This window comes from Pseudomonas sp. NPDC089547 (genome assembly GCF_050280665.1).
Taxonomy (GTDB): domain Bacteria; phylum Pseudomonadota; class Gammaproteobacteria; order Pseudomonadales; family Pseudomonadaceae; genus Aquipseudomonas.
In genome coordinates this window covers 1-45,383 of sequence record NZ_JBNNVS010000045.1, presented here as the reverse complement: position 1 = coordinate 45,383, position 45,383 = coordinate 1, and the positions used below count along the sequence as shown (strand labels likewise).

The 45,383-nt window shown below is 56.3% G+C and carries 37 protein-coding genes and 1 pseudogene; 21 read left to right on the top strand and 17 right to left on the bottom strand.

Features of this window, described 5'->3' with window-relative positions; genetic code table 11:
• The 3 genes from ACQKPZ_RS23210 to ACQKPZ_RS23200 all read right to left on the bottom strand — a co-directional run.
• The coding region (locus ACQKPZ_RS23210; RefSeq protein WP_427542678.1) for a hypothetical protein at positions 1–113 on the bottom strand (113 nt) is incomplete at its 3' end.
• Between the two features lie 32 nt (positions 114–145).
• Positions 146–1,546 carry a GABA permease gene (gabP, locus tag ACQKPZ_RS23205; RefSeq protein WP_427542675.1) on the bottom strand — a complete coding sequence of 467 codons (1,401 nt, stop codon included), beginning with the start codon at positions 1,544–1,546 and terminating at the stop codon, positions 146–148.
• 93 nt (positions 1,547–1,639) lie between these two features.
• The gene (locus ACQKPZ_RS23200; RefSeq protein ID WP_427542672.1) at positions 1,640–2,170 is read right to left on the bottom strand and encodes a heme-degrading domain-containing protein; all 531 of its coding nucleotides are present in this window, start codon (positions 2,168–2,170) and stop codon (positions 1,640–1,642) included.
• Positions 2,171–2,488: 318 nt separating this feature from the next.
• Between ACQKPZ_RS23200 and ACQKPZ_RS23195 the strand changes: the two genes are divergently transcribed.
• The 3 genes from ACQKPZ_RS23195 to ACQKPZ_RS23185 all read left to right on the top strand — a co-directional run bounded on the left by ACQKPZ_RS23195 (position 2,489) and on the right by ACQKPZ_RS23185 (position 5,738).
• On the top strand, positions 2,489–3,322 hold the full coding sequence (locus ACQKPZ_RS23195) for a transporter substrate-binding domain-containing protein (RefSeq protein WP_427542669.1): 834 nt from the start codon (positions 2,489–2,491) through the stop codon (positions 3,320–3,322).
• Positions 3,323–3,396: 74 nt separating this feature from the next.
• Entirely contained in the window at positions 3,397–4,167 is a 771-nt protein-coding gene (locus tag ACQKPZ_RS23190; RefSeq protein ID WP_391131508.1) for an SDR family NAD(P)-dependent oxidoreductase, read from the top strand.
• Between the two features lie 782 nt (positions 4,168–4,949).
• Positions 4,950–5,738, top strand: coding sequence for a pyrroline-5-carboxylate reductase (locus ACQKPZ_RS23185; protein ID WP_427542666.1), 789 nt, complete (start codon positions 4,950–4,952; stop codon positions 5,736–5,738).
• A 288-nt stretch (positions 5,739–6,026) separates the two neighbouring features.
• Here the strand turns inward: ACQKPZ_RS23185 and ACQKPZ_RS23180 are convergent.
• The 3 genes and pseudogenes from ACQKPZ_RS23180 to ACQKPZ_RS23170 all read right to left on the bottom strand — a co-directional run.
• Positions 6,027–6,242: pseudogene (locus tag ACQKPZ_RS23180) on the bottom strand (DNA/RNA helicase domain-containing protein); the annotation flags it as partial.
• A 5-nt stretch (positions 6,243–6,247) separates the two neighbouring features.
• Positions 6,248–7,972, bottom strand: a complete 1,725-nt coding sequence (locus ACQKPZ_RS23175) for a DEAD/DEAH box helicase (RefSeq protein ID WP_427542663.1) — start codon at positions 7,970–7,972, stop codon at positions 6,248–6,250.
• Positions 7,953–12,740 (bottom strand): DUF3883 domain-containing protein, encoded by a 4,788-nt coding sequence (locus ACQKPZ_RS23170; RefSeq protein WP_427542660.1) that lies wholly within the window; start codon positions 12,738–12,740, stop codon positions 7,953–7,955. Before ACQKPZ_RS23170 ends, ACQKPZ_RS23175 begins: the two co-directional genes overlap by 20 nt.
• Before the next feature lie 218 nt (positions 12,741–12,958).
• Here ACQKPZ_RS23170 and ACQKPZ_RS23165 point away from each other — a divergent pair, with 218 nt between their 5' ends.
• The 11 genes from ACQKPZ_RS23165 to ACQKPZ_RS23115 all read left to right on the top strand — a co-directional run bounded on the left by ACQKPZ_RS23165 (position 12,959) and on the right by ACQKPZ_RS23115 (position 29,275).
• Positions 12,959–13,873 carry a WYL domain-containing protein gene (locus tag ACQKPZ_RS23165; protein WP_427542657.1) on the top strand — a complete coding sequence of 305 codons (915 nt, stop codon included), beginning with the start codon at positions 12,959–12,961 and terminating at the stop codon, positions 13,871–13,873.
• A complete protein-coding gene (locus ACQKPZ_RS23160) occupies positions 13,870–14,268 on the top strand; it encodes a hypothetical protein (protein ID WP_427542654.1) in 399 nt (132 codons plus the stop codon). Before ACQKPZ_RS23165 ends, ACQKPZ_RS23160 begins: the two co-directional genes overlap by 4 nt.
• A gap of 24 nt (positions 14,269–14,292) precedes the next feature.
• Positions 14,293–16,398 carry an HsdM family class I SAM-dependent methyltransferase gene (locus ACQKPZ_RS23155; RefSeq protein WP_427542651.1) on the top strand — a complete coding sequence of 702 codons (2,106 nt, stop codon included), beginning with the start codon at positions 14,293–14,295 and terminating at the stop codon, positions 16,396–16,398.
• Positions 16,399–16,475: 77 nt separating this feature from the next.
• Positions 16,476–17,939, top strand: coding sequence for a hypothetical protein (locus tag ACQKPZ_RS23150; protein ID WP_427542648.1), 1,464 nt, complete (start codon positions 16,476–16,478; stop codon positions 17,937–17,939).
• Complete coding sequence (locus ACQKPZ_RS23145) at positions 17,939–19,300, top strand: hypothetical protein (RefSeq protein ID WP_427542645.1); 1,362 nt, start codon at positions 17,939–17,941, stop codon at positions 19,298–19,300. The genes ACQKPZ_RS23150 and ACQKPZ_RS23145 overlap by 1 nt, the downstream gene beginning before the upstream one ends.
• Positions 19,297–23,583, top strand: a complete 4,287-nt coding sequence (locus tag ACQKPZ_RS23140; RefSeq protein ID WP_427542643.1) for a hypothetical protein — start codon at positions 19,297–19,299, stop codon at positions 23,581–23,583. Before ACQKPZ_RS23145 ends, ACQKPZ_RS23140 begins: the two co-directional genes overlap by 4 nt.
• Entirely contained in the window at positions 23,580–24,407 is an 828-nt protein-coding gene (locus ACQKPZ_RS23135) for a hypothetical protein (RefSeq protein WP_427542640.1), read from the top strand. The genes ACQKPZ_RS23140 and ACQKPZ_RS23135 overlap by 4 nt, the downstream gene beginning before the upstream one ends.
• A gap of 3 nt (positions 24,408–24,410) precedes the next feature.
• Positions 24,411–25,553 carry a hypothetical protein gene (locus tag ACQKPZ_RS23130; protein ID WP_427542637.1) on the top strand — a complete coding sequence of 381 codons (1,143 nt, stop codon included), beginning with the start codon at positions 24,411–24,413 and terminating at the stop codon, positions 25,551–25,553.
• Positions 25,550–27,235 carry an ATP-binding protein gene (locus ACQKPZ_RS23125; RefSeq protein WP_427542634.1) on the top strand — a complete coding sequence of 562 codons (1,686 nt, stop codon included), beginning with the start codon at positions 25,550–25,552 and terminating at the stop codon, positions 27,233–27,235. The genes ACQKPZ_RS23130 and ACQKPZ_RS23125 overlap by 4 nt, the downstream gene beginning before the upstream one ends.
• Positions 27,228–27,806 carry a hypothetical protein gene (locus ACQKPZ_RS23120; RefSeq protein WP_427542631.1) on the top strand — a complete coding sequence of 193 codons (579 nt, stop codon included), beginning with the start codon at positions 27,228–27,230 and terminating at the stop codon, positions 27,804–27,806. Before ACQKPZ_RS23125 ends, ACQKPZ_RS23120 begins: the two co-directional genes overlap by 8 nt.
• A 59-nt stretch (positions 27,807–27,865) precedes the next feature.
• Positions 27,866–29,275: a protein kinase domain-containing protein gene (locus ACQKPZ_RS23115; protein WP_427542628.1), complete on the top strand. Its 1,410-nt coding sequence runs from the start codon at positions 27,866–27,868 to the stop codon at positions 29,273–29,275.
• A gap of 226 nt (positions 29,276–29,501) precedes the next feature.
• Here the strand turns inward: ACQKPZ_RS23115 and ACQKPZ_RS23110 are convergent, their stop codons facing one another.
• The 5 genes from ACQKPZ_RS23110 to ACQKPZ_RS23090 all read right to left on the bottom strand — a co-directional run bounded on the left by ACQKPZ_RS23110 (position 29,502) and on the right by ACQKPZ_RS23090 (position 34,710).
• On the bottom strand, positions 29,502–30,113 hold the full coding sequence (locus tag ACQKPZ_RS23110; protein ID WP_427542625.1) for a hypothetical protein: 612 nt from the start codon (positions 30,111–30,113) through the stop codon (positions 29,502–29,504).
• 108 nt (positions 30,114–30,221) lie between these two features.
• On the bottom strand, positions 30,222–31,157 hold the full coding sequence (locus ACQKPZ_RS23105) for a restriction endonuclease (protein WP_427542622.1): 936 nt from the start codon (positions 31,155–31,157) through the stop codon (positions 30,222–30,224).
• Between the two features lie 103 nt (positions 31,158–31,260).
• Positions 31,261–31,527 carry a hypothetical protein gene (locus ACQKPZ_RS23100; protein ID WP_427542619.1) on the bottom strand — a complete coding sequence of 89 codons (267 nt, stop codon included), beginning with the start codon at positions 31,525–31,527 and terminating at the stop codon, positions 31,261–31,263.
• Positions 31,524–32,504, bottom strand: coding sequence for an integrase domain-containing protein (locus ACQKPZ_RS23095; protein ID WP_427542616.1), 981 nt, complete (start codon positions 32,502–32,504; stop codon positions 31,524–31,526). Before ACQKPZ_RS23095 ends, ACQKPZ_RS23100 begins: the two co-directional genes overlap by 4 nt.
• A gap of 952 nt (positions 32,505–33,456) precedes the next feature.
• Positions 33,457–34,710 (bottom strand): integrase domain-containing protein, encoded by a 1,254-nt coding sequence (locus tag ACQKPZ_RS23090; protein ID WP_427542613.1) that lies wholly within the window; start codon positions 34,708–34,710, stop codon positions 33,457–33,459.
• A gap of 423 nt (positions 34,711–35,133) precedes the next feature.
• Here ACQKPZ_RS23090 and ACQKPZ_RS23085 point away from each other — a divergent pair, with 423 nt between their 5' ends.
• Complete coding sequence (locus tag ACQKPZ_RS23085) at positions 35,134–35,940, top strand: HNH endonuclease (RefSeq protein WP_427542610.1); 807 nt, start codon at positions 35,134–35,136, stop codon at positions 35,938–35,940.
• 179 nt (positions 35,941–36,119) lie between these two features.
• Here ACQKPZ_RS23085 and ACQKPZ_RS23080 read toward each other — a convergent pair whose 3' ends face one another.
• Both ACQKPZ_RS23080 and ACQKPZ_RS23075 read right to left on the bottom strand, forming a co-directional pair.
• The gene (locus ACQKPZ_RS23080; RefSeq protein WP_003250694.1) at positions 36,120–36,383 is read right to left on the bottom strand and encodes a DUF3077 domain-containing protein; all 264 of its coding nucleotides are present in this window, start codon (positions 36,381–36,383) and stop codon (positions 36,120–36,122) included.
• Between the two features lie 162 nt (positions 36,384–36,545).
• Complete coding sequence (locus tag ACQKPZ_RS23075) at positions 36,546–36,788, bottom strand: hypothetical protein (protein WP_427542607.1); 243 nt, start codon at positions 36,786–36,788, stop codon at positions 36,546–36,548.
• Between the two features lie 471 nt (positions 36,789–37,259).
• Between ACQKPZ_RS23075 and ACQKPZ_RS23070 the strand changes: the two genes are divergently transcribed.
• Entirely contained in the window at positions 37,260–37,976 is a 717-nt protein-coding gene (locus tag ACQKPZ_RS23070; RefSeq protein ID WP_427542604.1) for a hypothetical protein, read from the top strand.
• A 37-nt stretch (positions 37,977–38,013) separates the two neighbouring features.
• Here ACQKPZ_RS23070 and ACQKPZ_RS23065 read toward each other — a convergent pair whose 3' ends face one another.
• Together ACQKPZ_RS23065 and ACQKPZ_RS23060 are read right to left on the bottom strand one after the other, a co-directional pair.
• The gene (locus tag ACQKPZ_RS23065) at positions 38,014–38,775 is read right to left on the bottom strand and encodes a hypothetical protein (protein ID WP_427542601.1); all 762 of its coding nucleotides are present in this window, start codon (positions 38,773–38,775) and stop codon (positions 38,014–38,016) included.
• The gene (locus ACQKPZ_RS23060; protein WP_427542598.1) at positions 38,775–39,557 is read right to left on the bottom strand and encodes a hypothetical protein; all 783 of its coding nucleotides are present in this window, start codon (positions 39,555–39,557) and stop codon (positions 38,775–38,777) included. Before ACQKPZ_RS23060 ends, ACQKPZ_RS23065 begins: the two co-directional genes overlap by 1 nt.
• 346 nt (positions 39,558–39,903) lie before the next feature.
• Here ACQKPZ_RS23060 and ACQKPZ_RS23055 point away from each other — a divergent pair, with 346 nt between their 5' ends.
• Positions 39,904–40,401, top strand: a complete 498-nt coding sequence (locus ACQKPZ_RS23055) for a hypothetical protein (protein ID WP_403199087.1) — start codon at positions 39,904–39,906, stop codon at positions 40,399–40,401.
• Between the two features lie 83 nt (positions 40,402–40,484).
• On the opposite strand, the gene ACQKPZ_RS23050 is transcribed toward ACQKPZ_RS23055, so the two are convergent.
• The gene (locus tag ACQKPZ_RS23050) at positions 40,485–41,312 is read right to left on the bottom strand and encodes a helix-turn-helix transcriptional regulator (RefSeq protein WP_427542595.1); all 828 of its coding nucleotides are present in this window, start codon (positions 41,310–41,312) and stop codon (positions 40,485–40,487) included.
• Positions 41,313–41,794: 482 nt separating this feature from the next.
• Here ACQKPZ_RS23050 and ACQKPZ_RS23045 point away from each other — a divergent pair, with 482 nt between their 5' ends.
• Complete coding sequence (locus ACQKPZ_RS23045) at positions 41,795–41,992, top strand: DUF1737 domain-containing protein (protein ID WP_403199093.1); 198 nt, start codon at positions 41,795–41,797, stop codon at positions 41,990–41,992.
• Positions 41,993–42,216: 224 nt separating this feature from the next.
• On the top strand, positions 42,217–42,489 hold the full coding sequence (locus ACQKPZ_RS23040; RefSeq protein ID WP_427542592.1) for a PepSY domain-containing protein: 273 nt from the start codon (positions 42,217–42,219) through the stop codon (positions 42,487–42,489).
• A gap of 67 nt (positions 42,490–42,556) precedes the next feature.
• Here ACQKPZ_RS23040 and ACQKPZ_RS23035 read toward each other — a convergent pair whose 3' ends face one another.
• Entirely contained in the window at positions 42,557–42,700 is a 144-nt protein-coding gene (locus ACQKPZ_RS23035; protein ID WP_427542589.1) for a hypothetical protein, read from the bottom strand.
• Positions 42,701–42,817: 117 nt separating this feature from the next.
• Between ACQKPZ_RS23035 and ACQKPZ_RS23030 the strand changes: the two genes are divergently transcribed.
• Complete coding sequence (locus tag ACQKPZ_RS23030) at positions 42,818–44,884, top strand: PAS domain-containing protein (protein ID WP_427542586.1); 2,067 nt, start codon at positions 42,818–42,820, stop codon at positions 44,882–44,884.
• 97 nt (positions 44,885–44,981) lie between these two features.
• Entirely contained in the window at positions 44,982–45,197 is a 216-nt protein-coding gene (locus ACQKPZ_RS23025; protein WP_403199103.1) for a hypothetical protein, read from the top strand.
• Positions 45,198–45,383: the final 186 nt, after the last annotated feature.

The following is a 45,383-nucleotide window of genomic DNA, read 5'->3' as shown; positions in this document are numbered from 1 at the left end:
ACCCCGGCACCTGCGAGGTTACTGATCATCTCGCCCAGGGATGCGTTCTTGCCCCCCACATGCTCCACATCATGGACGCCGAGCTTATCGAGGGACACTACATACTCAACCACGTTTGAATCTCCAGTAGACATTGCAGACATGCTCATCGCTCAGGCAGCGCGGCACGTTGTTCGTGATGCTGGGCGCCCGTGGCATGCGTCCTTCTCTGGTGGAGCAGGCCAAGGCAGATGATCATCACGGCCAGCAGCCCGGTGGCGGTGATCTCCGAGCGATAGGCCGGGATGAAGAACATGCCGATCAGTGCCCCGCTGATGAACAGGATCACTGCCCAGGTCAGCCACGGGAACACCCACATGCGAAACGCCGGCGTGCTGCCTGCGGCCATCAGCTTCTTGCGCAGGCACAGCTGCGAGATGGCAATGACCAGGTAGACCAGCAGGGCGACAGCACCGGAGGTGGAAAGCAGGAACTTGAACACGTTTTCGGGCGCGAAGTAGTTGATGAAGGTTGCCGCTATGCCGATCACCGTGGAGCCGGCTACCGCCGCGAGCGGCACATTCGCCTTGGTGGTGTACTTGTACAACCGTGGTGCATCACCGCGTTTGGCCAGCGAGTAGAGCATGCGAGAGGCGGTATAGACCTGCGAGTTCATGCAGCTGGCGACCGCCAGCAGTACGACGATGTCGATCAGCAGGTTGGCGTTGGGAATGTTCATGATCTCCAGCGCACGCTGGAACGAGCCGACTTCCGGCAGGCGTGGGTCGTCCCAAGGTACGACGCACAGGATCATCAGGATCGACAGCAGGTAGAACACGCAAATGCGCCATACCACCGAGTTGGTGGCGCGGGTGATCTGGCGAGCGGGATTCTTCGACTCAGCTGCTGCGATGGTCACCACTTCGGCGCCGATGAAGCTGAACATGGTCGTGAGCATGGCGCCGATGACCGCTGATAATCCGTTAGGCGCGAAGCCGCCGTGCTGGGCCATCAGCTGCCCGATGCCGCTGACCTCACGATTGGGCAGCAAGCCCATCAGTGCAGCTGCGCATAGCGCAATGAACGAGATGATGGCGATAATCTTGATCAGGCCAAACCAGAACTCGAACTCACCGTAGCGGGCCACACTGAACAGGTTGGAGCAGGTCAGCAGCACGATCACGGCCATGGCAGTGATCCAGGTGTCGATGGCCGGCACCCACGCATGCACGATGTTCGCTGCAGCAATGGCTTCCAATGGAATGGCCAGTACCCAGAACCACCAATACAGCCAGCCGATGCTGAAGCCGGCCCAAGGGCCGATGGCCCGGTCGGCGTAGGTAGAGAACGAACCGGTATCCGGTGACGCAACCGCCATTTCGCCCAGCATGCGCATGACCAGCACCACAAGCGCGCCAGTAAAGATGTAGGCCAGGATAACGGCCGGGCCGGCCTTGGCAATGGCATGCCCAGAGAAGACGAACAGGCCTGCACCGATTACGCCGGCAATCGAAAGCATGGTGACATGGCGCTGCTTCAAGCCGGGAGCGAGTGATGTATTTGACATGGATAGACTCATTAGTTGTTCTTGGAGCGTTCTAATCCGTACAACAGGCAAGGCCCCACCGCACTGCGTGCTGCCGTGCGGTGGGGCAGGGCGCTAGCGCAGGCTTGCCTTCTGGAACGGGCACTGCGGTGACAGTGCCAACGTGTCTGGGGCATGGCCGAGCAGCTCGCAGAGCGCGTCGACGATGATTTGGTGGTCTTGCCGATCAGGCAGGCCGGAAACCGTTACCGAGCCGATCACGCCTGTGCCGCGGACGATGATCGGGAAGCCGCCACCGACGCTTGCGTAGTCGGCCGGTGCAAGGAAATAGCGCTGGCTGATGTCCAGGCCTTCCAGGGCCAGCTGGTAGCGGATGCGATAGGAACTGCGCAGGAAGCGCTGAACGGTGTTGTTCTTGCGCGCCACCCACGCGAGGTTGTCTGGGGTAATGCCCGGCCTTGCGGCGAAAAACAGGGGGCAGTCGAAACGCCTTATATCAATCACTAGCGGCCACGAATTGGCCGCTGCCTGCTGATACAGAAGACTGCCCAGTTGCCAAGCCGTTTCCTCGTTGAAACGTGGAAACTGGAGGGTTTCTTCCTGGCGAATCAAAAGCGCCAGTTCATCGTTCAGGCTCATGGTCATCCTCCATTCAGCGGTCTGCCGCTCGCGCGGACCCTACAGAGCACAAAAGCTTGGGGTGAAAGCATTGTTGAGTTAAATCCATTTATTCTCACGCTATGTTTTAAAAATGCTCACCCATTATCAGGCAGCGTATTGAATGCTCTAGCGTTTGGTATTTCTGTTCAAAAGTGTGCTCCTGAGGGCTAAGTCGCTACAGAGCAAAGCTGTTGACAGCCTCTATCATAGTTTTTATTGTGAGTGCAGTCATGCACACAAAAAAGCATGCAGAAAGTGCCGTACCTTCCTGCCAAAAAACAATGAATATCAGTGAGGTGTGAAATGGTTCTTCCGGTCCCTTCGTATCTGAAAGGTCTGTTCGTTGGCGCAAGCCTGTGTGGTGCACTGCTGGCCCACTCCGCTGCCCAGGCTGCAGACACGTCCGTTTGGCAAGGTATTCAAAAGGCAGGCGAGTTGCGCTGCGGTGCGGCGGTAGCCGCGCCCTATGTGATGCGCGACGCCAAGACGGGTGAGTACAGCGGCTACTTTGTCGACCTGTGCCGCGATTTCGGGGAGAAGGTGCTGAAGGTCAAGGTCTCGTTCGTGGACACCAACTGGGACAACCTGGTGGCCGGTTTGCAAAGCAGCAAGTGGGACCTGGCCATGGCGCTGAACCAGACCCCAGAGCGTGCCCTGGCGGTAGCCTTCACCGTGCCAGCCACCGATTACCAGGTGTCGCTGCTGGTGAACAAGGACAACCCCAAGGTCGCTGATGTGAAAGAGGACATTGCGGCCCTGGACAAACCCGAAGTGACCTTCGCCGTGATGTCGGGCACCGCCCAGGACAAAGCCATTTCTTCGGTGATCCATAACGGCAAGATCATGCGCTTGCCAGGCATGGATGAAGCCCGCCTTGCCGTCATGTCCAAGCGCGCCGACGTGCTGGTTGATGCCAGCGACACCAACCACTTGTTCGCGCTGGCCAACCCCACCTGGGCGCGTGAGATTCTGCCCAAGCCGGCTTTGGCCAAGCAGGGCGTATCGTTCGGTGTGCGGCGCGACATTTCGCCTGCTGACCTGGAAGTGCTGAACATCTACCTGCGCCAACGACGCGACACTGGTGATATCCAGCAACTGGTCGACAAGGCTTCAAATCAGGCCAATGCGGCCAACTAGCATTCCCCGGCATGCTGCCCGGGCTTTTGAAGCGGGCAGCATTTCCCGTTCTTGAACCAAGAAGGTGATAACTGATGTATGACCCGACACGCCCCCTGGCAGGACAAACCGTACTGGTGACTGGTGCTTCTGGTGGTATTGGTGCCGCGATCGTCGAACAGTTGGCAGCTGAGGGCGCGCGCCCGATCATTCATTACAGCCGGGACGAGCAGGGCGCCCGCGCATTGCTTGAGCGCATCGGCGGTAATGGCTGGATTGTGCAGGGCGACCTGAGTGATGAGGCCGGGCCGGAACAGCTTTGGCACGCAGCGCTGGAGTTGAGCGGTGGCCGTATCCACGGCCTGGTGAACAACGCCGGCATCCGCACTGAAATTGCGCTGGACGCCAGCTCGGCAGAGTGGCGTGCGGCGTGGCGCCGTGAGTTCCAGGTTAACTTCTTTGCTGCCGCTGATCTTAGCCGTGAAGCTGTGCAGCACTACAGCGCAAATGGTGGTGGACGGATCATCAACATGGCCAGCCGTGCCGCCCAGCGCGGCTACGCCGCGGATGCCCTGCCTTACGGCACCAGCAAGGCTGCGTTGATCAATCTGACCAAGTCCATTGCCCGGAGCATGGGTGGTTGCGGGGTGGTGGCAGTGGCTATCGCGCCGGGGTGGGTGCGTACTGACATGGCGGAGCAGTTTGTTGCTCAGCATGGGGAGGCTGCGGCGGTGAGTGATATTCCCGTTGGGCGCATGGCGAGCCCGGCAGAGGTGGCAGAGTTGGTTGCCTTCACGTTGCGGCCGTCACAGGCTTCGCTGAACGGGGCCACGCTGGATGTGAATGGCGGTAGTTATATTCGTTGAGGCTTCAGCTTAGGCAGCGTTCGCGTTGAAACGTGGCCTTGCATCCAGTCCTTCAGGCTGCGTTGTCGGGCAGAGAGCAGAGCTTGTAGGCGTGTCGCGGACCTTGTGGGGGATCAGGTGCTCGCCACAGCATCTTCAGCGCCTGTGAAACCGAGCGCCGCCCACGCGGCGCATCGCGAGCAGCCGCTCGCCCTCATAGAACTTCGCACAACTCATCGATATAGCGGGGGGGACCCTGTGGGAGCCGCGCTTGCCGGCGATGGGGCGCGAAGCGGCCCCGGCAATTTATGCATCAACCTCGAAATCGCGGGGCCGCTTCGCCACCCATCGCCGGCAAGCGCGGCCCCCGGAAAACCGCCGCAGGTAAACCCGCCACAGGCTATGCGGCGCGCTTGCCAGCAACAGTTCTCTGCCCGACAGCGCAGCCCAAAGGGCAGGGTGATCCCCCGCATTTGTTTCGGCCCAATAATCCCTGCGGGATTTGCGCGCGAACACATTGGCGCATGGCTCGATATCGCGTCGTACAAACAAGGCGGTCGCGCGCACCTGGCACAAGCGTTACTGGCCCGAAACAAACGTAGGAGCGAGCTTGCTCGCGATGCGCCGCGCGGGCGGCGCTCGGTCTCACAGGCGCTGCAAATCCCGTGGCCACCACCTGTCCGCCCTCACGCGATCCCTGTGGGAGCGGGCAAGCCCGCGAATGCGTCGGCACAACCACCATCGCATTCGCAAGTAAATCCCCCCACAGGGTCCTCCCAAATCAATGAGTTAGGTGTGGTCCTATGAGAGTTAAACGAATGATTTACGGCTTCATCGGCACAGGCACCATCACCGAAGCCATGATCCACGGCCTGATGGCATCGCCACTTTCAGCCTGCTCGTCGGTGATCGTTTCGCCCAGGAGTGAACGGGTTGCCTCTCGTCTTTCTGCTCGGTACCAACAGGTAACAGTAGGGCAGAGCAATCAGCAGGTAGCCGATTCGTGCGACATCCTGGTGTTGGCTACCCGTTGGCAGGTCGCGGAGGAGGTGCTGCGAAACCTGGTAATCCCTGCAAACACCAAGATCATCAGCGTGATCGCCGCCACGGACCATGAAGCCCTTGCGCGCTGGGCCAATGTCCCGGCTGAGCGCATCATCAGGGCTATCCCACTACCGTTCGTTGCCCAGCGTGAAGGCGTGACAGCTATCTACCCGGGTGACCCGATTGTGAGCGAGCTATTTGATGCGTTGGGGACGGCTGTGTGCTGCGACAGCAAGGCTGAGTTCGACCAGTTGGCGGTGGCTAGCGCATTGATGGGGACCTATTTCGGCATTCTTGATCAGGTAGCCGGTTGGCTGGAGGGCAAGGGCATGTCCAGTGCCAAAGCGCAGGGGTATCTGAAGCCACTGTTTGCGAGCTTGGGGCGTTTTGGACTCGAGTCAGAAGGGGTGGATTTCGCGAGTTTGCGGAGTGATTTCTCGACGAAGGGAGGGTTGAATGAGCAGGTGCTTCGGGACTTTGAGAGCGGAGGTGGTAGTCGGGCACTGCTGAGGGCTTTGGACAACGTTTTGGTCAAAATCCAAGGCTGAGCATGGTCTAAATGGCTGTCCGTCTTCGGTTCTTGCCCAGCGCTTACTGCCGATTAGCTAGCCTATGATTGCACGGGTTGGCTGCTCTGTAGGCCGGTTTTGGGGCCGGGGTAATCTGAAACAAGTTGGTATCTATCTGTTTTTGCTGGTTAATAATTGATTGGTCAAACTGCTTGGAATACCAGCTGGAACGCTGTCTGGTCTGGATTCCGATGGACGGTGCTTTTTGAGCTCCGCTCCTGAGACGAATCAGGGGTGAATCTATCAAGCAAATGGTCAAGCTGATTTTTACCCCTGCGCGTACGATCTCTCCACTCGCAGGCTCAGGGCTCCTGCAAACGATACCGTAAATAATTTTTGTGTTGGCTTAAGCCGACTCTCGAAGTAATGCGCAGTCTCTTTGTCGGTGCAGTACAGGTAGCAACCCTTCATCCCGCGTGTTATCAGGGTTTGGTATGTATTTTTGATTATAAGGTCTGTTTCATTTAACGCGCGGGTAGGTTGCTATATTAACTATTTATCACTGCTTTGAGCGCTACGCACGTTGTATTCCGCCCTACGATTAGCAGCAACGATTTGGCACGACTTATCCCCACATACAGCAGCTCTTGTCGCTGTGACAAATCGATGGTGTCCAAACCCCACAAGATGACGATCGGCGACTCGAGTCCCTTGAACCGTTGAATGGTGTCGATCAGGACCGTGGTCTTGCCTCTGACGCCCTCTTCAAGCCAAGTTGCCGGCTTTGGCAACGGAAGTCTTCGCAAGGCCGCGTAGTACTCGGCCTTGTGCAAGGCGTCAGCCACCAACACCGTGATATCACTTGGCGAGATGCCCTGCCTCGCTATCAAGTCGACGATGCGGGCATTGATCTTCCCAGCTTGAGCGTCTCGGTTTGGCGACTCATCAAACTGAACATCGTCACCCTGGATATCAGGTGGACTCACCGGAGTACCCTTGTAGTGCTTGTAGGCAGCTTCGTGAATAGGTGCCGTGTTGCGGCAATTCGTGGTCAGTGAGAATGCTTCCTCGCGTATTGGAAAAGTCCCTGCGCGGGCATACAAATTCTGGTTGTCGTCGTAGAACACATACAGCGGACTAGTGTCGTAGTCAGTTAGAAGCAGCTCAAGCGGCACCCAGAATTCCTCACGGAAATCCTGACCCTCATCGCAGACGATGGCATCGTACCGATCCGGAAGGATTTCGAGGGAGTATCCGAGCGCATTAGGTAGTTGTACCTCGTAGAGATCCTTGCCCGGATAGGTGACCTTGGCCTCAGCAACAAGGTCTCGTCCAGATGCACGGTTGGCTGTCTCGACTTGACGGTGGCACAGCTGATGGAAACTCCTCACATCGAGGTTTTGGGTGCCCGAGCAAAGGCTTGAAAGATGATCTGCAAGCTGCCGGTTATAACAAGTGAGCAGCGTTCTGAACCCCTCGGACGCAAGGCGACGTGCCTTTTCAAGCGCCAAGACGGTCTTGCCCGTACCCGCGCCACCGCTAACGGAAACTCTTCGGTGGGAACGCAAGAAGTCGAGCACGCGAATCTGGTCCTTCGTGAGAGTCAGTCGTCGCGCTTCTTGATCGGCTAATTGAGAAGACATCAGCGGAGCGACCTCGAATGATCGAGCGAACACTTCGCGGAAGACGTCAACACCGCGCCTGCCCATGGGGGTGAATCCCGATGCGTTGTTGCCCCAATAGGCAAACACGGTATCGACCCAAGCTTTGGCGTCATGAAGATCTTTGGCGCATCCGATCAGCGCGGTTGGCATATCGGGGCGACTGAGCGCATTCGCATCGCCAACATCTGGAAAGAACACCGCATGGCCTCTGAGGACGTTGGCGAGCGACAGATCCCGCCATCGCTGATGTTCACTCAGCTTGGACCGGATCGAATATTTGGCTTTCAGCGCTTGACTGACTGGGTTGTTGATTGCGTGTTTATGACGGTGCCTGTCAACGGAAAACCAGTCCCCGCTGCTGGAATCGAACCCAACACCGCCGCCCTTAACTTCAACGCAAACGTACCCGAGATCCGGGTGGCAAATGACGAAGTCGGTTTCGCCATCTTTCGCTTGCTCTTCCTCTCGGCGCAAGACCCACCCTACCTGGAAGAAGACAACAAAGTCTCGAGGAAGCCCGTCCCTGAGCGCGCGATAGACCTTCGCCTCCGCCTGGGATGGCAATTCCGACAATTGGGCGTCGGTCAGCTCAGGAATGATCGTTGTCATCGGTATCTTCAACCACCGTCATCGTCTGCAGATTTAAAGTGACCGTGCGTCGACCGCTGGTCTCAAACTCAATGGACATCACACGAGTTGAACCTCGCAAATCCATTGATTCAATTCGCCCAATGCCAAAGTGCTGGTGTGTGACCCTTGCTCCCGCGATAAATGCAAGTGCTGGGTCATCGCGCTCCTCTGCAACAGCATCGCGCCAGTTGCCGTCGAACATGAACGATGTCACCTGCGTGGCAGGACTGCGAATGGCGTGAACGCGGGTGTGCTCAGGGTCAGAAACAAACTCAACCACGTACAACCAGTAGCGATCACCGTAGTCTTGGGCGTTGCTGAACTGCAGCCTGGACAAACCCACACCTGTCTGATTCCACTCGCCGTTGACGCCCTTCACCTCGATGAAACGGTCTTCGCCTGTCAACGGATTTCGGCTGATGATGTCGTAGCCCGGGTGGGTTTGGGGCATCTGTTCGGCGACGCGTCCCCGGGACCTTTCATAGGCGCAGACAGCTGCGCGAGCTATAACCTCAACGGTAAGGTTGTGTTCAGACGGACCTTCCTGCTCGTCCGCATCGGGAAACTCCACCTGCCTTCTTCGAACATAAGAAAGCAGTCGTCGATCCCATTGCTCCTTGTGCTTTGGACGCGGTCTCTTAGCGCGCTCCGCGCTGCCAATCGGCGAATCGGTTCTGTGGTCTTGCCCAGTAGCCCGGTCACCATCAGGTACATCCATTTCTCGTGCGTCGTTAGAACCGGTCTGTGGACGCCCTTTATTGGGCGGCGGCACATTCTTGGGAGGAGCATTCGAATAACCTGTCGGCTCATTCGTACCAGGCCTAACCAGTGCGAGCTCTCCACCTTTTGTCACATCGACTGACGCGCCATCCGGTTTGCTCTCTGGCAGGCCCCCCGGCTCTGTCGTACCTCCCAAATCGTCCAAACTCGACGAGGTCAAATCATCTTCTGGGCTGGAGTCCTCCTCTGCTTCGAGATGCGGAAAACCCGAGTCTGTTAGATCTTGATGAGCCTCCTCGACTGACATCCGCATCCGTGGCCCCGCCATGCCAGTGAGTTTCAGTATTTCGTTGCCTGACTCTTCCGGCATCAGCTGGTGGAAGATGGCATTCAGAACATGCGGCCAACTCCGATCAACCACTGGCCGCTCCACGATCAACTGGTGCGTCTCTATGTCGTAAAACGCTTGGGTGCGTTTAGGTTCCGACAATCTCGGCGGAACCGCGTCTCCATCCCCAACGACGCAAACAGACGATTGAACACGGACAACTTCGTGGCTTATGGCCTTCAGCTTCCAAATTGCTTCTCGAATCTTCTTCTGGACCGTGGTCGGTTTGTCGTGGAGCAATCGGGCAAGGATGCCGATACGCTCCATCAGCTTCTCGGCAAGCTGCGGTTCCTCTGCCTTTTGACCATCAACGAACTCAAGTGCGACCTCAGCGCTCTCACTGAGCCGCCTAACGCCGATCTTCTCAAGGATCGGCCACAGCTCCGGGGCGGGTTTGCACAGCGCCAAGTCAAGCTCACCGTTGAAGAAACCTGCGTGCCATTCACTGTCTTGAAGAAGCACTTCGTCTGGGTGCGTTGGTTGTTCCATCAGGTTCAGTATCGACGGCGCTTCCTGCAGTCTTCGAATGTCCGAGGTACCCAGTTCTTCGCGTTCATCTGAGGTAGCAATGCCGATAAGGCAGGCTTCGTAAACAGACCGATCTGCCCCTGTAATGGGCTTCGATTGCTCGAAATACTCAGCAACAATGTCCAGCAGGATGTCGACGTAGTCCCGACCTTCGGGGGCATTCTTTACCCCGATCGCATTGAACAAGGGCTTGAACGCTTCGAGGTTGCCTGGAATGGTGAACGCATAGCGCCCAAGCTGCTGAGGCATCCAGAAAAGTTGATTGGATCTCACATAGCTTTTCTGGCTTTCGATGAAGATGAACGGTTCCCCGGACAGCGTCGAAATGGAAGAGCCTTCGTCTTTCGATCTCTCGTTGAGTATCTGATACGTGGTGAAAGGTGCTGGTGATTTTTTTGCTACGCAATGCCGAAGGTGATTGATGATCAGCGAAGTTTCTGGCTCCAGCGCAACGTTCAGTTTCTTCAGCAAGTCCCGGTTGAGTCTTGCCATATTCCGAAAGTCGAGCACTGACGCTTGTGATGAGAAGGCTTCGGCACGGTAAGGCGCATACAGAGAGTTCGCGGGATACCAGTCCTCGTCATCAATCGCGGGGAAGCATACCGATCTTTTGAGACTGCTTATGGCGTCCTGAAAAAACGACTGTTCCTTCCATTCATCGAACCGGTCGCACAGGACATAGAAGGCCTCGCTGCTGGCTCTTTTTGCATCTTCGGTCGGCAGGAAGTTTTCTGCGATGAAAAGCATCCGCTCAACCAGATGCTCTGCCATGGGGGAGCGACGAAGTCCAATGCTCTCAATGAAAGAGTGGACCGACCGGGTGTTTGGCACACGACTGGTGTCGAGCCAAAGACTCGTAGCATCGCCAAGGATCCTCACCAAATCATCGGTGCGTCTGTAAGTTTCCGTGGGTCGCGACCAATTCCCGTCCTGCGTCGGCACGATCGGCAGTGCACCCAATAGCCGACGGATGCTTTCATCATTCACGAGCGCCGGATAGTTGGCTATTTCGCCAATAAGGCGGACGTACTTGGATGCATCCAGAGGTCCTTCCTCATTGAAGAATCTCGGCAAGACATTTTGTACGAACGCTTCAATAGTCTGCGTCTGAACGCCGAGTTTGCTCGACACGAACTCTCTCGCGGAAGCAGATAGAACTGAGGTTTCTAGAAGATCGGCCTGGCCAGTAGGGTCGGTGAAGTTCCCCGGCAATAGCGCTTGTGACGCTTTGATCAGACCTCGGCCTGAAAGCCAGATTGGCAGATTTCGAAGCGACTGATACACCGCGACGTCAACATCGCCGCAGCGATCCAGATCAGCAAACATCGCATACAGGTCACGCAACTCTCCTTGCTCAACGCCGATGACATCCTCGATGGCATCGGTGGCGCACAACGAGCCGATGTGGCGGACAACAGCACCGAGCTCAAGTTGTCGAATTTGTCGTGCGATCTTGGGGAATCCGAATACGTGGCGCGATGCAATAGCCAGCCTTGGCATTAGCGACGCTACCCGCCCAGCTTCCAGCGCAGCGGGCGCGACAAAGGATTGACTGATCGTAACGGCGTACAGGTCTTCCGTGACAACAAAGGGAATTGCCTGCAACCGCTGAATGGCTGCCTTCGTAGCTGGAGGGGGCGTTATTGCCTCTGGGAACAACTCGTTAATCATTCCCCATAGCGGACGATAGAAGCCCCCAAGGCGTTCCTCTTCCACCTGTGGTGCGCCAGCCGCCTGTGGTGACATGGCTTGTTCAAGCAGCCCAACAAGGCGTTCAAATGTCAGAAATGGGGCGCCCAACTGATTGACTGCCGTTCTGAACGGCCGCAAATCCTCGGTGATGACTTGGCCGCCAACTTCCTTCAATGCACTGACTTGAGCAGAGTTCAGTGCTTTATCAGGGAAGAATACGCCGCTGGGAACGTGAACCCCCCCATCCTGTGCAGGAGCAATGCGAGCTTGAGGGGCTGTGGCCAGCATCCGCTCCCAAAACCGCTTGAAGCAAGCCGGGTGATTTGACGGTCTCGACAAATCAAACGTTCGCGCCATGATCTGCCAAAACTGAACGTCGCCGAGCATCGTGAGAAGACCTTCGGGATCTCTGGCCAGCTCTGTTGCCGCGACATCAATGAGCATCTCATTCCAGGCCTGTTCATGCTGGTGCCCAGCAAAAATCACGGCCTTTCGATCAGACTCTGGAAAGAAGTCTGCATTGATATGCAGAGGCAGACCGGTCGACTGTTCGGTTGGCAGGAACGCGTAGAGCAGTCCCTCGGCGAGCGGCTCGGGATCGATCCTCAAGCCAATGCTGATCTTGGTGCCTCGACCAAGGGACTCAAGTCGGGGGTGTGAGGCATACAGGCGAGCCGCAGACTCCGCAGCATCAGCCCGCAAGATGTGCCACTGCTCCACCTCACCACTCGGGCGAAAACTAACGATCAGATCCGACCCGTCCCCGCGCTCCAGATCGCAAGCCAACAGCAGTTCGCCATTTCGCCGCAGCTCTGCAGTCCGAACATGCCTCAGGAACAGCAAGCTTTTGCGCAGGACCTTTTGAAAATCGTCGACGAGCTGATCAATGTGTGCGGTGCTGACGTGTGACACCCCGAGCGCCAAGCGTGCCTCAGTATTCGGGTCGTCTGCCCAGGGCAAGAAGAAAGTGGTGCCCTCGGGTTGCTGGAGTGGTTCGATGGACCATTGCCCTTTTTCGGGATGCAATGTCAGTTTGATCCCAGCGGATCGGATCTCTGGGTGATCCGTGACCTGATAGGTCGAGACGAAGCCGATACCAAAGCGGCCAATGTTCTCACCACGAGTGAGCTTTCCACCGCTGCCGACATCCGTGATTCGGTGGTAGTCACACTTATAGTTACCTTCGGCAAGATAGGCGCACGGCCTGTCCAGGCCGCCACAGTAGGTGAATTGACCGCTATTAAATACAACGAGCCCCTGATCGGTGACGTCAAAAAACACCGACTCCGCTTTCGCGTCGTCCGCGTTCTGAATAAGTTCAAGGGCCATGACGTCATAGCCTTGAAGTCCCGCCAGGTGGCTTCTGATGTTTCCAAGCAGGTTCGCGGTGTACGAGCCGCTGATGTGCGGTTTGGCCATTTGATCCATTTCTTTCCCCATCTTGTCCCTGACTGGCACCCACCGCGTCTCCAAGGCCCCCCGCAGGAGGATGATCTAGCCAATTCCAGTCACGCAATGGTAATCATAATGCATCTAATGTATGCATTATTAAGACTCGACACTAGATCCATTGGGTGACTAATATGCCTTCGCGCTAAGGTGAACCAACCATTGCCGAACTGGATGAGCTAGTCAGGATGTCAATAACACAACTTACCGACTTGACCCAACCGCAACGTGACCGTCTCGCGTTTGTAGAGTTGCGCATACGCTTCATCGGGGAGATTCGCCGTCAGGACTTAGTGTCGCGGTTTGGCATCCAATCTGCCGCCGCCACACGGGACTTGGCTCTGTACAAAGAGATCGCTTCCGGCAACATCGACTACGACGCCAAAGCGAAGGCTTACGGTCTGGGCACGAATTTCCGGCCGGTCTTTGATTTCCCCCCAGGCCGAGTAATGTCCTGGCTGACTCAAGGTTTCGGTGACGGAGAGCCCATGCATATCAGCGCCTGGGTGATCAGCGAGCGCCCGTTTTGCCTCAGCTACCCAGATCTGGATGTACTGGCGAGCGTGACCCGGGCAATTCACCAGCAATGCCCGCTTGGCATTGAGTACCACTCCATCTCCAGTGGCCACACTGAGCGAGAGATTATCCCGTTCGCGTTGATCGATAACGGCCTCCGCTGGCATGTTCGAGCCTTCGACCGAAAATCTCAGGAGTTCCGGGATTTCGTCATAACCCGTATCAAAAGCCCTGCCGTGCTCAAGGGACTGTCGGTAGCGCCGCACGAGAGAAACGACCAAGACATTCAATGGACTCGGGTCGTCGAGCTGGAGTTGGTGCCACACCCGGATCAACCTCGACCAGAGATCACCGAGATGGACTACAGCATACAGGGCGGCGTTCTGCGGATGAAGCTGCGTGCCGCGACAGCCGGATACATTCTGCGTCGATGGAGTGTGGACTGCTCTCCTGACCACAGCCTGCGTGGGCATGAGTACCGGCTCTGGCTAAAGGACCATCTGGCGCTTTATGGCGTTGCAAATGCAACGCTTGCCCCAGGTTATCGAGCCCCGACATCCCACCCAATCGGCGGAGGGGCTGCATGACTCGCTTTGATCTTTTAGGCGTCGTTCGGCGGGGCATGAAATCCGGCCCTGTCACACTGGACCAGTTGTGGGTGGACCATGGCACGCAATGGCATCAGCTGGGATGGAGTCGTGCGCAGTTGAGCCTATGGCTGGCCTGTACGCCGTCCTTGCAACGCTGTGAATTGCCCAGTGGTGAACTAGCGTGGTCTCTCAATGCTGGGCCAGGCCATGCCGCCTCCAGCCTGGCCGACGAAATGGTGGCGCTACTGCAAAAGGCGGGTCGACCAATGCCCTTGGCCCAGCTCATCAGCAAATTGCCGACAGGCTGGGTGGTCACCGAGCCGATGCTGCGCAGTGCAGCACAACAAGATGCTCGACTCGAATTAAAAGGCCCGCTACTCAAGCTGGCTTAACGGATACACAGGACAGAAGAACCCATGGCAACCGAACAAACACTGGATCAACGCTACCAAGCCATCCGCACCAAATACAGCGATTACACCGAGCACACCCCGCTGAATAGCGATCACGATTTCGTGAAAGCAGGTTTGATCTGGGGCTCAGTGGAAGGTAATCGAACACCGTCAATCTTGTTGATAGGTCTTGATAAAGGCCATTGGAATTATTCCAAAGAGGACGAACTTGATCTGCTTGCCTATGACCTACTTGCAAGTGTCAATGGGGACGAGTGGCCGATTTTTGTGCATCTTCAGGATGACAGTAATGTCGCTCACTTCAGTTTGTTTGGTGGCGCAGGTACCCACTCGGTCGACTCGGTGCCACCACTAGAGTTGATCAGGGAGCACAAACAGCTAGAAAAGGTCCCAACCTTCCGTTGGGCAATGAAGACCTATACCCGTCTTATGAAGGGCCTGGATAACTTTCACGAGCGCGTCTATCAGATCGATAAAGATCGAGGTATTGGCAATAAAAACGACATCATTTCCGAAGTCTCAAAAATCCTTTTCCTTGAGACTTTCCGGGTGCGTCATGACCCAGCCCTTACGTTTAAGCATGAAGGAAAAATCCTGAGCTTTCAGGAGGTCTTCAATTACGCCTATGTTGCCAAGCACCAGGATCTGGCGGTTGAACAGATCAAATCTGCGTTCGCAGAGTTTCGCGATCACCCGGACTACGTCATAACCTTGGAAGACGGCACTCAAGAGCCAATTTTTGTCGGGAAAAACAAAGATCTTCATCTGAGCAATTGGAAAAACTACGAAACCTTGCTGCGGGTTTTCCAGGATCTTGGCCAAGTCACGAATAACCAGGGGCAGGTCGTCAAAGAGCATGGATCTTTGCGGGACATGCCCGCGGATCTGCTGGGGCGTGTGTTCGATGTTTTCCTGCGCGCTAAATTCGAATCGAAAGGTGGTCTGGGTCAATACCTGACGCCTAACCCGGTCAAGCAGGCCATGCTGGAAATCGCTATGCACGACATAGCGAATGACAACGAGGTTATGGAGCGACTGACTTCTGATCAGTTTCGCTACTGTGACCCTACTTGTGGCTCCTATGGCTTTGGCTCGGTTGCCCTTAGCCATCTCAAGAATTTGATTAGCAAGTTGGGTGGGGTTTCAGACGGCCAGAAGGAGCAGTTCATTGCAGATCTGTTGGCCAACAGCTTCGTTGGTTCTGACTCAGCAGAAAACATGGTGACCCTTGCTCGCGTCAATATGGCATTGCAAGGTGCGCCAAAGGCCAAGATTTTTTGGGCCAACTCGCTCACGACCAAACTTCTCAAACCCAATAGTTTTGACCTGATTTGCACCAACCCGCCGTTTGGTACGCCAAAGTTTGGTGCCAAGGAGCAGGAGGCCAAACAGCACTATGAAGCCGAAATGGAACAGATCCTCGGCGGCTTCCGCCCCGCGGAACTCAAATCTGAGTACGTTGCTTATTACGATTACGTTAAGAAAACCTGGCAAGACCTAGGCAACCTCTACCTCGATGACGATGGCAGCCCCAAGTGGCCCGGTTACCGCACCGATTTGCGCAACGTTTCTACCGGTAAAAAGGCGGTCTACAAGCTGTTCCCCACCACCAGTGGTTTGGCCTTGGGCAGCAAGCCCGATGGCAAAGGCAACTGGAAGCCGGTGGGTGCAACCATCGACCCCGCCGTGCTGTTCATCGACCGCTGCCTGCAACTACTGCGTCCCGGTGGCCGCCTACTGATCGTGTTGCCCGACGGTGTGCTGTGTAACTCTGGCGACCGCTATGTGCGCGAGTACATCATGGGGACCAAGGACGAAAAAACGGGGCAGTTCGTCGGCGGCAAGGCCATCGTCAAGGCGGTGCTCTCCTTGCCGGCGGACACCTTCAAGCTCTCGGGCACGGGTGCGAAGACCTCGGTGCTGTATCTGCAAAAACGCCATGCCAGCAGAGAACACCCCGAGCAGTTTTTGCCTGAGCCGCAAGGCGATGTGTTCATGGCCGTGGCAGAAACGCTGGGCTATGTGGTGAAAAACAATATTGAGGACTACTCGGCCGGTGTACCGAATGACCTCGACAAAATTGTTGGCGCTTATAAGCGGGGTGAGTGATGGGGCAATTTAGCAGGGTTGCATCGTCAAATTTAAATTCCGCTCGACTTGATGCAGAGTACTACGGTACGGATTATGTGAAAAATGCCGAAAGAATCGCTTCCTTCGGGAACGTATCGACTCTTGAGGAAATGCGAAAGCGCTTAGTGCCTATTCGTCGCGGCATTGACATGCCCAGTTTTGTCGACGATGAAGCCTCTCCGTTGATGGTGACCATCGCAGCATTTGATGACCCCGGCATTAACTTCAAGGGATTGCAGCGTGTATCGAAGGATCAGCATCAGGCTTTTAAAGGCTCGCACATAAAGCCGGGAGATCTTTTGGTTGCCATGGGTGGATATGCTGGAAAAGCAGCCATTTGCCCGTCTGACACACCCGAATCAAATATTGGCCGCCATACTGCGAGAATTGTCGTTGATGAGACGAAAGCTGATGTGTACTACGTTTGGGCATTCATCAGAAGTGCTGTAGGAACTTTACAGTTTGATCGTTATATCACAGGTTCGGTTCAAGCTGGAATAAATCTGGAGGACATACGCGAAATTAGTATCGCAAGCCCATCTGCGCTAGTTCAAAAATACATCGGCGACAAAGTCCGCCAAGCTGAGCGGCTGCGGGCTTGGGCAAAGTTGTCTGAGACTCACGTCAACCAATACCACCAGAAGCTTGTCCCGCAGCAAATGGGCCTCGATTTTTCCAAGAGAGTGCGAGTTGTTTCACCTGTGCGTATGAGTGAACGCTTGGATGCTCATTTTTACCCAGGCGTCGTTGATGAATATTTGCGCTTGCATAAAGGCAAGTTCAAGCAGCTCGGAAAGTTGTGTGCAACTGTTTATAACGGCCAAACTCAGCCTGAGACAGACTCGTCAAACTCATGCAAACAAATCACCGTGACAAATCTTTCTTCTTCGTTTTTGGGTGGCATTCCAAGAGATGTTGAAGCGCCCGGCAAAAAGGAAAAGTTTATCAAGGCCTATGACATCCTGATGTGCAACGCTGCGCACAACAAGAGTTACATAGGCAAAGACTTGACCTTTGTTCATTCAGAAGCTGCGATTTTGCCCTCCACGGAAGTTATGACACTTCGCGTCGATCGCAATCAGGTTCCTGCTTCTTACGTTCGGGCTTATTTGCTGACCAAGCTGGGCTATGTGCAGATTCAGTCGACCATTCGCGGCATTACGGCGCACTCCTACCCGGATGACATGGCGCTACTGGATATCTATGTCCCAGATGTTGCTGATGTAGACAAACAAGAGTGGTTTGCTTGCGACGAGAAGCTTACACAGGCAGGCAAAGCTTGCGAAGTCGCAACGCAGCTGACCAATGCCGCAAAACTCCTTGTGGAAGCCCTGATCGAAGGCCAACTCACCGAAGCTGAATTGCTCACTGCCGAAAAGGCACTGCAAGCGGGCAACGACCGACTGGATCGCTTTATTCTGAACCGATTGAATACTGATGGTATCGATGGTCAAGGCCCGGCGCTGTTTGGTGATCTGGACGAGCTTTACCACCTGTTGACGCAAGTCGAGGGGGATTGATGACCAGCCCCCATGCCACTTCCCTGACGCAAACAGCCGCCTTGATCCCGCGCTTACGCGCCTTGCTCTCGACGGGGTATATGGCTGCTGTTGACTATGAGTTCGACATCTCTGCGCTGCTCTGCAACCTGGCTCACCCGTTAGCGGCAGTTGGGACCGGCGACCAAGGTCATGGCAAAGAAGCTGGTGGCGCGGTGGCTGGCGCTGGTGCACAGGATCATCAGGCCCCTGCCACGGGTTGGATCATTAGCCAGCGCCTGTTGGCCGTGCGCCCGGCCTTGGCGTCTGACGCCGAGCTGCTCTGTTCTCTCCTGGCACAGCAGTCCGAGGTGTGCGATGCATGGCTGGCGATTGCCGCTGCGCGCTGTAAAGAGGCAGGGCTAATGGCTGCGCAATCGGCTGCCGTAACGGCGGCCCAGGGGAGCGCACCGCTGGTGGAATTAGTATCTAGCTTGGGACCAGCCGCTGCTTGGGTGGAATCGGCATTGGAAAGCGCGCGACTCACTGCCAGTCCCTACGCTGCGCTTGAGCGGGAGTTACTGGGTGTGAGCTTTGAGCAGGCGGCAGCAATGCCTGCACTGGTGCGTCTTCTGGCTGTCGCCGCCCAGTTGGCCGCGTTTGCCGATGCGCTCCCTCCGTTACCCAAGGTGGACGCCAGCGGCATCTATGCGCAGCAGAATTGGGTAACGGGAAGACTGTTGGCTTTGCCCGTTGTACTGGACCTTGCCGATCAAAAGCCAACCATTGATGCGCAAGTGATCTTGCCGGGGGGCATTGCGCCCGTTATCACCGATGATCAGACCGTCATGCGCTGGGTGTTGGCCCAGCCCTGGGCGCTGCTGCTAGCCATGCTGGTGTTTGCGCAGGATGCCTGGCGAGCAGAAAACCGCGGCGGTTTACTACTGGAGCTGACTGCAGGTCAGAACGCTTTTGCACCTGCTGAAATTGCCGTCACAGTGATTGGCACTGAGGGCGACGAGGTGCGCTGTGGCACGCTGGCCGACGTACTGCTGGGCATGCTGGGAAGGCTAGGTGTGGCCTGCTTTCCGCAGCAGCCCGCTGCTGTAGAGTTGAATGCGCAACTGTCACCGCTGGTGGGCTTGTTGCTCAAGCACGCGGTCTGGCGTTATCAGGACGGGGCTAGTAGCCAACTAGGCCAGTTCCAGATTCATCCGCAGTTTTCTGATCAGTGTTACAGCCTGCCCGCGAGCCGGGTGTTCAACCGCACTGGCAAGTTGCTGTGGCAGGCCGCACGCTTGGCTGCCGAGGCACTGTATCAGGACTACAAGAAAGTCTATCAACACCGTTCCGTCCGCGAACCGGAGGCGGCGTATGTGGTTCAGGGGGAACCTACTGCATGAATAAAAACGATCAGCTTACCGCCGCCGATATTGTCGACCTGGCCCGTCTCCATAGCTGGGCAGCCACCGGTGTTTCCGATTATCCGCCGCGTGATCCGTTGGTTGGTCAGAGTCGCTTCTTTAAACGCTATCGCACCTTCATCCACACGGTGGATCAGGATGCGGACAACTTTGCCCATGTGTTTGCGGTGGAGGCGGAATGGGGGCGCGGTAAATCGCGCCTGGGGCATGAGCTGATCGCCCAGATCAATGATTGCTCTAAAGGCTGGTTTGTGCGCGAAGACGGCGCGCAGCTGGAAGATAAAAAGCTGTTTGATCAGGCCACGCAAGATCAGTACCTGGCGCTGTATATCCGCTATTCGCAAGTGGCTTCCGACTACCAGAACTCAGACAACTGGTTTGGTTTTGGGCTTTACAGGGCGCTGTTGCCGCTGGCGACCGGCAAGTTTGATGGTTCGATTCAGAGCAAGATTGCCGAGCAGGCGCTGCATCGTTTGAATCCGGCAGGCTTCGACCCGCAGCAGCTGGCGCAATGCCTGCAGTTGGATCAGGCCCATTCTGAGGAGGCACTCTACGAAGAAGAAGGCTTGGTAGTGCGCCTGGTGCAGACTGCCTACAGCTATCTGGAAAAATTTGGCATCGGCTATGTGCTGGTAGTGCTGGACGAGCTGGAAACCGTGGCCGAGGCAGCCACGTTTGGATTGGAGCAAGACGACGCCAAGCGCCTCGATGGCCAAGCCATCCGTCTGATTGGCAAAGCCATCAAGGAGGAGGACCCGCGACGCAAGCTGCCTTGGCTGCGTTATGTGGCTTTGTGCTCGCCCTTGCTGGGCCAGCAGTTGCGGGAGATTCAATCTGTCGCTCGCCGTTTTGAGCTGGTGGAGCTGGAGCACAACGCCTTTGCCGATGTGTCTGACTATGTGGCCCAGCTCAAGGTCGAGCGCAAGTTGGCACACGACTACCCTATAGGGCTGGTTGAAGCCGCCTATGCCATGAGCGGAGCCAACTTTGGTTGGTTCAACGTGATCATGGCCAATGTGGATGCGGTGCTGGCTCAGTACGCGGCAGTGGGTAAGCAAGTCACCGATATGGGCGTGCTGTTCGATGCGGTGATTGAGAGCTCTGGCCGTGTCGCTGAACATGTGCTGGACAAGCACGCCATCGATGGCATCAAGACTGGTGATCACGATCTGCGTGCCATCGCACAGTCGTTGCTGTACGGCCAACTGCCTGTATCACTGGATGCCGCATCCGCGCGCTGCAAAGAGCTGTTGCAGCTGACCAATGAGGATGGCGAACCAGTCGCCAGCCTGTATCGCAGGATACCTTTTGACGCGTTCCAATGCCGCCAGGCGCTGGAAGAGGCCAAGTTCAAACGAGAAAAGGACGAATGGCTGTACCCCGCTGTCGAGCAGGCACTCAGCCTCACTGCCTTGCTGCAAAACCTGCGTACCTTTGCCATCAATGAGGCCGAGAAAGATGTGCTGCTGATGCCGCTGTCGCGCGGGGAGTTCAAGCATCTATTGAGTTTGCTCTACGACCACCCGGCGGTGGAGTTTGCCGCCGACGCACTGTGGCAGAAGCTGATTGGTGGCGACCAGTTCATTCCGAATGAAGAGGCCACGCATATTGGCCCTAGCGTGGCCATGTTGCTGCGACTGGACTTGCGCTATCGCAACCAGCAACACAATTCGATGATCTTCCGCGACCCGGCGGACGCGGCTGTGCACGAAGCCGCGATGAAGCACTTCTTGCAGGCCAGCGGTCACAGCCCTGGTCTGCGCTGGACGGCACGTCTGATGGGTTTGATGCGTTTGCTGGACAAGAACTGGCAGTACGCACAGACCAGCCTCTCCAACAAAGAGAATCTCTACATTCAAACCAGCCCGCGTGGGCAAGGCGCAGGTCAGCGTGGTGGCTTGTTGTATTGCGAGGGATTGAAGCTGCACCCGGATAATCTGGCTTGGTTTGCCTGGGTGAACAACCGTGAGGAGCTGGACCGCCTGCATCAATTGGCGACAACGCGCCATGCTGATGAAGGCCGCTTCCCGGTGATGGCATTCACGGCATCGACTCACTTGATGGAGCAGTACAACCGGGGCGATGTCAGCGAAAAGCTCAAAGACGATCTACTGCTCTATTACCTGAACCCCAGCGAAGTGGACCAGCTGGAACGCATCGGCCTCTCGCCCGAGCAGTGCAAGGGCTTGGTACTGGATGAGGCGCGACTGACCAGCAAATTCAAGAACAAGCTCAACGCCCTGCGCGACTTTGCCTATCAAGCGATCCACCAATGGCGTGCCCGCTTGAATGAGCGCGGCTTAATTGCTTGGCCGCTCAAGCCAACCGGCAAGATCAACGTGCAAGATCGCGATCTGTTGCTGCAGGCCTGGACCTTGTTTGTATTCAAGGAGCCGACCCTGTCTGGTCTGAATGATCTGGAAACCAGGCACGACATTGATGCCGAAGAAGTCGCATCGCTGATGCAGCGCCTGGCCTTGCCAAGCAGGCTGTTCAGCCTGGGTTTTACGAAGGATGAGCATGCAGGCTTGTTTAGCGATTTGGCCAACCCACAGCAGGCGCAAGCCAAGTTTCCCTTCTTCTTGGCACATATAGCAAACCCTGCCAGCACACAGGAGTGGACACTGGAGAAGGCCAAGCGCGACTGGTACTGGGGCTACTTGCAACATGCTAACGTGACCGCCAAGAACGTGTTCGATGATTGGATGTGGTGGTGCGGGGAGTTGCATTTGTTGCAGCTGCAAGATGCCACGGCCGCAACAGCCAAATGGAAAAGTCTGCCACGGGCCAAGCTGGATAACGCCATCAACGAGGCGCAGAACTGGTTTAACGGCAACGGTGCTGACGGCTACAAGGCTGTGGTTACCAAGTTGGAACGTGTTTTCGGCTATGACCGCATCCCTGGGCTCTTCGCACCCTTGGGCAAGTCACCCACCGGCACTGAAACGGTGGAAGCGCACGAATTGCTCAAAGCGGCTCGCTCCGCCTTTGACGCACTGAAGGTCAGCGAAGAGGTGCTCGCTTTGCAAGGCACCGATGATTTGTCTGCAATTGCTCGCAAGATGCCCACTTTGCTTGCCGGGCGCTTTGAAGTGCTGCAGCGCGTTACGGGTGTTAAACCGGAGGCCGTGCCTGACATCACCTTGGGCAATATCAATACCCTGCGCCTCGACGATAAGCGCCAATCGCTCTATCAGCGCATCGAGCAGGCCCGGCTTTTTGCAGATTACGTGGAGAAGGCGGCAACTCAAATCAAGCAAGGCATCGATCATCTGATCACCGACATCGAAGCTGATGCAAAGAATCTGGCTTTGTTCCCGCGTAGCTTGTTCACCCTGTCGCTGCATACGGTGACCAACATTCTTGATGGGGCTTTGCAGCAATACAACGCCAGCGGCACTGCGGCGGCAGAGGGTACTGCTAGCTCAGACACCTTGCTGCATTACCTGCGCTCACTTCAATTGGACAAGGCTGCGGAGCGCCTGCGTTTGCTCGCCGAGGAAGCGGGCGTCAATATCGACAATGGAGCGGCTTTGGGGCTGGCCGATAACCTTGGCTGCATTGCCAGTAGCTATCGAGCGGGCAAGAAAAAATTTGTTGAGGTCAACGGGTACCTCACGGAATTGCAAACACGATGTGCAGAGGCTGCGCGCGTTTTGGAGCCCATGCCTGCGGACTACTCCGCGTCAGAACACGCACAAGAGCTAGCAGTGCTCGCTCAAAAACTGGTGTTGATTGGCGATGCGTTTGAGGACTTGGCTGACTTGGCCAAGAACGAGCGTGAGAAGTTTCGCGAACAAGCACGCAAGGGACAGTTCATTGCCATCCGCGACATCCCTGACCGTTTGCTCAACCCCATTCACTCTCAGTTGCACAGCGTTGGTGGCGCCATCAGCAAGGTTGAAAACACGATCCTGTCGCATCGCGAGACCTTGGTGAGTCAGACCAATAAGCGCTATCTTCCAGTGCTGATGCCACTGTTCAGTGCTTGCAACGAAGCTGCGCCAGCAGCAATTAGCCTAAGCAACGTATCTCCACTCACCTTGCATGAGCTGCATGTGACGATAGATGTGCAGCAATTGCAGTGGGAAGCCAAAGCGACTCAGTTGTTAAGCGGGACAGGTCTTGACTTCGGGAGTTGGCAAGATTTGGCGAAGGCGATAGCAGAGGGCAAAAGCCCAGTACTGTCGCAACCAGCTCAAGAGGCTTTGGTGGACAAGGGCATTCTGAAAATGAAGCTCTATTTCGGGGGGGATGCATGAAGCTTTATTTGACCTCGGAATTGCAGGGACACCGCAGAGGGCGTTTCTTGGCCAGCTTGCTGGGAATCTCCCGGTCGTCTCAGCTTGGCTTGCCGAAGACCGGCTTTGTGTTGATGACCGGCGAAGCTTTGCAAACCTCGGGAGAGACTCAGGAGGAATGTGCAGCCTGGGTACGCCAACCCGGTTGTTCACTGCTGCTGGTGCCGCCTTACCAGGAAGGGAGTATTTTTCATTTTCTGGACTGGGTGGTTGAGGTGGCCCAGCCCAATTCACTTGCCGCCAAACAGGCATCGCTTGCTAGCATGCTAGAGGACGAGGTGGCGTTCAATCTGCGTGGGATAGATGGCGCTTGTACAGGGGAAATGACGCCGGGGGAGCTGACCGGCCATACACGCTATTGGAAGGTACACTCCAATAGCGGCCTGATCGCTGCCACAACACTACCGCTTTGGTCCATCAGTTTGTTGGATCAGGCGTCGTTGGTTCATGACTTTCTGGCCAATATTGAGCGGCATTGTGGGTTGGCCTCTGTTAATTCCGAAGAAATAAAGCCCCAAGAAAATAATGCGATACGACCTGAGGATGTCACCGTGTTGGTGTGCTGTTACGGATTCAATGTCGCGACAGCCGAGGGCATGCTAAGCAGGTTGAAGACATATGCCGTGCCGCTGTTGAACTTGGCCAGCTTCGATTTGCCGGAAAGCATGGTTCGCCTTAGAAATGCCGGACTGATCAATGAACATGGATTAACTGAGCAGGGATTAGTCTATCTGATGGGGTGTAGATACTGGGGATTTGCCGAAAGCTTGAGAAAGGAGGCCTAGCCAATGAAAGCAAAAACTCTTGCGCAAGCATTGGCTATTGATAGTCAGCTGGGATTGCCGGGCAGTGCTGGGCGTTTGCTCAAACAGATTCGTGATATTGAACATGTGGCCCCCATGTTTCGGGATGCCGGCTTAATTAAGGGGGTCAAGCGGCCAGCTGTCGTCAACCTCACAGTTTCAGGCATTGCGAGTCACTCATGCATTCACCGTGCTCTGGGGGGGTTTATCTACGCATCCGCCGCTGTGCGGACAGATCTCACCATTCAGGACAATAAGGTCGGCACAGCTGGGTCCGATTCAGTATCAGAGTTAGACGACATAGATTTCGAAGCCCAGAGAAAGCGCTTGGACTTGGTTGAGATGAGGCACTGCTATGCCCTTGTCGAGCGACTGTTAAATCAGGGTGGTTCTGCCAACTTGATTTTGATCGACACCCCGTTGTTCATTGACCGGGAAATGGTGCCTCTGAAGGGGAATGCGCGGCACTGGGCCGAGTTTGAAAAGACCAGAGATGTAATTGAGCAATTTTGGCAGAAAAATCGGAAAGCTTTATTTCCATGGAATCCGGAAGGTCCTGTGCTTGTTAGCATTCTGGCTGAGCGATTCTCTGCCATTGTCAGTATCGCTCGTCAGGACTTACGGACTGAAGACGGCCGCAAGCACATTTTGATCAACGATGGTTTTGCGCCGGAATCGGCCGCTATGCTCGAAGGCCTAGAGGCTCGGCTAAGCGGCATTGGTGATACGCGTTTTATCAATGGAATATTGGGAAACTTCACCCGAACTATTGCTTTTCGGATGACTGAAAATCGTTCCCGAATGGAACCTGCTAGTGAAGTAAGCCAAGGCGTTATCGGCTTTCACTTCCGCAGTGCGCGTGCAGGCCAAATAAAGATGGCTCAATTGGCCGGCGAAGAGTCGGACTGGGATTCCGCCTTGTTAGATACCGTGGCATCTCGACTAATGATTCTGGACATGCAAAGCCAGAAAAAATCCATGCCACTACCGCAGCTACTCAGTCGGCAGCAACTCAATATTCTCGAAAAGTTCTCTGCCTACTACCGGCAGGGGCTAAATGAAGCATTGCGGAGTAACGACGTGGAAAGCACGTGGTTATCCGGTCTCGATGAGGGGTTTGAATCATGAAACACAAGGTACTTGGAAAGCTTGTCGGTAACACCGGCGACGCGGCACAGCTCACTATGGTGGTTCAGGATTCCTTTTCCGTTCGTCGTGGAGAGTTTGTCCGCATCATGCATCAGGAGCGCGCGGATGAAAGCGTGGTGCCGGTGCTTGGGCGAGTCACCAGGATTTCCCGAACCAATATGCTGTTTAATGCTGGATTTGGTGATGGAGTAACTGAACTTGAGTTGCTCCCCGGTGCCAGTGTCACAGGCGAGAACCTCTACGCAAATGTCGAACTGGTCGGCTATCGCGATCCAGTTTCTCGCCAGATAAAAATTCCACGCCGCCCGCTAGACCCAGGTGCTGCCGTTGAAACGGTGGACTTCCAATTTCTAAGCGACTTCTACGAGTTCAACGAACACACCAGTTTGCACCTGGGTAACCTGGTTGGCTATGAGCGCGGCGATAACACAGTGCCGGTCTTTCTAGACGTAAACAAACTGGTCACTGAGCATATGGCCGTACTCGCGATGACGGGATCGGGAAAGTCCTACACCGTTGGCCGCATCATTGAACGATTGGTAGCGTTGAACAACGGAACCGTAGTTGTTTTTGATCCGCATGGTGAGTATGGAAAGGCTCTGGCGAAGGGGCAATTGAATTTCTCGGACGATCTAGCGGAGAGCGAAGACGGACGCGATCGTGCGGCACTACCCAAAATTCGCGAAACCTTGGAACGATTGCAGGAAGCCGGAGCAGGCATCCATGTGTACACGCCACAAAATGAATCGTTCAAACACAAGTACGCAGGCAAAAACGTCCAGCTTGCGCTGCAGTTCGATCACTTTGAAATGGATGATGTGGCAGAAATTCTGCCCGGGCTGACCGAACCTCAACAGAGGGTGCTTGATGTTGCGTTGCGCTACTGGCGGACAGCCGACAAGACCGAGCCGAGGGACATCAATCGCCTTCGGCATCTTCTCGGAGATGGTATCGAAGAGTTGCGTGAATGGGATGACCTTTCCGAGGCAGAAGGCAAAGCATTGAATGGACGCAGTGCCGCTGTGACATCGATGAAGCTATCGCGGGTGCTCAACGAAGCGCAAAGCTTTTACTCTGCTGCCATGTCCGCTCCAACCGACATCTACAAAATGGTCGGGCGCCCTTCGAATAAGCAAGGGCGACTCGTTGTGATCGATCTGCAAGGACTGAGTGATACGGCCAAACAGGTAATCTGCGCACTGCTTTCCAGTGAAATCTTGCGTGCAGCCTCCAGCAAAACAGATCCTCTACGCCCTTGTTTCTTGGTTTATGAGGAAGGACATAATTTCGCGCCAGCTGGTGGAAATGCCGTCAGCCATCGAATCATCAAGAAAATTGCCGGCGAAGGTCGCAAGTTCGGTGTTGGTTTCGCCATCGTTAGCCAGCGCCCATCGAAGCTCGATGCTGACGTGACGTCGCAGTGCAATACCTTGATCACCATGCGCCTGAAGAACCCGGATGACCAGCGATTTATTGCAAAAGCATCTGACATGGTAAGTAAGGCCGACCTGGATGAGTTGCCAAACTTATCAACGGGTGAGGCCTTGGTCTGTGGTCGATCTATTCCGGCATCGTTACTAGTTAAAGTTGGTGGCAAGGCACTGATACACGGTGGTGAGTCGCCTGAAGTGCTGCGCGTTTGGGGGAGTTTTGGTGACTGACCTTCCAGCGCAAATTTGTTCCGCAATGTCCACTCTGGAGTTTGTCGATCGCAGCTATCCCATGCTGTCGAGCTGGGGCGTTCGTGACGAGGATGTATTGGTGCACAGCTTGGGCTGCAGTGCCTGGAATGAGCTTGGATCTGAGCTTGGCTATATGGCAGTGGCGGAATGTCCGGTGCCGATGACGCATGGGGCAGACATTCGGGCCGACTCAACCTGGTTTAGTCGAACGCAACGCACACCTGATGTCTTGATTGAGTTTGAACGGTTCGATGGTACCGATCGGGGACAAAAGAAGCTTGACGAGAAGCTTTGTAATTTACTGGAGGCATCGATGAGATGGAGTGATGCCCCCTCTGTGCTAATCCTTTCGGCATGGAACAAAGGAGTTGTCTCCGCGCCAAATAAAGAAGTGTTTGCGCAGCGATGTCGGCAAGGTTTCAAATCGTCGGTTGGTGCGCAGGTGCCTTCACTACGAAATACAGCAGTTCTTTTCAGTCGGTTTATTTTTGAGGTTGAGTGCAGTGGAGCGCTGCTTCTCAAACAAATGCGCTGTGAGAGGTTGTTGTGAATATAAAATCCGCACATTTTCTGCCGGGAACTAATAAGCGCTTAGGGGATAGGTATCTCTTGCTTGAATGCCTCGGTGACGGCAGTCATGGTTGGGTATGGCGGGCGGAGAGGCTATCGGACAGTACCATCGTCGCAGTGAAGATTCCTAAAGATCTGACAAAGGATGATCGTCTGCTGGCCGAAGGGAAAGAGCTACTGACAATAGACCCACATCCCAATATTGTTCGGATTTGCGATATGGGGAGAATTCCACCGGAGAACGAATGGTTCTTCATCGAAATGGAATACTTCCCGAGCCAAAGTCTTGCCCAAAAACTTGAGCAGAGAAGTCAGAATTTCGGAAACACGTTTGAGCGCCTGTTTAATATCTACGCGCAGGTGCTCGACGCTGTTGGTTTTTTGGCGATCTTGCCGACACCTATTTCACACGGCGATATCAAGCCGCACAATATTCTCGTGGGTGCGGGAGATTTGGTGAAGTTGACTGACTTCGGGAGCTCCGCTCTGCCCGAAGAAATTTATGTTCGAACTAGGGAAAACGGCGGCACTGTTCTGTACGCTGCGCCAGAATTTTCCGACAGTGCTTCACGTAAGGGGACTTTTGATGACTTGCTGAGAGGCGACATCTACAGTCTCGGCGTTCTCTTGTACCAACTGCTAACGGGACAGCTCCCTCACGACACACCATCTCAAGTGCGTCGTCATGCGCCATTTAGGCGCCCCAGCGAAGTCAATGCCAACATCGTACCCATGGTTGACACCCTAATCCTTAGGTGCATGGAAAGGGTCCCCTCCGCCCGATATCACGACATTGCTTCGCTTCGCAGTGCTTTTGAGCTGGCGAGGCAGCAACAATTAGACGCGCCTCAGTACTCCATAACGCCATTTCGCGGGCAGGCTTCGGTTGATTGGTCGACGGCAGTTGTCGAGTCTCTGGAGACAAAAGACTACCTAAAGGCGGCAAGAGTTGCGGAAGAGGAATTCGCTCGTACCCACGATTCCGCTGCGTTGCTGCAACAGCTTAATGCCCTCTATCGCGCAAACAGGCTTTTCGAGTTTGAAGAAGTATTCCATCAAGAGTACAAGGGCGTCTTGCATGACGACGATCAAAGGCTGATCCGGTTGCTTGGCATTAAGGCATTCCTGACGCTTCGTAAGACAAGCTTTGCGAAAGATCTCATTCAAGATGCCGAGAGACAGGATGGAGAATCGTTAGAGCTTGATTTTTTACGTGCGACCTTATTTGGCTTGGAGGCTAACTTTTCCGAGGCACGCGAAGCGCTTGAGAGAATCAATAGAAAGTGTCCAAGTAAGCCTCACGTTTTAATCCGCTTGATCCAGGTTTGTGAGCAAGCGCGAGACTACCCTGCCGCGGTAGGGTATTTAAAGCACGCATTGCGCATATCAAATAACTCTGTCGAGTTGGTGGCGAAACGACAGCGTTACCAGGGGCTAGGACTATGGTGAAAATTCGTTAGACATGATGCTGTGTATGCGCTGCTAGGGGGCATAAGTACGCTGGCGTTTTGGTGAGGGGATCGCGGCGACCCACGGGCGACACTTGCAGTGCAAACTCAAATGCACCTCGAACATGGAAGTCCACCGCAGTCCAACGTGGTGCCAAGGCCGGGGCGACCGCCTTTGGTGCCATCCTGAATGTTAATCCTGCCTAGGTCGTTAGGGTGACACGAGGCTAATCGAACAGCAGCGCCTCGGTTAGCCCCTTGTCAGGGTCCGGCTCATTGATGAGATGGGCCATGCCGACTAGACTGCGAGCCAGCTTTTCGTATGCAACCCATTGAGTGTGCAGGTGGTCGAAAACCTGGTTAAACAGCCTTATGGTTTCAACTTCCAGGTAGTCTTCATTGAACGCGAACACCTCATCGAATCGGGCGAGCTCAAACTGTTCGTCTAGCATTTCTTGCTGTTCGAGCAATGAGTCATAACCCTCGCGGCACTCTTCGCGCATTTCGTTGGCGAATTCAATAAAGTCCGCGTCGGTCTCGTCGAAGTGCTCCCGCAGAGAGGTGGGGATGTCGTTCAGGCTGGTAAAACGCTTGCGTCCCCCGTCTCGGCGTATCTCGCCAATCAGAGCATCCAGCTCATCGATATCGCCGTAATCCGACAGCCAGCCGCACAAGGTATTGGCATGCCAGGCTGCGGAGACACACCCGCTGATCTCTTTCATACTGTCCGCCAGAGAAGTACGGCGGAAGAAAGGCAGCAATAGCGCGTGCAAATCGTCGAACGCTTGTTTACGTGCTTGGTAGCGCTTGGCGATGAGGTTGGCTTCTCGGGCTTTCATAGGGCCTCACTGGCATTGGATGGGCGGTCGAAAGGCGCAGGACGTCGACGGCCTGCGAGCTTGTCGAGGCCATAGTGGCGAAATGGAACTGGGCTGTCGAGCGTCGGCTCAGCCGAGCGATTCGTCGAAGTAGTCACTGTCGAGCCTGGGCACTTTGTAAAGCTGCGAGCTGACACCCACCTCGTGGTCGAGCATCAGGTTCACCAGGCGTTTACCGTCGACCAGTACCATTCCCTCGACCGAGCGCGCGAAGTCAACGGCCTGGGCGGTGAAGCCGGAGGTGGTGATGAATACACCGCGTTTGGCTTTCTGCCCGGCCAGGGCGCCGTAAAACGCTTGCAGGTCGGGACGCCCGACGGTGTTCTGCCAGCGTTTGGCCTGCACGTAAACCTTTTCCAGCCCCAGTGCGTCCAGCGAGATCACACCGTCGATGCCGCCGTCGCCACTGCCGCCGACTTGTTGCAGGGCCTGCCGGTTCGCGCCATAGCCCAGGCTGTGCAGCACGTCGAGTACGATGTGCTCGAAGCGCGTCGGGCTGGCTTGCAGCAAATTGTCCAGCAGGTCTCCCGCGACGCTGGTGCGCAGCTCGAGTATGGCTTGGTTTAGGCGCTCCTGCGGGCTGCTAGTGGCGAGGTCGGTCTTGGGAATAGGCTCTGATGTCTCGCTGCTTTCATCCAGCGAGGCGGCGTCCGATGCTGTCTTCAGCTTCACGCTCATGAAGTTCACAGCTAGGTGCTCGACTTGCTTTGGGCTCAACGGGATCGGGTTGGCCTGGGCGAATGCGCGGCCGGTGTCGGTCAGTTGCCAGTAGCCACGCTTGGCGCTGCTGGAGAAGCCAGCGCGCTTTAGCCGATCATGCGCCCAGCCTGATCGATTCTTGTAGGTGGCCTGGCCACTTGTGATGGTCTCCTGCCGCTGCGACTCGCTCAGGCCAAGAGTTATGGCGGCGGCTTCGTGAGCCTCGCTCGCGGTGGAACCGTCAGGGTGTGTGGCGAGAAAACGTAGGATGGGCTCTATGAACTGGTCGTAGGTAGGAACTGACATGGCTCTTTCTATTCCTGATGAGAGGCTTAGTCCAACGTAGCTCAGCGACTGCGCTTTGCCTCAGTGAGCCGAATTGATGATCTCAACGCGCTGTCTACCATATTCATACCCATGACTTTTCTAAGCGACGAGCGAGCAGTCGCAGGGTTAGGAGGTAGTAATACCGCGTTGCGTTGCTGCGTCGGGCGAGGCGCTTTTCGAGGAACCAAATCACATGCTTCCGCTGCCAAGTCCAAGGCGTTTCTCGCTGCCAGCGCTCTGCAATTTCAGCCTGGATGATTTTCGCCTGTCGTACATGGCGTTGTCGAGTTGCGTGCGAGCCCGTCAACACCGCAGACAAGAACAACTCCATGTTGAATGACTTGCTCATGCGCACCCTCCAATGTAGGCAGCGACCACGTCGATCCGCCCGTGCCCCAGCTCATAGCTGATTTGTCGTCGGGCCTCTCGATCAAGGTTCCTGTCTACCTGGCAACATTGGCCGCCATTGATTGGCGCGGGGTATTGGGTTATTTGCTCATAGCGCTCACACGCGTACGCCGCTCGTAGCTCATGGAAGCCTTTAAGGTCGTGGTTATGCAGGATGTCCCGTGCAGGGCGGATGATTTTTTGCAGTACGCTCAGGTAGCTTTCGTGCGGCGCAACCAGGTTGCGGCTACCTGCAGGTGATACCTGCCATGCAAATCCAAGTGCACCTCGTATATGGTCGTCCACCCCAATCCAACGGGGCGCCGAGGCTCCAGCGCGGCCGCCCTTGGTGCCATCCTGAATGTTTATCCTCCCTAGGTCGTTAGCCTCACGGCTTAGCCGTGGCAGGTCAGCCAGGATGGCCTCACGCAAGCGCATGCCGGTGGCTCGTGCCAACAGAACGATCGCCGCAGCTCGTAACTGATGATGGCTACAAAGCACATCGACAATCTGCTTAACCTGTTCGTGGTCTTGGCCCTGCGGCACTGAGTGGCGAATCCCAGTACGCCGCATACCCAACGCCTTGCTCGGACTGCGTAACTTCACGTGCTGATCACCGCGAAGCGCCGCCATGGCCCTGTTAATGCTGGATAAGCGGTTTTGTGCGGTGCTGACAGCAAGGTCACCGCGGCTAACCACGTCGCGCAGATACGCCGCATAGTCGGCCAACACCTTCCGATCAATCTGCCGGGCATCATTGATGCCAGGCCCCTGTTCGGAGCGGCACCATTTCACGAATGCCTGCCACCGATCACAGTGCGCCTTCACCGTGCCGTAGTGACCGCCGCCGAACATGTCTTTCAGCGCCTGCGGACCTGCGTAGCTCAATTGCCTGCCGTAACCAAAATTACGACCATCGCGTCTACCCACCATTGCCATGTCAGTCACCTCATCATCCGATCTCCGATCCTTGCCCCACGTCATCCCGCCAAGAATGCTGAGTGTTATCAGGGATCAAGGCCCCTGCGACCTGTGGGGATGTCCTCTAACGCGGGACTAGCGGCTCCTTACGACCGGGAGCAAGGGCATCTCATGATCTGGCCTCCTGAGCACCGTTACCGGTGGGCGGGTGGAAGCTGCACTGGCTGACGAGACCGGTGCCGCGAGATCCTGAGCCGGGTGAACGCAGCAATGTGATGACCGGGGCACGCCTGACTGTCAGTCAGGAGCAGTCCATTCCCTGGTCTGCGGCACCATCATCTACATGGCTGTTGCTGGTGACATCGGCGTTTGTCACGCCGATTGTCACGAGTGAAGTTGCCGCAAAGCCAAGTGCGATGAGGGCTGCAGCAGTGTTAGAAGCGCCCGTCTCTTTCCAGGAGAAAGAGACGGGCGCAGGTTGGCGCAAGATTCGGCCAAGCGAATAGGTTGCTGCAGGGCAGCAAAGTAGGTGGTGTTGTCTGGCGCACGAGGGCCATGATCTGAAGTAGGCATCCATCACCGGGGAGGTGACCGGGCGAGCTGCCGGATGCGAATCGCCATTTGGGGGAGAACCACCGCGAGAGCGGCGTGACCTTCAAGGCTCGGGCCACCTGGGTTGCTGTCATCGACAGCGCTTGCACGGCCAGTTCTACGCCTGTGGATAAACGCGGTCAAGGTTCGAAATCCAGCGCCACTTTGGACTTTAAAAGCGGTTATCCACCGCTGGAATTCCGTGGTAAATCCTGGACAACGTGGTCGCTTTTAGCTCTTCAAAGTGAGGTCCTTCCAAACAGGGCGGCTTTGCAGCCCTGTTTGGAAGGACCCGTGCTGAGAAGCGGATAAGCGAGGCTGCTTGCCCCGAATCTTTGACGTTCAGTTGTTGCTGCTGCCGTTCTTGCGCCGTACAGAGCTAGCGGATCGGCACCACGTTCTTGTCTCTGACTTGGCCGTACGCTGAGGCGAGCAGGCTGCCGGTGGCGGCTTTCTGGATGTACTCACTCCACCAAGCCATCATCGGGCGCCGGCGCTCGATGATGGCTTGGTTGTAGGCGCTCCGCACCTCATCCTTATCGACGTGCGCCAATGCGACCTCAATGAGTTCCGGGTCCCACCCATGTTCATTCAAGATGGTGCTGGCCATCGAGCGCATGCCATGGCTGACCAGCCGATCTTGGAAGCCCATGCGTTTCAGAGCCATGTTGGCAGTCTGGCTATTCGCGTGGGTACGCGGATTTCTGTCAGCCGGGAAGACGTATTCGCGATGGCCGCTGTGAGTCTTCAGTGACTCCAATAGTGCGACAGCGTGATCACTCAACGGGATGCTGTGTGGACGGCGCTTCTTCATCCGCTCCGGTGGGATAGTCCAGACACGCCTTTCGAAGTCGATGTCTGCCCAGCGAGTAGTCGCCGCCTCGGCGGGGCGAGTCATCGTGTGCAACTGCCATTCGATCAAGCAGCGGGTGGTGCGTTTGATGCTGGCGTTCGCGATCTCCAGCATGAGCTCAGGGAGCTCTTCGGGCGGAAGCGCAGCCATGTTTTCTTTCTTGGGCTTCTTGAATACTGCCCGAATGCCGGTGAGCGGGTTGGCGAAGATCAGGCCGGAGTTTACGCCGTAGGTCATGATCTCGTTTAGCCGCTGGCTAAGACGTTTGACTGTCTCCAGGCTGCCTTTCGCTTCGATTGGACGAAGCAATGCGATCACCATCGGCGCGGTGATCTTCGCGAGTGGTGTCGTCTTCAAATCGGGGAACACGTGCAGCGTGAGCGACCGCCAGATGTCCTCGGCGTAGGCCGGGGTCACCGAGTCTTTCTTGAGCTCGAACCAGGCGGTGGCCACGTTCTCGAAGGTGTGTTCCGTTTCTGCGCGCTTGGCCTCATTCAACGTATTGCGCTGCACTTTCGGATCGATGCCTTGGGCGAGCAACTCGCGGGCTTCGACTGCCTTCTTTCGTGCGTTCGCCAGTGACAGTTCGGGGTAGGTCCCAAAGCCGATGTTGATGCGCTTCTTGGTCACCGGTTCGCGGTAATTGAAATTCCACAACAACGAGCCGTTGCTGCGTACCCGGAGCTGCAAACCGTCACCGTCCGTGAGGACATAATCCTTGGACGCGGGTTTGACTCCTTTGAGCTGTCGATCTGAGAGGCGGAGGTTTTGAGCAGGCATGAGATTCTCCTCAGGCACTGATTCGGTATTCCAAAGATTAGCACCGGGTGAGGTGGAATACCGCCTGGAATACCCGAACGGCTGGAACTCAAAAACTCTCGAAAGACCGCAAAAGCGCTGGAGGCCGCGTATTTACTGGCTTTCAGGCACAAAAAAAGACGTCCGTGGACGTCTTTGATTGATCATTTGGTGGAGCAGGGGGAATCTGAACCCGCGTCCGCGATTTGTTAGCTTCACGGTAGGTTAGAAGGCACGAGATGTGGCAGACGACATCCGCTGCGGGCACCGAATTACCGAAATCAACCTTCGACACGAGGGCCATAGCGAGTTACATAGCCTTTGAGGGCTCAGCTCATTCTCACAATGCGGTAGGAAATTTCCTCTTTTTTGGTAGGCTTCTGTAACCATGAGAGAGGAACTCAAATGCCCGTCGTCATCGTTGAGAACGACACATCGCAATGGGAAGACGAGACAGGCGCTGTCTATCACTTCCCCAAACGCTACAAAACCTGGCTCGTCCAGGGAACGGAAGTGATCTACTACAAAGGGCGTATCAAGGACAAAGCCTTCACTCCCTCGCGCCTTAGCGACGCGCCACATTATTTTGGCAAGGCACGCATCGGCAAGGTTTACGCTGACCCAAAGAGCGGCAAGGGTGATCTATTCGCGTTCATCGAAAATTTCACACCGTTTGAAAGCGCCATCCTGTCAAAAAATGGCGGAGCGTACTTGGAGACTATCCCTGCAAACCGCGCAAAGAACTACTGGCGTGACGGGGTGCGACCCATCTCCCAGACCGATTACGATGCCATCTTGAGCTATGCGAAACTCCAGCCTTCGCAAGCTGAGGCGGTCGTGTTGAATACGGAAGACAATGCTTTCGACCTTGAGTCGTTCAGTGAAGGCAACAAGACAAGCTTCTTCGGAACCCGCTACGAGCGCCGCAAAGATCTGAGGATGAAGGCGATCGCCTTTCACGGCCTTGACTGCAAGGCATGTGGATTTGATTTTGAACAGGCTTACGGTGAGCACGCGAAGGGCTTCATTCACGTTCACCACGTAGTACCCATCTCGAAATTTGGTGGAGAGCAGGCTGTGAACCCTGAGACGGATCTAGTGACCTTGTGCGCCAATTGTCATGCGGTAGTCCACCGCAAGCGCGACGAGACTCTGAGCGTTGATGAACTGAAAGGCATGTTACGTGGGCGATGGGTTAACGATTGTGCGTAGGCACCTAAGCGCACCCTGACGATGTAGTCGAATCAGTTTTTGCAGAGCTTGGTGCCTGTCGTTGACGTCTTTGGGTAGGTCTTTGGTACGAGACTGGGTAAGCGTGCCGCGTAGTCAGATCGCCTTCAAAACCGGGATTGGTATTCTGTCTTGAAGGCATCCAATGAGGGATTGGCAATTCAGCGCATCATGCCAAGCTCGGCATCATCCATCAGCGCCTTGGCCAAGGCGCAGAGGTAGTGCGAAGCCCAGATCAGCTGCGGTTTATCTTCCATCAATCCGTCCAACGTCATATCCCGCGCATAGCCCATCAGTTCCGAAGCCTGCTCGCGGGCGCTCTGGCAAGGAATGCCGGCTTCGATGCGGAAGAGGGGATGGGTCTGGTTTTCACCTTGGTAGAAGGTAGTTTTGCCGACGGTGAATTTGGTTTCTTCTGTAGACATTGTTCAATCTCCCCGAAATCTCTAGGACCTGGGCTGGTGTCGTCGCTAGCAATCCCCCACAGCGGCTGCACAACCGCCAAGTTCTGCGGCGTAGCACTGAGCATTGTGAGGGCCTGGCTTGCCAGGGAAACGCCGAGCCCAGGCGACACAATCAATTAGGCCTCAGTGCGATGTTCTGGGCTCACTGGGCGTCTGTAGCTGAACCAGCGCGGTTTCAAGCAAAACTCGCAGCGTCTCCAGCTCATGCATCGAGGTCATCATCAGGATCGACGCAGGCGATTTGGGCTGCAGAAGCATTGCCTGATGCACGACGGTCGCTGCGCATAGCGCGTAGTCCGTGGCTTGGATCAAAGTGTCTTCAAGGCAGAGAGTCTTGTGGGGTGGATCAGGAACGATCTTCAGCATTTTTTGGTCCTCAATGGAACGACCATCGCTTGCTGTCAAACAAGTGGTGGCAGCCGTGTATGGGTTGACAGACCGGTGAAGACCAAACCGGCGCACACGAGGTGCCCCACACACAGCCGCCATAGGCAAAGCCGCATGTTTGGTCGTCAATCAGCCTGTCAAAGCTAGTCGTTGATATGCAACGACGAACCGAGACTAAAACGCTGAAAAGTCGACCGCAACGAAAATCAGGCGCTGGGAGTATCTTTGGGAAATGCCCTACAAGGAAGCTCTTTTTTCTGATTTCCTCCCGGCGATTTCCGTCAATTTCTGCAGCGTTCGCCGCTCAGCCAACGATCCAAATCTCTCAAAAAGCTAACCACTCACCCATCCCTGTATCCAGCCATGTCCCGATGATGTCAAACGGTCACCATGGACTTCCGCCCCCCAGCCCCCGAAACTGCCCCAATCGCACCCAGACCAAGGCAGGTCATGACTAACCTCAAACGCGCCACCTCCCTCCTGCTCCTGTTGGCCACAGCCTCACTAACCGCCTGTCTACCCTGGAAACGCGAACGCGCCGCTTACGCGGACCTGTGCGATTCCGAATTCCAGTTCAAAGTCCCAGGCCCAAAAGGCGAAACCACCCTCTACCTGGAAACCTACCTCTACGACCACGCCGCCCAATGGGGCGAAAAGCGCTACGAGCAAGGCCTGCACGTGCAATACCCGGGCGAGGAATACCCACGGCCAGAATTCTTCGTGCAGATGATCGCCTACAACAAGGACCGCCAGCGCCCGTCGACCGATTCCAAACGTGGCCAAGCGCCGATCCCGGTGCTCTACGACAGCCGCCAGGCCTACATCACCTTTGAAGACGGCTCGCGCCTGAATGCACGGCCCGAGGTGTACGTAGGCCTTAACGATATCTACGACTTCCCGTCTGTGAATGAGCGGGCTGCCAGGCCATCGCCGTACGATATCAACAGCGATGAAGTGCACCGCCACATTCCCAAGCTCACCAACAACAAACGCTACGGCTCGGCTTATGTAATCTTCCAGACAGACAAGCTGAACGCCGATTCCAAGTGGACCATTCACCTGGGCAGCCTGCAAGTAGAGGGGCGGAAGGTGGAGATTCCGCCGTTGCACCTGTGTTATCACCCGGTGAAGAAGTGGATCGGCATCGAGCCTCTGATGCGGCCGTGATCGCAAGACTTGAAAGGCATCGAGTACCTTTTCAGTTTTACTGCGGCAGCCCGGCCCACCCATCCCGCATGCCCGCGAACACGTTCAAGCTTGGGCATACCAGGTGCACCATGCGGTCCGCCTTGCGGCGGTATTTCAGGTTTTCGTCCTCTGTCCACACGTAGGCTTTGAGCCAGATCGTCACGGAGCCGACCTGGAACCGCAGGGCGCTTTCTTCATCCAGAATCTTCATCGCACGCTTGATCTTTTCATCACGCTCAAACACGGTGGCTACCAGCCCAACGCGGTAATCCAGCCCGCCATCCTGCTGCTGCTTCACCGCGCGGAAGTCGGCATCGGAGAAGCGATAGTAGCCCCCTCGTTCCAGCTCCAGCTCAGTCTTGATCTCATCATCCTGGTAGCTGTACGGGTGGCTGTGATAATCGCCCAGGAACGTGACCTCGGGGAAGAACGTATCGATGAAGCTTTGTTTGATTTCCTGCGGTGCATCACCACAGGAAATCGACCCTTTATCTCGGGTAACCGCGGTGCAAGTGTCGGCCCAAACCACGCGATACATGGTTTGTCCGCCTATGGAGTTTTGGGCGTAACCCCACAGGTGGCCGAACGTTTCCACACGCGCTGCGAAGTCGCCGTTCTCAAGCTGATGCTCGACTTTGTAGGCCTCCAGCGCCGAGGTGACGATACTGAAGAATGCTTGTTCCGATATCGATACTACTGAGTTGACCATGGGTAGCCTGGAGTTGGTTGATCGTGTGGTGGGGTGTGTCTTGGCGCGGCTTTGGTTCGGTGCTGTCATCAACCGTGCGGTTGGCCCGGGACGTTTTGATCATTCGGCAGGTTGCCAAGGAGTATCCGGTCCAAAAGAAAGCGGCGGGCTGCGCGTGAGCCGGCACTGATGCTGCTCGGGTGCTGAATGCGATAGCACTGTATCGAGCCATGCAGGCGGAAGCGCCAAAGCTGCTTTACCGGTATGCCTTGCGCACGGTAGTCACCCAGTTCGCTGCAAACGCTGAGTTCGCCTTTGTGCGGGAAGAATTGCTGCCGTATGTGGGCACTGCTCGCGCCGTTGGCAAACACGATGATGTCAGGACGAAGTAGGGTTATTTGCGCCTTAAGCAGGCACCTGGAGACTTTCGCGAGGTAGTCGAAATGTTGCCAGCGCATGGGTGACCCTTTCTGCCATGCGAAGCTGAAGAGGTTGGCCCAAGCGATACCTATGGGTTGATCGGCTCGGTGGAGTTCGCGGAGAAAGTTGAAGAAGCTGGCCCCTCGGTCGGCTTTGTGCTGGATGTACTTTGCCAAGTGGCGTTGCTGGATTGCCATGGCGCGCTGGATGTACTCGTCCAGATCAATGAAGGGTTTGTCGGCGGTCACGACATCCCAACGACGCGTTTCTCGCCCCACAACCATGATACGTTTTGCCGCCTGCTCAAATTCCGGCGAGGTACCGGGAAGAAACAAGCCTGAAAGGTGCTTGAAATCGGCTTCGTGCTCGCGGCTGCGGTCCAGCCAGTGCAGCGGTAGGTCTGATAACGTTTGGCGGTATGCGCTTACCAATTGTTGCTGTTTGCTTTCCATTGCATATTTTTCCAGCGCTGCACTGTCGGTTAGATGTTGTCGGTGCGGCAGGTTTGCAAATTGGCGGGGTAGTGTCAATTTGATGTCTCGCCATGAAAGTGGAACGTGCCCATCATGGCTAGCGAAGCCTTTACCCCTCTCCAACGCTGCGCAGGTAAGCGTCGACTATCGGCACAGGAGGCGACGTTAATCTTGGCTGACGTCGGATGGCCCCTCGCAGCGCATCTAGCAGGCCGGACCCTGAATTAATGTCGAGATCGATAGTGTCAAAGTGATATCACTTTGTATATAGTTGCGCCCGGCCGATGACCGGCCTTGCCAACGACGGCGCAATGGAGCACTGCTGATGATGGTTCGGAAGTTGATTGGGGCGGCGGTAACTGCAGCAATGGTGGGTATTCAGGGATGTGCGAGCATTGTTGGGGAGTCGCGATATCCGGTAGCGGTATCAAGTGCGCCGCCTGGTGCGTCATTTGAAATCACCGACAAGAACGGTACCGTCGTACACACTGGCAATACCCCAAGTACCGTAACCCTGAAGTCGGGGAAAGGCTACTTCTCGGGCCAGACCTACACCCTGCGGTTCAAAAAGGAAGGCTATCCAGACAAGACCGTGGAACTGGATTCGAGCCTTAGCGGTTGGTACTGGGGCAATATCCTGATCGGCGGCATTATCGGCATGCTCATTGTCGACCCACTGACCGGCGCCATGTACAAACTGCCGGAGTTTGCTTCTGCGGATATGGGCAAGCCGTTGGCCGATGCTGGCGAGCAGCCCCTGAAAGTGGGTGTTATCGACGACTTGACCGCTGCTCAACGCGAGCGCCTTGTTCCGGTTAACTGACCAGCTGCATTCATAGCGATGCCTCCCCAGCCTTTTGCCTGGTGCCGACAGCAAATCGGCCTTGCAGAAGAGGGGAGTTGCAGTCAGTGAACTTGCCCCGACCACTTGCGCTGCGTAGCCAACGCCAACAACTCCCGCTGCCCAGAAACCCCCAACTTCCGATACAGCCGCTTGATATACGTAGCCGCACTCGAAAGCTGAATGCCCATGCTCACGCTAATCCCCTCCACCTCACACCCAGCCAGCATCAATTGCAGCAGTTGCTGGTCACGCCGGGTCAGTTCCGGGTACAGGCTGACCACCCGTTCACTCAGCAGTGCGGGCATTTCATTGGCTTCGAGATAGGCCCGGTAATGCAGGCGCGAGATTTGTACGATCAGCGGGGCAACTGTTTCGATGACGTTGATCTCGTTAGCTGAGAAGCGGCCATGTTCACGCCCCCGGTAGAAATTCACCGACAGCCAGCGGTTGCCCTCGCACTGGGCCAGCAGTGCAACGCGTTCGGAGATTTGCGGCAGCTCGTAGCAGATGCGTCGGTAGTCGCGGTGGGTGATGTCTTCGATGCCTTGGCGTTGCACCATGATGCGGCCGGTGGTGGATGGGGCAGGGCGTGTGGTCATCGCCTGTTGGTTGCCGTCCATGCTGTAGAAACGTTCAGCGTAGTTGCTGGAGATTCTGGGCAGCTCGAGCATGCGGGCGCGGTCGGCGAAGGAGATGACTTGCGGGCTGCGGTTGGGGCTGTAGGCGAAGAGGGTGCATTGGGCCAGCGGCACTTGGGCGCTGACCAGTTTCAGCATGTCGGCGGCCAGCAGCTTGCCGTGGCTTTCGGTGGTGCGGGAGAGCAGGGTGGCGGTTTGCTCGATGCTCAGGCGCACGTCGGTGGTGGAGGGGCGTAATGGCCAGAATTCCATACGGTTACTCCCGGGGGCAAGGCAGGGTTTATTGTTGTTGGCGGCCGCTGGGGCTGGGCTTTTGGGCAGGATAACCAATTTGGGGGTGGCTGGCTTGCATCCGCAGTGGATGGCACCGGCTTTGCCGGTGTTCGCGGGTGAACCCGCTCCCACAGGTGGACTGTGCAGGCTTCAGGTTTGCGGTGGACTTGTAAGGGCGGCCACGGTTGTGAACACCGGCGCAGCCGGTGCCATGCACCGAGTCGCCTGCTTCGCGGGCATGCCCGCTCCCACAGGGGGACTGTGCAGGCTTCGGGTTTGCGGTGTGATTGTGAGGGCGGCTACTGCTGTGTACACCGGCGCAGCCGGTACCATGTACCGAGTCGCCTGCTTCGCGGGCATGCCCGCTCCCACATGGAATTGCGGCGCTCTGACGGCTGGCTGTGGCTCGGTCGTTCAGAGTACCCTTGGCGCTCTCACCGCCTTGTGCAAGGACCAAACAGATGACGCTACCACCGGATGGGCTACCGATTTACCGGGTGCTGACGGGCCCCGATGATGCTTCCTTTTGCCATCGTGTCAGTGAAGCCTTGAAGCTAGGGTACCAACTCCATGGCGGGCCTGCGCTCACGTTCAATGGCAAGGATGTGATCGTGGCGCAGGCTGTTACCTGGCCTGGGGCGCAGGTAGCTTCGTCTTGATGCAGGGCTGCTCAACTGCCTGCATTGCATCAAGCGCAAATCGCGCGCAAAAGAAAGCCCGCCGAAGCGGGCAAGGTCTATCACGTAGGGATGGTTGAAGCGTGCCTGAGCGCATGTGAAAACTACGTGAAGAATCCGTCGCCATAACGTCACGCGCTTCGAGTGAACCCAGGCCATGCCGGCCTGGTCGCATGTTCACCTTCACAGCAAAAAGGAAGTTGGCGATGAAAGCGATGACTCAACTGTTCACCGGCCTGGCATTGGCGGGCGCCTTGGGCGCTTCTTGCGCATGGGCAGACACGCCCGGTGCAGACTGGAAAGTCAACAAGGACCAGGCTAAGGCCACGCTGAAAGGCGCAGGCTACACGCAGATCACCAAGATCGAAGCCGACGATGGCCATTGGGAAGGCGAGGGCATCAAGGCGGATGGCAAACAGTATGAGTTCCAGGTCGACCCACACGACGGCAAAATCATCAAGGACGAGCTGGATAACTGATCGGCGCGCACTTGCTTGCTGAACGGCCCGCGCCCTTTGCGCGGGCCTTTTGCGTTTGCACCCAGGCTCAGCCGTCGGACTGTTCTTCCGGCGGCACCTGGCCTTCCGGCCAATCAGGCGCTTGCGGCTCGGGCTCGGGTTTGGGTACCGGTTCGCCAGGGTTGTGTGGTATCTCGTCAACGTAGGGGTCGGGGTGGTTGGGGTCGATCATGGTCTGGCTCCTCGCAAATGGGCTCCAAAACGTTAGGCCGTGCGACCGGATTAGCTGTTCAATTCGGTTTCTGTCGCCCGTAAGACTATGATCTGGAGCAAGCGACAGAGGTGAGTCATGGATAACGAAGGGTATGACCCGTTGTGCCCGCAGCCGGCAGCAGGTATGGGGTCTGCGAACGAGGCCGTCACGGAGCATTCGTCCGAACAACTGCGCCTGGTTCTGGAAGCCGCTGCGGTCGTGGGTACGTGGGTCTGGGACATTCCGAACGACCTGGTAACGGCAGACGAACGCTTCTCCCGGTCGTTCGGCATTCCTGCTCAAAAGTGTGAAGCGGGCATTCCAATCGCCGAAGCCTTTACCTCGATCTACCCGGATGACCGTGAGCGTGTTTCCCGGGAAATCCATGAGGCGATGTCGCGAGGCGGTACGTTCCGTTGTGAATACCGCGTTCGTAACGAAGCCGGCCTCTACCACTGGATCGAGGCCAACGGGCACGCAGAGCTGGACGCCGAGGGGCAGGCCATACGCTTCCCTGGCGTGCTCATGGACATCGAGTCGCGAAGGGCGGCCGAGGCTGAGCGCGATCGCGTCTCGGCGCTGCTGCGAACCTTTACTGCCGCAGTACCTGGGGTTGTGTATGCGAAAGACCTTGAAGGCAGGATGCTCATTGCCAACCACGGTGCGACGCAACTGATCGGCAAACCGCCGGAGTTCTACCTGGGCAAGACCGACCTCGAATTCCTCGAAGACAAGGCCCAGGCACGCCAGGTGATGCAGACCGACCAGCAGATCATGCGTGGCGGCAAGGCTGTGCAGATCGAAGAGCGGGTCGACATGCCGGACGGCTCTGCAACCACATGGCTGTCCGTCAAGGCACCCTTGCTCGATGAGGCGGGAGCAGTCATAGGGCTGATTGGTTCCTCTATAGACGTTACTGCAAGAAAGCAGGCCGAAGCCGCGCTGTTGAACCTGAACCGCACGCTGGAAGCACGCATCAGCGAAGCCGTGGCCCAGCGCCAGGCCGCACAGGATGCGCTACGCCAATCGCAGAAAATGGAAGCGATAGGCCAGCTTACCGGTGGCATCGCACACGACTTCAACAACCTGCTGGCAGGCATCACCGGCAGCCTGGACCTGGCCAGGCTGCGAGGCAAGCAAGGGCGGTTGGCGGATGTGGAGCGTTATATCGAGGTGGCGCACCAGGCGGCGCACAAGGCTGCGGCCCTTACGCATCGCTTGCTGGCGTTCTCGCGCCGGCAACCTTTGCAGCCTGCCCGTACCGACGTCAATGGCTTGATTGGTGGCCTGGAGGACCTTGTGCGGCGCACCGTCGGCCCGATGATTCAGCTGAAAGTCGATTTGAAAGCGCAGCTTTCTACCTGCCTGGTAGACCCGGTTCAGGTCGAGAACTCGCTGCTGAACCTCTGCATCAATGCACGCGATGCCATTGGCAAGCGTGCTGGCAAGATCACCATCACCACTGCAAATGAGGCCCTTGAGGCAGGCCCGGGCCTGGACGCCGAGCTTCAGCCGGGTTCGTACCTGGCCATCAGTGTGGCGGACAATGGCATGGGGATGTCGGCCGATACACTGTCGAAAGCGTGCGAGCCGTTCTTCACTACCAAAGCGATGGGCGAAGGCACAGGGCTGGGCTTGTCGATGGTGTATGGCTTTGCCAAGCAGTCGGGCGGGCAAGTCAGGATTTGTTCAGAAGAAGGGGTAGGGACGCGGGTACAGCTTTATCTGCCAGCCAGCCAGGGGCTGCCTGAATGCACCGGCGCGGCAGAGATGCCGCCTGAGTTTTCACCCAATTGGGCTGACCGCACTGTGCTGATTGTGGATGACGAGTCTTCTGTGCGTTTGTTTGTGAGTGAGGTGCTCAGTGGTTTGGGGTGCACGGTTATCGAGGCCGCTGATAGCCAGGCCGGCCTGCAACTGCTGGCCTCTGACGCACGCATCGATTTGCTGGTAACGGACATTGGCCTGCCGGGAGGGCTTGATGGTCGGGAGATGGCAACCTTCGGCCGAAAAACGCGTGAAGGGTTACCGGTCATTTTCATGACCGGGTACGCAAGCCCTTCAGTGTTTGACGATGAGGTCTTGCGCACTTCGTCGGCCGTGTTGATCAAGCCATTCGCGATGGAAGACCTGGTTGCCAACGTTCAGGCGATGTTCGGCTAACCCGACCTGACTGTTTTTCAGATTTTTCGAACCATGACGTTTGAGGGTGCTCTATGCAGAAGGACTAATACTTAGGTACTGCGGGAGAGAAGCAACCATGCAGCGACGCTTTGTTGTGGTTCCGGCGCTTCCCATCGACAAAGAAATCTTCCCACGTCGTATTGGCATCCTTTGCGCCAGTGGTTCTGGCTTTGACCTGTACGACACGCATGACAAGACCCGGTTGGTGCTCAACATTTCGACGCGCGCCGAGGCGGAGTGCGAATGCGCCTATCGCAACCACCTGCATGGCCCGGCGCTCGAATCAAGCTAGATGACTGCTCGGCAGCGGCTGCCTGAGGTAGCGATGGGGCGGGCTGCATGCCTGCGGCCCAGGTGAGAGCAACTGTCTTATTCAATATTTCCAAGCTCGCGCAATCTCTGTGGGAGCGGGCGAGCCCGCGAACACCGGCAAAGCCGGTGCCATCCACTGCGTTGCCTGTTTCGCGGGCTCGCCAGA

Excerpts from the sequence above, each read along its gene's own strand:
- gabP (WP_427542675.1), bottom strand. The coding sequence starts at position 1,546 with ATGTCAAATACATCACTCGCTCCCGGCTTGAAGCAGCGCCATGTCACC.
- ACQKPZ_RS23200 (WP_427542672.1), bottom strand. The coding sequence starts at position 2,170 with ATGACCATGAGCCTGAACGATGAACTGGCGCTTTTGATTCGCCAGGAA.
- ACQKPZ_RS23195 (WP_427542669.1), top strand. The coding sequence starts at position 2,489 with ATGGTTCTTCCGGTCCCTTCGTATCTGAAAGGTCTGTTCGTTGGCGCA.
- ACQKPZ_RS23190 (WP_391131508.1), top strand. The coding sequence starts at position 3,397 with ATGTATGACCCGACACGCCCCCTGGCAGGACAAACCGTACTGGTGACT.
- ACQKPZ_RS23185 (WP_427542666.1), top strand. The coding sequence starts at position 4,950 with ATGAGAGTTAAACGAATGATTTACGGCTTCATCGGCACAGGCACCATC.
- ACQKPZ_RS23175 (WP_427542663.1), bottom strand. The coding sequence starts at position 7,972 with ATGACAACGATCATTCCTGAGCTGACCGACGCCCAATTGTCGGAATTG.
- ACQKPZ_RS23170 (WP_427542660.1), bottom strand. The coding sequence starts at position 12,740 with ATGGCCAAACCGCACATCAGCGGCTCGTACACCGCGAACCTGCTTGGA.
- ACQKPZ_RS23165 (WP_427542657.1), top strand. The coding sequence starts at position 12,959 with ATGTCAATAACACAACTTACCGACTTGACCCAACCGCAACGTGACCGT.
- ACQKPZ_RS23160 (WP_427542654.1), top strand. The coding sequence starts at position 13,870 with ATGACTCGCTTTGATCTTTTAGGCGTCGTTCGGCGGGGCATGAAATCC.
- ACQKPZ_RS23155 (WP_427542651.1), top strand. The coding sequence starts at position 14,293 with ATGGCAACCGAACAAACACTGGATCAACGCTACCAAGCCATCCGCACC.
- ACQKPZ_RS23145 (WP_427542645.1), top strand. The coding sequence starts at position 17,939 with ATGACCAGCCCCCATGCCACTTCCCTGACGCAAACAGCCGCCTTGATC.
- ACQKPZ_RS23140 (WP_427542643.1), top strand. The coding sequence starts at position 19,297 with ATGAATAAAAACGATCAGCTTACCGCCGCCGATATTGTCGACCTGGCC.
- ACQKPZ_RS23135 (WP_427542640.1), top strand. The coding sequence starts at position 23,580 with ATGAAGCTTTATTTGACCTCGGAATTGCAGGGACACCGCAGAGGGCGT.
- ACQKPZ_RS23130 (WP_427542637.1), top strand. The coding sequence starts at position 24,411 with ATGAAAGCAAAAACTCTTGCGCAAGCATTGGCTATTGATAGTCAGCTG.
- ACQKPZ_RS23125 (WP_427542634.1), top strand. The coding sequence starts at position 25,550 with ATGAAACACAAGGTACTTGGAAAGCTTGTCGGTAACACCGGCGACGCG.
- ACQKPZ_RS23110 (WP_427542625.1), bottom strand. The coding sequence starts at position 30,113 with ATGAAAGCCCGAGAAGCCAACCTCATCGCCAAGCGCTACCAAGCACGT.
- ACQKPZ_RS23105 (WP_427542622.1), bottom strand. The coding sequence starts at position 31,157 with ATGTCAGTTCCTACCTACGACCAGTTCATAGAGCCCATCCTACGTTTT.
- ACQKPZ_RS23100 (WP_427542619.1), bottom strand. The coding sequence starts at position 31,527 with ATGAGCAAGTCATTCAACATGGAGTTGTTCTTGTCTGCGGTGTTGACG.
- ACQKPZ_RS23095 (WP_427542616.1), bottom strand. The coding sequence starts at position 32,504 with ATGGCAATGGTGGGTAGACGCGATGGTCGTAATTTTGGTTACGGCAGG.
- ACQKPZ_RS23090 (WP_427542613.1), bottom strand. The coding sequence starts at position 34,710 with ATGCCTGCTCAAAACCTCCGCCTCTCAGATCGACAGCTCAAAGGAGTC.
- ACQKPZ_RS23085 (WP_427542610.1), top strand. The coding sequence starts at position 35,134 with ATGCCCGTCGTCATCGTTGAGAACGACACATCGCAATGGGAAGACGAG.
- ACQKPZ_RS23080 (WP_003250694.1), bottom strand. The coding sequence starts at position 36,383 with ATGTCTACAGAAGAAACCAAATTCACCGTCGGCAAAACTACCTTCTAC.
- ACQKPZ_RS23075 (WP_427542607.1), bottom strand. The coding sequence starts at position 36,788 with ATGCTGAAGATCGTTCCTGATCCACCCCACAAGACTCTCTGCCTTGAA.
- ACQKPZ_RS23070 (WP_427542604.1), top strand. The coding sequence starts at position 37,260 with ATGACTAACCTCAAACGCGCCACCTCCCTCCTGCTCCTGTTGGCCACA.
- ACQKPZ_RS23065 (WP_427542601.1), bottom strand. The coding sequence starts at position 38,775 with ATGACAGCACCGAACCAAAGCCGCGCCAAGACACACCCCACCACACGA.
- ACQKPZ_RS23060 (WP_427542598.1), bottom strand. The coding sequence starts at position 39,557 with ATGGAAAGCAAACAGCAACAATTGGTAAGCGCATACCGCCAAACGTTA.
- ACQKPZ_RS23055 (WP_403199087.1), top strand. The coding sequence starts at position 39,904 with ATGATGGTTCGGAAGTTGATTGGGGCGGCGGTAACTGCAGCAATGGTG.
- ACQKPZ_RS23050 (WP_427542595.1), bottom strand. The coding sequence starts at position 41,312 with ATGGAATTCTGGCCATTACGCCCCTCCACCACCGACGTGCGCCTGAGC.
- ACQKPZ_RS23045 (WP_403199093.1), top strand. The coding sequence starts at position 41,795 with ATGACGCTACCACCGGATGGGCTACCGATTTACCGGGTGCTGACGGGC.
- ACQKPZ_RS23040 (WP_427542592.1), top strand. The coding sequence starts at position 42,217 with ATGAAAGCGATGACTCAACTGTTCACCGGCCTGGCATTGGCGGGCGCC.
- ACQKPZ_RS23035 (WP_427542589.1), bottom strand. The coding sequence starts at position 42,700 with ATGATCGACCCCAACCACCCCGACCCCTACGTTGACGAGATACCACAC.
- ACQKPZ_RS23030 (WP_427542586.1), top strand. The coding sequence starts at position 42,818 with ATGGATAACGAAGGGTATGACCCGTTGTGCCCGCAGCCGGCAGCAGGT.
- ACQKPZ_RS23025 (WP_403199103.1), top strand. The coding sequence starts at position 44,982 with ATGCAGCGACGCTTTGTTGTGGTTCCGGCGCTTCCCATCGACAAAGAA.